Raw genomic sequence first — 56,438 nt, 5'->3', positions numbered from 1 at the left:
TCTCCGCGTCGCGGTAGGCGAAGAGTTGCTCGGTCGTGATCGTCGAGAAGTCCGGCTCCGGCGGCCGCGTGGCAGTAGTGGTCTCGCTCATGTGTCCTTCTCCTCTCCCGGCCGGATGCCGGGTGTGTCGTTGCGGTCGGACAGTGGATTGCCCTCATTATGCACGCACCGCGTGCATCAGCAAGTGCATAGGTTAGGCTGAGACTTGACGAAAGGGGCGAGATGACTGGCCGAAGGCGATGGTCGACCGAAGAGATCCTGGATACGGCGGCAAAGCTGCTGCGCACGAGCGACGCCGAGTCATTCAGCGTGCGCAAACTCGCCACAGCGCTCGGGACCGACTCCTCCAGCCTCTACCGGCACTTCCGCAACAAGACCGAACTGCTGCGCGCGGTCGCCGACCGAATCCTGCTGGCCGCCATGGACGGCTACCGCTCCCAGGGCGACTGGAAGCAGCGCGTCACCGCCCTCGGCCTGTGCCTGCGCGAGGCCTTCGGCGAGCAACCCCAACTCGCCGCGGTCTGGGGACGCTACGGGTCCGGCGGCACCGGATCCCGGTTGGTCATGGAGGAGCTGCTGCAGGCCTTGCGCACGTCCGGCCTGCCCGACCAGGAGATCCCGGCGCGCTACCACCGCATCGTGATCCTCCTCGCCGCGCTGATCTCCTCCGAGGCCGGCATCAGCACCGTCGCCCCCAAGGAGTTCGAACAGGGCATGGAGCAGTTCCGCGTCGCGGTGCTCGGCGCCGACCCCGAACGCTTCCCCGCCCTGGCCCATTTCGCCCGCGACATTCGCCCCCTCGGCGTAGACCGCCGCGCCGCATTCGAGGAGATCCTCGCCGCCCAACTCGCCCACATCGAGGCACAAATCCCCTGACCTGACATGACATGACCTCCCGGCCGGCTGGTGACGATGCGGGCCAGGCGCTTGCCGGTACGGGCCGCCCGGATCGTCAGGCTTTCGCTCACGCAGGGGGATCACCACCGCCGACGCCGACGACCCAACTCACCTTCGGGGCCGGGCCGGGCCCGGGGTGCTGTGATCGGCCGTGGACCCGGCCGTAATTCGATTGACCTGGCCAGCGGGGCAACGCTGCACTGTGGCGGGACACCACGAGGCGTGGTGCCGGTACCCGGGGAGGCAGCGGCAACAATGGAGATCCGTCCTACGACCGACCAGGACCTCGTCGTCTTCGTCGACACACTCCATGCCGCGTTCGGGAGCTTCCCGGAGACCCCGACCGAGGGCGGCGGCGGACCCTGGTGGTCGGCGCTCGAAATGGACCGCAACCTGCTCGCCATGACGGCGGACGGGTGGCCCGTGGGCACCGCCGGTGCGTACTCCTTCGAGCTCACCCTGCCCGGTGAGATCCTCGCTCCGGCGTCCGGGGTGACCGCCGTCGGCGTCCTGCCCTCGCACCGACGCCAGGGCGTGCTCAGCGCGATGATGCGGCATCAACTCACCGAGCTCCGAGCCCGAGGGGAGTTCCTCTCCGTACTGCTGGCATCCGAGGCCTTGATCTACCGCAGGTTCGGGTACGGACCGGCGACCTACACGCAGCAGCTGACCCTGCCGCGCCACCGGGCCGCTTTCGCCCCGCCCCGGGCGCGCGGAACGGCCGGCGCCCCAGCGGTCGGATCGGACACCGGCTCCAACACCAGCTCGGACAAGGGCTCGGACACCGGCGCGGTCGAGCTGCTGCGGCGTGCCGAGTGCGGCGAGATCCTGGAAGAGGTCTACGACCGGTACCGGCGCGCCCAGCCCGGCGCGCTGTCCAGGCCGCACCGCTGGTGGTCCTTGGGCGCCGGGCGGCCCCCGGTTTCTTCGGCGCCGCGCTACGTCGCCGTCCACCGGGACGCCGACGGTGTCCCGGACGGGTACGCCAGTTACTTGGTCGAGTCCGGCACCCTGACGGTCGACGAGACCATCGCCATCGACGACACCGTCTTCACGGCCCTGGCCCGGTTCGTGCTCGGACACGACCTGGTCACTCAGGTCGTGTTCAAGCACGTCCCGCCCGAGCACCCGCTGCGCTGGCAGTTCGCGGACTTCCGCGCCGGCCAGGTGAGCGATGACACCGACTGGCTCTGGGTGCGGCTGCTGGACGTCCCGCGTGCGCTGACCGCGCGCGGCTGGTTCACCGACGGCGAGCTCGTCCTCGACGTCGACGACCCGTTCCTCGGAGAGCACGGCCGCTACTTGCTGACCGTCCGGGACGGCAAGGCCGACTGCGTCCCGACGGACCGGGAGCTCGACCTGTCCCTGGACATCAGCGACCTGGGCTCGGTCTACCTCGGCGGCACCGCCCCCAGCACCCTCGTGCGTGCCGGACACATCCGGGCCCACCGCCCCGGCGCGGCCACCCTCGCCGACGCTCTCTTCCGCGCCGAGCGCCCCCCGCACTGCCTGCACTGGTTCTGACCACGCGCTCGCCGACCTTGCACAAGTCTTGTGAGTAGGGCTGCGAGAGGGCTGTAGCGGTGCTTGCTTCCTGCGCGGTGGGAAATCGGCCATTGTCACCCGTCGGGGCGGAGGCTCCCGCCGTGCGGTGGGGGAGTGGGGTGGCCAGGAGAGAGAAGAACAGCACCGGGGCCGAGCATGGGTGCCGCGGGACCTGGCGAGGTCCCGCGGCGTAGATGCAATGGTTACTGGTCGCTGCCTTCGGCGAGGGTGTGGGCGACGAGTGCGTTGGCGTGGCCGTGGCCGAGTCCATGCTCGGTCTTGAGCCAGGCAACGAGTTCCATGTGCTTGGCCAGGGGCGAGGTGCGGATGAGTTCCTTCCACTCCGCGATCGGCCGGCCGTACTTCTTCTCGATCGAGGGGAAGTAGCTGGCGGGGCCCTTCACCGGTGCCGTCATGGGCGTTGTCCTACCTCTTCGCTTCGGAGAGTTCATGCCTGTTGTCTTTGCGTTCAACGGCCCTGCGGATAAGGCTAGTTCTGCGCGACCGGGGCCGCGGTGGCCAGTCGGGCGGTGATCGCGGTCAGCCACAGCAGGCCGAGGGCAGCTGCGGCAGTGAAGGCCAGCACGGTGGCGGAGGACGCGGCGAACCCCGCGAGGACGCCGAGCGGCACCAGACGGGAACCCAGGGCCCAGCCGCGCTGTCGCCGGGCGGCGAAGTGGCGGGCCAGCATCAGAAAGGATGCGCACAGGGCGAGGAAGCCCACCATGGCACTGAGCATGTGGAGCCCGCCGTGCCCACTGAGGGAGGCGGCCGGGGCATCGGGAATGCCGGCGGGGAATCCCGCGCCCGGGTCGGCGGTGAATACCGCGGCGAGCAGGAACGAGGCACCGAACACGCGGATCAGCCGCGGCGCCCAGCGTCCTCCGGCCGCGCCGGCCAGCGCGCGGCGGATTCCGGCGGCACCGGCGATGGCCAACGCGCCCGTCAGCAGGAAGCTCGTGACCTGGATCCATCCCAGGTCGCCCAGGCTGAGCTGACTGATCGCGTTACGGGTGAAGTCGAAGCCGTCGCGGGTCAGTCCCTGGACTGCGCCGGCGCCCAGGAACAGCGGACCGGCCGCGATGCCACCCGCAAGCAGGGCCCGCGTCGTCGGCCGTCTCGCCGATACGAAGGCGGCAGCGGCCGGAGCGTCGATGGCCTGAGTCATGGATTTCCCCCTGAACGGAACTAGACGGTGTGGTACTCACTCGGAGCCGGGCGCTAGAGTAGCCGCGAAGAAACTAGACTGTCCAGTACTGACGAGAGGATGGGGCATGGCTGCGAGCGAAGAAGGCCGGTCGGCCCGCAAGCACACGGCGATCATGAACGCGGCGACCAAGGCGTTCATGGCCAACGGCTACGCCGGCACCAGCATGGACGACATCGCCAAGCTCGCCGCGGTCTCCAAGCAGACCGTCTACAAGCACTTCACCGACAAGGAGAAGTTGTTTACCGAGATCGTCCTTGCCACCACCGACCGCGTCGACGCCATGGTCGACCTGGTGGCCGACATCCCGGCCGACGCCCAGGCCCTCGAGGACAACCTCACCCGCCTGGCCCACCAGTTCCTGACCGCTCTCACCCAGCCCGAAGTACTCCAACTCCGGCGCCTGATCATCGCCAACGCCGATACGTTCCCCCAACTCGGCGCCGCCTGGTACGAGCAGGGCTTCGAACGCATCCTGGCCACCCTCGCAACCACCTTCCAACGGCTCGACGACCACGGCCTCCTCCGCATCGCCGACCCCCACCTGGCCGCCAACCACTTCTCCGGCCTGCTGCTCTGGATCCCCGTGAACAAGGCCATGTTCCACGGAAGTCCGCAGCACACGCAGGACGAACTCGACCGCTACGCGGCCGCCGGCGTCCAGGCCTTCCTCGCCGCCTACCGCTGACCTCAACGACACCCGACCGGGCTGTACCTCGCGTGGCTTTGGACATGACCTGAGGCTGGTTCGCCGTGGGCACCTCACCAGTGAGGTGGAGAGCCAGCAGCGGGTCGACGGGTTGACGGACGCCATGGCGGGGCTGCCGTGGCGGCAACGGACGGAGCCGCTGTGTCGTGCGATGCCAAGTTCGGTTCTCGCAGCGTTTTGGCTACGGGCCGGGCGGTACTCGGCGAGGCCACGGCGGCCGGTGCGTTGATGGTGGGGGATCGACGGCAGGGGGGCGTCGGGCAAGTCCTAGGTATGACGGCCGGGCTGCCTCGTTCATTGGGCAGCTTCCTCTGGTCTGCCCGGTGGTCCAAACGAAACGGCCTGGTTCCGCACCAGACAACGTTCGCCCTGTTACCAGCTGGCGATGCCGGCCCGTGCTGAGTGACGCGGCCTACTCGGCCTTGAGCTGGTGGTCGGCCCAGACGTAGCTCTCGGGCAGCAAGTCGGTGATGAGGACGGTCCGGATGCGGTCGTCTTCGCTGACGATGACCTTGAGGGCGGGGAAGTAGTCGAGCAGGACCTGGCGGCACCGACCGCAAGGGGAAACAACCCCGCGGTCGCGGTCGCCCACGGCGACGATGGTGTCCAGCTCGTAGGCTCCCTGGGCGGCTGCCGCGCCGATGAGGACCAGCTCGGCGCAGGGGCCTCCGGTGAAGTGGTAGGCGTTCACCGCGGTGACGATCCGGCCGTCCTGGGCACGGGCTGCGGCTGCCATGGTGTGGTTGTCGCCCCGGCAGCGCGTGCGTGCGACTTCAGCTGCGGCCTGGATGAGTTCGTGGTCGACGTGCTGGGTCTGAGTGGTCATCTTCTCTGCTTCTCTGCCATCGTCGGGTGTCAGGCGACGTTGGCCCGCGGGACGAGGATGCGCAACCGAATATCTACGGGGTGCTTGTTCCAGCAGGTGGTGTGGCGGCGGACCTTGCTGCCTTGCTGCTTGTGGCTTGCATGGTCGGTGCCGTCCAGCGCGACGTACCGCAGGGCGGTTTGGGCTCCGGCGGCGCTCCGGCGCCGTGGGGAGAAACCGGCCGAGCCAGGCCGGCTCACTCCTGCCCGGGGTCAGCCGCGGGTTCCCGAACCTCCGCTCGTACTTAGCCTGTCCCGCTCGTGGACACAAACCCTCTACAGCCCGGCTCCGGATGGCTGCCAGGTCGGGACATCTGTCCCGGCCGGTTCGGGACGGGTCGCTCTGTTGCCCGGCCGTCTCTTCGATGAGGGTGTCAAGGGTGATGACAACCGTGGATGGAACGGACGCCGCAGGCTGGCCTGCGGTGCGCCTGAGGGCGCCCAACGGCACGGTCAGCCGACGCGCTCCGCGCTTTTGGGCGCTGCGGGCGGGGCTCGGCTGGCTTGTGCTGCTGCTGGTTGAGACCGGCTGGCTGCTCAGTTCCCCCATCGGCCCGGCGCAGCACGTGCTGATCGTGGTGACGATACTGCTGGCGGCAACGCACCTGTCGGTCATGCCGCGCTGGCGCTTCAAGGTGCACCGCTGGGAGGTCGCGCCAGTGGCCGTATATACGCAGACAGGCTGGTTCAACCAGGAGAGGCGTATCGCACCGGTGGCGCGGATCCAGACAGTGGACACTCAGCGCGGACCCTTCGAACGGCTCTTCGGCATCACCAACGTTACGGTGACGACTGCCTCTGCCCGCGGTCCGGTCCGGATCCATGCGCTGGACCACGACGTGGCGGAACGATTGGTCGAGCAGCTGACCCGTGAGGGCCGTGCAACGGCAGGAGATGCCTCATGACGGGCCCAGACACCTCCCCTGCCGGGGAGATACCTCCCTCTGACCCCCAACAGGCCGATCCGTGGCAGCGGCTGAGTCCGCGCATGCTGGCAGTGCATCCGCTGCACGAAGCGCTCCGCTTCCTCCCTGTGGTGCTGAGCATGCTCTTCCTCGGCCGCCGCGGTGAGCAGCTCTGGGGGCTGCTGGGCCTCGCATTCGCGCTGGTCATCGGTCTCGCCCGGTGGTTCACCACGACGTACAGGGTGACGGCCCACCAAGTGCAGCTGCGGCGGGGCCTGGTGCGCCGCGAGGTGCTTTCCGTTCCCAGGGACCGCATCCGGTCTGTCGATGTCAGCTCACGCGTACTTCAGCGCATGCTCAGGCTGCAGCGCCTGGTCATCGGCACCGGCAGGTCGGACCGTCGCCATGACGGAATGGTGTTGGACGCTCTGGACGTTGAGGCGGCCGAGCGGCTGAGGGATGAACTGCTGACCGGGCCCGGGCAGACGGACTCGCTCCAACCGGCTGCTGCCGCCATCGTGACTGCGGACAAGTCTGAGAAAGCTGAGATGCGTCCCGTTCGGCGCGTGACGCCGCCGCGCCTCCACCGTCCCGATGAGCTGGACACCTCCGTCACGCATCTGGACGCCCTTGGGGAGCAGCTGATTTCCGAACTCCGTCCGAGCTGGATACGGTTCGGTGCCTTTACTCTCACTGGTACAGCAGGCGCGGGGGTGCTGATCACCTCGCTCATCACCTTCCTCAACGATGCGCAGCTGGGCCCGGGAAGATTTCCGCCGTTGCGCCTTGTGTACCGGCAGGTGACTGCGCTGCCCATGCCGCTGGCGGTTTTGGCAAGCGCCGCGCTGGCAGTACTGGTCGTATCACTGCTGTCCGCCGTCGGCTATGCCCTCGCCTTCTGGCACTTCCGGCTCACCCGGCTGGCCAACGGCACCTTGCGGCTCACCCGTGGTCTTGTCACCAAACGCTCGGTCACCATCGAGGGCCGTCGCCTCCGCGGCATCGAGATCAGCGAGACGCTGCCGCTGCGACTCGTCCGTGGGGCCCGCTGTACTGCCATCACCACCGGTCTGCGAACCGGCCGGGGCGCGGAGCACGGCAGTTCGCTACTGCTGCCCGCAGCGCCGCTCGCTGAGGCGCACCGGGTGGGCGCGGTGGTGTTCGGCGACGCGGCACCGATGGACTGTCCGCTCGTCCAACACGGCGAAGGGGCCAGGAACCGCCGGTGTACCCGAGCCCGCATCACGGCGGTCGGGGTGAGCGCGGCCGTTGGGGGAGCCGCGCTGTGGGCCGGCTGGCCTGCCTGGATCTGGTTCGTCTCGCTCGCGGTACTGCTGCCGTTCGCCGAGCTGATCGCCCGGGACCGCTACCGCAGTCTCGGTCACGCATGGGTCGACGGCCAACTTGTGGGGCAGCAGGGCGGGTTCGTACGACGTCGATTTGTGCTGTCCGAGGAGGCGGCGGTCGGCTGGATCTTCCATCGGTCCATGTTCCAGCGGAGGGCGGGACTTGCGTCACTCACCGTGGCCACGGCGGCCGGCCGACAGTTCTACAGCTTCATAGATCTGCCGGGGGACAGCGCTGCGGCGCTTGCGTCGGATGCCACTCCCGGATGGCTGGAGCCGTTCCTGGCCCCGGCATCAGAACAACCGGTGATCGACTGCTCGGCCTGAAACGTCACGGTGCCTGGGGCCACAAACGGGAGGTGTCCCCCCGTCTTCGTCGGCCTGTGACGCTCCCACAGCTACCTCAGGAGCGAATGCGGGGCCCCAGGGGTGGCTACCGCATCGCGCGGCGTAGTCGAATGTCCCACAGGCACTTCCTCCGCGGGAGATGCTCCGCCGTGCGCTCTCTCCCGGCTCCTCAGACGTCTTGCGCAAGCCGGGCTGCACGGCTCCTGACGCTCCAGGCTGAGGGCTCACGGCGATCGAGGAGGCATCCTTGGTGCCTGGCCCTACAACCAGCCGCTCTCCTGCGCCACATGCGCCGCTTCGAAGCGGTTGGCGCAGTCTGTCTTCCGGATCGCCGACGAGAGGTAGTTGCGTACCGTCTTCTCGGAAAGGCACACACGCGCTGCGATGGCAGGAATCGGCGAACCATCGATGGCCACCGCCAGCACCTCCTGCTCCCGGCGGGTAAGCGGATTGGGCTTGGCTCGTAGTGCGGAGGCCGCGAGCACGGGGTCCATCACCGTCTCGCCGGCCATCACCCGGCGGATCGCGGTCGCGAGTTCGTCCACCGGCCGGTTCTTGCCGATGAAGCCGCTGGCCCCGGCCGCCATCGCACGCTGGAGGTGGCCCGGCCGGTCGAAGACCGTGAAGACCAGAATCTTGGTCTCCGGCAGCTCCGCATGCAGGGCCGCCGCGGCAGCCAGCCCATTGCCTCCGGGCATCGCGATGTCGAGAAGACAGAGGTCGGGCCGCAGTTGGAGCGCGGCGGACACCGCCCCCGGGCCGTCGGCGACCTGACCGACCACCTCGATGTCCGGTTCCAGACCGAGCAAGGTGGCGATGGCGGTGCGAACCATGCCCTGATCTTCGGCGAGGAGTACCCGGATCACCCGACGTCCTCCGTGAGGGGAAGGACGGCCTGGAGCCGGAAGCCTCCGCCCGGTGCGGGCCCGGTGTCCAGGCGGCCGGCGAGGGCTGTGACCCGCTCGGCCAGGCCGGCGAGACCGTTCCCGCCCGGACCGGGTTCGTGGTGTTCGGGGCCGGTTCCGTCATCGGTCACCTCAAGGACGGCCCGGCCCGACTCGGTACGGATCTCCACTCGGCAACTGGTCGCCTTGGCGTGGCGGACCACGTTGGTCAGCGCCTCGCGGGCGATCCAGCTCAGGGTGGTCTCGATGTCCTCGGGCAGCGCATCAGCGACATTCCGGACCGTGACCGAGACTCCGGCATCGGCCAGCGTGAGCCGGGACTCGTCGATGACTGTCGTGAGGCTGAGCTTGCGGTAACCAGTGACGGCGGTACGGACCCGCTCCAGCGCTTCGCGCCCCATGTTCTCGATCCGCAGGAGCTCCGCCTCCACATCCGTTTCCCCGGCCCGATACAGCCGGCGAGTGACCTCCGTGTGCAGGGTGAGCTGGAGCAGGCTGTGGCCAAGCATGTCGTGCATGTCCCGGGAAAAGCGCAGCCTTTCCTCCGTTACCGCTGCCCGTGCCAACTCTCGCCGAGTACGGCGGAGTTCAGTGTTGAGATCAAGGATGCGCCGGTACGTCGTCATGGCCAGGCCGACCGCGGCGGTCATCACCACCAGCGAGACGGACCGGGCGGCGTCCACCCGGCCCCCCACGAAGATGGCGAGCGAGATCATGATCGCGAGCGCGGGCAGGGTCATGCGGGCCGGCACGGCCAACGCACTGGTTGCCGCCAGATACGGCATCAGGAGAGTCCACTCCTTGCCGAGCCATAGCGGAAGGACCACGGACATCACCACGAGCGGTATCAGCAACGCCAGCCGGAAACGCTGGTCGAGCCTGGCGGAGTGGTAGGACCAGGCCAGGGTCACCTGGGAGCCTGCGAAAAGCAGCAGGGCGCAGACGGCCGCCAGGACGGTGGGAAGCGGGTTCCCCGTCGTAGAGAGCGAGGGGATCACAGACAACAGCGGGATGAGTCCGATGGTGGTGCCGACCACGGATCCGAGCGTGGAGGCACCTTCGGGCACCCTGGCCGCAGTCGTCGGCTTCAGGCGGAATGTCTGTCCCATACCGCCCCCTTCCGCAGGCTCCACCCTTACTGCGCCCCCGATGCCCACTCTAACCTTGAGACGCTGTCGAGTTGCCGTAGACACCGCGCGCAGCCCCCGCCCCAGGACGCGAGATAGCAACCAGAGGCGACGGGGCCTCTGGTTCCGGAAGGGGCCCACCCTTCACCGTGCAGCAACACAACTGACCTGGCCTTTGCGCCCGCACCATCTGGCCAGCAGGACAAGTCAGAGCAACAGGATGAAGCGGCGGCAGACGTGGATGCGGCTGAACTGTCCTTGTAGCGCTTCCTTGTCGCCAGGTTCGGCGTGCGCGAACACCATGAAAGGGCAGGCCGGGGCGGGGGGCAAACTGATCCCGACCGACGCCGCATCCTCCGCCTCGCTGTTGCCCAAGCAGCTCCGTCGCCCAGGATTGGGCCGGGGACTGATGTGCCTGCCATTGCCCGCGGCCGCTCAGCCTTGTCCGGCACCGATCCCCGGTGACCAGGTTGATGGCGTTGCCTGGTCGGACATGCGGTGGCGAGCCGTTCGAGGCGATGGTGCCTCAGGTGTGCCGAGACAAGAGGGCGACGAAGGTGATGTAGGCGATGGCGGCGGTGGCCACGAACCAGAAGTACGGATCGCCGCTTCTTCCGGAGGCCAGTTCACCGATGAAGGCGCTGAGATTCCCCACGGTGAGCACGATGCCCGTGCCGGCCCAGGCCAGCCCTCCGATCCGGGCGAAGCGCTCGTCGGGAGCCTTCTGGGTGAGGCCCTGATAGGTCTCGCTCCGGCGTCCCAGGAGCACTAAGGCAAGACTGCAGACCGCCAGGATCCCGAACGTCACCAGGCCGAGAGCGAGATGGCCGCCGACAGTCGCGGCCACGAGGCAGGCGGCTCCGACGGCGAGGAAGAAGCCGGGCACGGCCCGCCTGGCTGTGTTACTGGTCAACTGCTGGGCTCTCATCGGCATGAAACATCTCCTCAACGCTGACCTCGAAGAATTTGGCCATGGACAAGGCGAGCGGCAGGGAAGGTGTGTACCGCTCGGTCTCGATGGCGTTGATCGTTTGCCGTGAGACCCCGAGGGCTGTGCCCAGCTGGCCCTGGGAGAGCCCTCGTGACGACCGCAGCTCCCTGACGCTGTTGCGCATGTGTAAAGCCTACTTGTCACTTCTCGAACCTGTCAAGCTTGCTTTACAGGGGATAGGGCTCCCACGTCGCCTCGTTCACCGTGTGCGTTGTGCTGGTCTCAGCTACATTTCGCGGCGCCGTGATCGACAAGTGCTGTCTGAACTCCAGCCGCTCTCCGCAAGGTCAGGCACTCACTCAGCAGTCGTTGCCCGGTGGCGGGGGGAGCGGTGGCGGCGGTAGTAGGAGACGGTGACGGCAGCAAGGAGCGGGCCCCAGAGGACCAACGGTTGGTAGAGGATGCCGACGACGAGGTTGCCGGCAGGCGTCATGGCAGTGTGCGGGTATGTCCACCACCACGGGACAGTGGCCCAGAGCAGGGTCAGCGCGACCGCGCCGAATGCGGCAGGGACGACGGTGGCCATGGGACGGACTCTTCGCCCTCCGATCAACGGTACCCAGCGGGGCACGACCTCGCCCCAGGGCCGTACCAGACCGATCGTCAGGAAGGCGCCCAGCTCGCAGAGCACGCTGAGGGTCAGCATCCACACCTTTGCCCCCGTCGTCTCGAAGCCGGCGAAGCCTGCATCGCTGTATCCAGCCGGATATCCGAGCACCAAGAGGATGCGCCAGAGGCTGCTCGGCAGGACCACCAACGTCGTCGAATGTGCGGCCCATACCGCCCAACGAGGAGCTGGTGCCGTGGGGGTGACATGGGTGGACGGGTTCGACTGAATGCTCATGAGAGCCATCTTCACGCGCTCCGCGGAGCGTTCCATCGTCCTGCGTGGCTGTCTCAGGTAGCCAGCTGGCGCGAGGCCTGGACGATGTGATCAACCGCGTGGGGGAACCACCGTCATACTCCGAGAGGATGGACTCAGTGACTACGTAGGCGCTTTCCCAACGCTCGGCGCCGCGGGGTGAGTTCACGGGCGAGCAGGTTGGCCACCCATGCCCTCCTGTAGGTGGAGCTGCCGGATGCGCCGGGCAGTCACATCTGTGCGACATCGGCTTCGGGACATGGGCCGGCTGGGGCCGATCGAGATCACGCACGGCGATGAAGTGGTCGAGAGTCGTTGCCGTGCCCGCGTGGGCAGGGCCGGCGTCGGGTATCTACTCGCCGAGGTCCGCTGTGAGCGTGGTGCGGGGCACGCTGACCACCGCGTCGTAGGCATCCAGGGCGGCGACGGGAAGGAAGCCGTCGTCCATGCGGATGCAGGTGGGCTCCGGCAGGTCGTGGTGCCGGGAGTGCGCGCGCAGTGCGCCGATGTCCACCAGTGCTGGTGCCTCCGGTACCCCCGAGAACAGGGCCTCCAGGCTGTCGGGGGTCGCCGCCGGGGCGTCGGCTGCGGACTGGCGCATCCCGGCGGGATGTGCCGGATCGGGCACGTTGCGCACGGTCCGGCCGCCGCCGCTTGTCAGTGCCACGGACACGTAATCCGTTCCGAGTGCCTGGGCGAGGGCGTGCCCCATGGGGATACGGGGAAGCGGACTGCCTTCGGGGCTTGTGGTGCGCTGGATGTGGGCGTTGTGCGCGGCGACCACGATGCGGGTGCCGGGTGCGGACTGGTCGAGCAGCTCCAGCAGGCTGTCGGCCAGGTAGCGGTCGCGGGCGGCGAGATCGGCGGCGTCCGGTGCGCCGCCGAGCAGTTCGGACATCGCGCGCTGCATCTGGTCGGTGCGCCAGGCTGCCCAGACGTCCGAGAGAGCACGTTCGTAGGCGTCGTGTCCGCTGCACTGGACGTAGATCTCGCGCATGGCCGTGACGCGGTTGAGTAGCCGGCCGAGCGTCGCCGAGAGCCGGTCCTGCGGCTCGGGGCCGAGGCCGAGGCGGGCGTGGGCGGAGACGAGGCCCGAGCCGCCCGTGAGCGGCTCTGCCAGTTCCAGGGCGGTACGGGCGTAGCGTGCCGCGTCGGGATCGACTTCGGCCAGATACCTGGCTACCGGCTCCAGTGCGGGCGCCAGCGAGCCGCCGGCTGCCGGGATGTCGAGTCCGGCGAAACGGACCGGATACGGTGCCGTGACATTGTGGGAGCGCAGCCACCGTATGGCGTCGCGGCCTTCGGCGGACTGGTCCGGGTAGCCGTCCCGATGAGGCGTGAGCAACGTGTCGAGGTCGCCGTGACCACCCTGCACCCAGGCATCGACGGCTCGCCCGGAGGCAGCCCCGAACTCCACTGCGTAGACGGTGAATCCGCATTCCCGAACCAGGAAGCGCAGTATGCGTGCGCGCAGCAGCCCGAACTCGCGTATCTGGTGGGAGGTTTCGCCGAGAGCGACCACTCGCGCATCGCCGACGAGTCGGTGCAGCACCACCAGGTCGTCGAACGGGGCATGGGGATCGTCGGCGGTGAGACGGATCGCGTTGCGGGTTGTCCATTCAGCGAGGCTGAGTGGATGACTGGTGCCCATGATCGCGACCCTAGCAGTCGGCGCTCAGGGGGGCTCGTCGGTGAAGCGGCAGCCAGAACAGCGGCACAAGGTCAGCAACTGGTGGGCCAGTGGCGGAGTTTGTGCCGCAGCCGGCTCCTCATCTGGGGCTGTCCCAGTGAAGGTCCTCACAGACGCTTCAACCATGGAGCGCGAACGACGCCCGGTCCTGCCACTTCGCACCGTCATGCACCACAAGGTCAACTGACGAGACCCGGGACGTGAAGGGCGGTTTGCTGAGGAGGTCGGCCTCGATCTCCTCCAGGACAGCATCATTCTGGCCGTCGGCGATGGTCAGGTGGGGCACGACCTCGGTGAACTTGCCGCCGTAGGGAGGAGCCTCGGGCCACCGGTCAGTGAGCACCTCGGTGAGCCGCCGCAACTGCGTGTCCGGCTCAGGACGGAGAAACAGCACACCCGGAAACCGCCCACAGTCCTTAAAGCGCAGGTCAAAGGCATGATGCCTGCCGAGCACGTCAGCGAGAGCCGAGCAGACACCCTGATCTATTCGGCTCTCGTCCAGGAACGGGAAAAGCACCGTGATATGTGCGGGAACCCCGGCCCGGGCTGACGGATCGAACCGTTCACGCCATGCGCGGACGGCCGGCTCTGCTTCCGGGATCCTGACGATGAGTCCCGTCTGCCCCGCCTGAAACCTACTCGTGTTGTTGTCTGCCATGCCACGGCATGCTGCCATCTCCCAGGCTGACGACGGCACTCACGAGGCATCCGTGGTGAGGAATGATCCGCGGCGTGAAGCCTCCCACCGGCTGATCGGCGCTTTGGTGAGAAGGAACGAGCGGCGGAGCCGAGGTCTCCGCGGCTTGTCGGGGGCTGTCGCTGCGGTGTTGGTGGCATATCGGGGGCTGTCGGTCCGGTGTCGGCGGGGACTGGCACCTTTCGAGAGGTCCTGCCGGGTGCCCGTCCGGCCGGGGGTTGGAGAAGGGATCTGTCGTGCATGATGTAGTGATTGTTGGAGCTGGCCCGGTTGGTTTGTTCCTTGCCTGCGAGCTCGGCCTCGCGGGTTGCTCTGTCCTGGTGCTTGAGCGGGAGCCGGAGTCCCGCTCTCCGTTCAAGGCGAAGCCGCTCGGGATGCGGGGCCTGTCCGCCGCGTCGGTCGAGGCGTTCTACCGCCGCGGGATGCTGCACCAGCTGCGGACGGCATCGGGCGTCCCCGACGACTCCGACGCGGATCCCGATGCGCACGAGCCGTTCGCCCCTCGTGGCGTGGGTCATTTCGCCGGCATGGTGCTCGATCCGGCCCAGGTCGACGTCGCCGCCCTGCCGTACCGGCTTCCCGGCCCGGCGATGGAGGGCATGCTGACCCACCTCGAAGCGGTCGAGACGCTGCTGTCCGAGCAGGCCTACCAGCTCGGCGTGGACATCAGGCACGGCGTCACGGTCTCCGCCATCGCCCAGAACGATGAGGTCGCGGTCGCGCGAGCCGGCGGGCACGAGTACGCGGCGCGCTGGGTGGTCGGCTGTGATGGCGGACGCAGTGCGGTGCGTGGGCTCGCGGGATTCGAATTCGTCGGCACCAAGCCGCAGTTCACCGGTTACACCATGCACGCCACCGTCGCCGATTCCGAGAAGCTGCGCTCCGGCTTCCACCTGACGCCGACGGGCATGTACCTCCGGCCCTCGGAAGGGCACATCGCGATGATGGACTTCGACGGCGGCGCGTTCGACCGCTCGCAGCAGCCGACTCGTGACCATCTCCAGGCGGTTCTGCGCCGGGTATCCGGCACTGAGGTGACGCTGAGCGAGGTGCATCTCGCCTCAAGCTTCACCGATCGGGCGATGCAGACGACGACCTACCGGCGGGGACGCGTCCTGCTCGCGGGCGACGCCGCTCATATCCACTCGCCCCTTGGCGGGCAGGGACTCAACACCGGTATCGGCGATGCCATGAACCTGGGGTGGAAGCTCGCGGCGACCGTGCACGGATACGCGCCGGACGGGCTGCTCGACACCTACACCCGCGAACGCCATCCGATCGGCGCAGGAGTGCTCGACTGGTCGCGCGCCCAGGTGGCGGCCATGCGGCCGGACCCGCATGGACGGGCGGTGCAAGGGGTGGTGCGCGACCTGATCGGGACCCGTGACGGAACGACCTACATGTTCGAGAGGATCTCGGGAGCCTGGATTCGGTACGACCTCGGCAGCGAGCATCCCCTGGTCGGCCGCAGCGCCCCGGACCTTCGCCTCGAAGACGGCACTCGGCTCGGCGATCTGATGCGGGACGGACGGGGCGTCGCGCTCGATTTCAGCACCGACCGGTGCCTGCACGGTTCAGTGAGGGGCTGGGGGAGTCGGCTGCGGTATGTAGCCGGTCAGGCGAGAAACGACCTCCAACTGGGGGCCGTGCTCGTCCGGCCCGACGGCGTGGTTGCCTGGGCCGGTGAGCGGACTCCTGATCGAGAAGCGTTTGAGCGGGCTGCCAGTCAGTGGCTCGGGAGTCCGGAAATCTGAAGCAGCTGTCCCGTTCTCGCCCGCGTTCCTCTCCTCACCCGAGGTTCCTCACCCGCGTTTCCTCTCCTCACCCGAGTTCAAGGAGCGCACATGACGATCACCGTCCGGCCGGGAAGCACGTGATGCTCACCGGCGATTCGATCACCGACTGCCAACGGCTGGAGAGCGAAGCCGGCCTCGCGACCGGCCGCAACACCGGCGATCGCGAGGAGCTCGGCCGGCCAGGCCACCCCGGGCGGGCCGCAGTCGCAAGTCCCGAAAACCCTCCGTCAGTTGAAGGATGTATCGCCGCGTGGGCCCTCGTACGTTGGCACCGCCGCAGCGAGGCTCAGCCGCGGGCGGGGGGGGGTTCCTCTCCTGCCGGGAAGGCATTGCTGTGGTGAAAAGGCTGGTCATCGAACCCGCCTCACAGGCAAGAACTGCCGAAGGAGAACAGACCAACCATGATCACCGAGTCGACCCCCCACGGGTCGGTGCGGCGGACGATGGCCGCATTCGCCGCGGTCGCCCTCGCCACGCTCGCCACCTCAGTGTCGCCGCTCACCACCGGAACGGCCCACGCGGACACCCCCACCCTCGCGGGCCTGTCCCTGTCACCTCGACTGCCCCAGGCGGACGGCCTTGCGGCGTCCTTGGACCTGGCAAAGGACTCTCCGGACTACCGAACCGAAATCGTCATCAACAAGTCGCCGATCGCGACCTGGAGCATCGTGCCCAACGGTGACGGTAGCTTCCTGATCCGCAACGACAAGACACAGAAGTGCCTCGACTTCAACACCGACAACAACCATCTCGTGGAGCCGGTGTACTGCGACCGGACCAATACCAAGCAGAACTGGTACCTACAGCCCTCGCCCGGTGGTGGCGGTTACTACCTGATCCGGAACGTCAACACCGACAAGTGCATGGATGTGTTCGGTGGAAGCAGCAACGACGGCACGACAGTCGGCATCTCCGGCTGCAACCGTGGCAGCAATCAGGAATGGACCATCGGCCCGACGCCCAGCCCGGGGCACACGGGTCCCACCCTCTCGGATCTGGCCACCGCGTACGCGTTGAAGCAGTGCAGCAACGGTTCCAGCATCATCAAGTCGTGTGATTACGACATCACCGGCGACAGCGTGGCGTCCGTGGGGAACCTGCATCGGGTCAGCTCCAACGTGTGGAACAACAGCACCGATCCCGCGGACCGGACCATCACCTGGACGCAGACCTCGTCCCAGACCAACACGGTGGGCACCTCCCTCACCGTCACCAGCGAGGTCGGGATCAACGTCGAAATCGTCACGGCCAAGGTCAGCACCGCGATCAGCGCACGCTACGAGCATTCCTGGACGCAGACCGACACCGTGAGCGACGCCAACAAGATATCCGTGAAGCCGAACAACTACAGCTGGGCGATGCGAGGCCAGCTGATGAAGACGGTGACGGGTAAGTGGACGTTCACCAATGACCTCGGTGACACCTGGTCCGGCGAGGGCACCGCCACCGTCCCCGCCGTCGACGGCACCGACGGTCTCAGCAGCAACCTGGTGCTGTGCACCAGCGACAGCCTCGCCAAGGAGTGCGTCGACAACCGGTAACCAGCGCAGAGCTGCACAGCACTGCACAGCACTGCACCGCGAGGTCTGACGGCACGCCGTCGGACGGTTCCCCGGCCTCCGTCAACGGAGCCGGGGAACAACGCGTCGGCACGCGGCACCCGGCACTGGTACGGCACCAGGCGTCTACGTGGGTGACTGGCCGGAATTCTGCCGGCGGGTCACCTCCGCGGCGATCTCGACCCGTGAGGTCATCCCCAGCTTTCTGAGGATGCTCGATACATGGGTGCTGACGGTGCTTCGGGCAATGGACAGCCGAGCCGCGATCTCGGGATTGGAACACCCTTCGGCCACATGCTCCGCCACCAGCCGCTCCGTATGGGTGAGTGCTTGCCAGCCGTCGCGAACGCCGGTCCGGGCCCGGTGGGAGCCTCGGCGGACGGCGACCGCTCGCAGCCGGGACGTCGCCTGTGTCACGTCCCAGACCGCGCCCAGCTGTGTGTAGGTGTCCAGCGCCTGATCGAGCAGGAGACGGGCCTCGTCCGGTCGCCCTCGGCGGGCCAGTATTTCCGCCGCATCGGTACAGGTGTGTGCCGCATTGAGAGGCCGCGGAGCGGTGCGGTAGCAGCGGACCGCTTCCATGAGCAGGTCGGGGTCTTCGTTCAGCAGACCTTGGCAACGGTAGGCGTCACCGAGGTGGTAGAGGCCGCCGCTGTGCTCGGCCCGCTGCTGCGCGGCGGCGGCGTACCGTCGTGCGTTCTCGTGATGCTCCCGGGCCAGGGCCAGTCGGACCAGATCAGGTGTCAGGAACCCCAGGATCAGCCGGCCCGGCAGGTGGCCGACGCCCTTGTCGAATGCCTCGGCAAGCCGGAAGTAGGCGCGCTCGGCATCGCCCTGCGCCTCGTCCAGAAGCGCGCCCGCGCACAGCGGCAGATACTCATAGAAAGCGGCGACCGTGACGTTGTCGATCTCGGGCAGTGCGGCCTTGAGTTGTGCTTCGGCATCGGGGCGCCGGCCTCTGTGCACGGCGATCACTGCTGACACCGCCCGCAGTGCCCGGCTCATCGAGGCGGCCTGGCCTCCGTAATCGAGACCTGCTGCCACCTCCGCCAGCGCATCGTCCCAGCGCCCCGAGTGGAACGCGAGCAGCGCGCAGGAGAGGTGGTACCAGGGCAGGAAAACCCCTCCGGTGCGCTCCGCCGGTCTTCGTACGGCGGCGAGGGTCTGCCGGGCGTCGTGTTCGAGGTCGAGGTCGATGTAGCAGTTGCCCAGGGAGAGTTGCAGTCCCAGCCACTGGGCCGGGTGCATCGTGTCGGGTGTGAGGCGGGAGGCCTGCCGTGCCAGTTCGACCGCTTCTGCGTCCGGTGTTTCGAGGAAACGCTTGGCTGCCAGTACGTGCAGGACGCTGGCCAGGGCGGAGCCGTCACCGGCCTCGTCGGCACGGCACCGGGCACGTGAGGCGATCGCCCCGGCTTCGGTGAGGTCGCCCAGCGCGAAGAGACATACCGCGCTGAATGCCTGGAGCCGGACCCTCTCGATCGCCGGTAGGTCCGGGCTCCGGCATCCGGCCCGTGCCTCTGCCAGTGCCAGGTCGGGTCGGCCGCGGGCGAACGCTGCCTGGATGACGATCCAGCGCAGCAAGCATTCCAGACCGGGTTCCGGTGCCTTGGCCAGGGCGGAGCGAGCACTTTCCTCCGCTTCGGCGAGGTGACCGGCGGACAGCTGTGCCACGGCGTGGTGCAGCTGGAGGGTGCCGTACCCGGCATCCGTGGGGTCACCGAGTTCCAGCGCCGTGGTGATCAGCCGCAGCGCCATGGCCGGTGCCCGGGTGGTGAGCCGTGCCGCGGCCCCCTCCAGCCACGTGATCAGGAAATCCGGGCTTGGCGCCCCGTTGAGCAGGTGCTCGGCAACGCGTTCGGGCGCCGCCCCGGACTCGGCAAGACACTGTGCCGCTCGCGTGTGCAGCATGGCCCGCAGCGGTCCCGGCACGGCGTCGTGCAGCGCGTGCCGGACCAGTTCATGGCGGAAACCCAGGAATGGGCCGGAGTCCGTGAGTACTCCGGATGCCTGGGCCTCCGCCATGATGGTCAGCAGGTCACGTATCGGGATGTCCGCGACCGCCGCGAGTTCGGCCGTGGTGCAACTGGCGCCCAGTACGGAGATGATGCGCAGCATCTGCAGCACGTCATCACGCAGGTACCGAAGCCGGTGTGTCACCAGAGCGGTCAGCGGCGGCAGCGAAGAGCCGGCCGCGATGTCCGCCATGGAGTCTCCGGTCTCAATGGCGTGCTCGCGCCGCAACGCGGCGATCAACTCCGTGATGTACAGCGGGTTTCCGGCAGCTCCCTCGGCCATGCGCCGCAGTCGTGGGCCGGCCTCCCGGCCGCACAGCTCCGTCAGCAGGGCCGCCACGGTTTGTGCATCCAGGGGTGCCAGTTCCAGCAGCGTGTGGTTGCCGCTGATCCGCTTTCGTGACAGGCGGTCGACGTCCCCCGCTCCGGGCACGGGCCGGTGGGCGCCCACCACCAGCAGCGGCAGTTGGTGCACCGACCGCACCAGCTTGTGCAGCACTGCCACACTCGCCGAATCGGCCCACTGGAGGTCGTCGAGGAAGAGTGCCAGAGGGCCCTGCGCGCACAAGTCCTCGACCAGCCCGACCATCGCCTCGATCGTCGCGGCATACGCCCCCGTCGCCTCGCTCCTGGCGCCCGGCAGACCGTAGCGGGCATCGCCCCGCAGGACCTCGGCGGCCTGCGCCCGCCGGTCGTCCGAGGGGGACTCCTCGATCCCCAAGCAGCTCGAGATGAAGGCGAACGGGCATGGCTGGGCCAGGCTCTGGGCACGGCCGTACAGCACCCGTATGCCCATACGCCGTGCGTCCGCCGCGGCCTGCTCAAGCACCGCGGTCTTCCCGAGACCGACCTCACCCACGACGAATCCGGCCTGCCCTTCCCCGGCGAGCGTGGACTCCGCCAACCTGGACAGCTGCGCCAACTCAGCCGCACGACCCAGAAGACGACCTTCGAAAGATGTCATGCAACCCCCACACGCCATGCAATGTCAGGGATTTCATAGCACACGTCTTGGATATACCTAGTAAAGGACCACTCTCCGGACGGATCGTCCGTACGTCCACGGCACGCTCACCCCCACGCGAACGCCGGTCCTCAGGTAGCGGGCCGGGCGCCGCCGGCCATACCGAGAACCGCGACCACCACCGCGCCGGCGGGCCGTTCGCCGGCGGGCCGTTCGGATGACCAAGGACGGCCCTTCAGGTGATCCTTCGGACTCCTTACGAGGAGCCGGCCACCGCGAGGGGTACGGCGTTGCAGCAAATACGCCCCTGGAACCCCACGAGGAGATCGGCCATGTACGCAGCAGTCCGACGGTACGAAGGGGTGACCGATCCAGGCGAGGCAGCACGCCTTGTCAATGAAGGGTTCGTGCCGCTCATGCGGCAGATCCCCAGCTTCGTGGCCTACTACTGGATCGATGCCGGGAACGGAGTGATGGTCTCGACCAGCATCTTCCGCGACCAGGCCGGCGCCGAACAATCGGTCTCCAAGGCAGCGGATTTCGTGCGTGACAACCTCGCGACACTGCTTCCCAACCCACCCCAGATCACGAGCGGAGAGGTCGTGGCCTCCGCCTACTAGCCGACGGCTGGCACCACGAGCCTGGCGAAGGCCACTCAACGAAGTAGCCGACGCGAGCCCGCCCCGGCCGGGCCGTGGGGATCAGGTGCTGACCGCGCAGCCAGTCCAGCAGCCTGGCCACCGCCATGTATGACAGGGATCTGCGCAGAACCTTCTGGTACAGCCGGCCCCAGCCCGCCCGTACAGGACCAGATCACGAACCGGCGATGCACCGTCGAATTCGACGCCTCGAAGCAGGGTGGCAATGCCCCCGCTGACCAGGCAGGACAGCGGCCAGGCTGTCCGGGACATGCCTCGGACAGGTAAACCGTCCCCTCGTCTTGCCTGTCCTGACGAGGATGACGACTGCACACAACACTCCGATCGTGAGGGGACATCATGCGTACCCGGATATGGATCACCAGTGCCGCGACGGGAGCCACCCTGCTGATCGGCGGAGCTGCTGCCACAGCGCACGCAGCACCCTCGCCCTCGTCGAACGCACGAAAGCGAGCACGTCAGCCGCGGGCGGCATCTACGTCGGGACCTACCGCACCCTGTCGGCCTGCAAGGCGGACGGTCGAAACTCGGCCCAGCAGTGGACCTGCGTGCCCCGACCGGACGGCAAGTTCGACCTCTATGTCTACAACTGAGCAACTGATGTGACCCCCATGGTGCGTCGACCGGGCCGGTGGTGACGGTGCAACCGGTCATGCGGCAGTAGACCGCGGTGGCGTTGACGTCGTCCACCTCGACGCCGATGACCACGCCGAGGCCACGTGGCCCGGTCTTCGTCATGCGTTCCCTGGTCGCTGTCGGGAAACGGCAGGCCGACCAGGGCATCGACGAGTAACTGGAGCTCACCGCGACGCAGGATGGCCATGACCGTCGAGCCATCCGGTCCCGGTATCGCTCCGATCGGCTCGAACCCGAGCCCCTGGTAGAACCTGGCCGCCTCGGTCACGTCTGGGACACGAAGCCCAACACGGAAGCAAGCCTCATCGGACATTTCACTCTCCGTTCAGCATGCTGTTCACCACCGGCACGAGCACCAACACAGGGACCGAGGCCAGTAGGTGGGGACTGCTCGCGTCCGGGGTCGGCCCCAGTGGTGCCGGTGTTCGCTGCGGACCCCGAAGCGTTCGCGGCGCTGGTCGGCAAGGACTCGAAATGGCTCGACGCCGGGGCTGGCACCGGGGGCGGAAGAACGTCCTGGATGTCCCTTGTTTCCCCTGTCCGGTCCTCGAACACTGACCCGTAGGGGGAAGGGGGCTCCACACGATCAGTGCGCGGGTGGACGGCCGGGAGGTGGATCTGGGGCATCTGCGCCAGCGCCAGGTGCTCGCGGCTCTCCTCGTCGAGGCCAATCTCCCCGTCTCCGTGGAGCGGTTGATCGACCGACTGTGGGGCGAACGCCCGCCGCAGCGCGCCGCGACGACGCTCTACAGCTATGTGTCGCGGCTGCGTCGCGTCATCGAGCCGCTCGGCGCGTCGATCAGCCGCCATCCGCACGGCTATGTGTGCGAGGTGGACCCGCAAGCGGTGGACCTGCACCGTTTCCGCGACCTGGTCGCCCGTGCCCATTCCGCCGGGGACGATACCCACGCCGCACGGCTGCTCACCGAGGCGCTGCGGCTGTGGCCTGGCGAGGCGCCGGCCGAGCCGGACACCCCGTGGTTCAACGCGCTGCGCGGCACCCTCGAAGGCGAGCGCTTGGCCGCCGAGTTGGACCTCAATGACCTGCTGCTGTGCGAACGCCTGGCCGTAGGTATCCATCGCGTAGTGGTCCATGGTTCCCCTTCTGGGCGCGTTCAGGACAGCGGAACGAGCGGCCGGTCCTCCGCACACCGCACGGCCCGCCGGCCGGACACCGACCTGGTGTCGGCTCCGTCCGGCGGCGCACGGCCTCGTGGACGCATGGCGCCGTTGGCAGGGTGGGGCGGTAGGGCGTGGTACTGCCGGACTTCGGAATTCCAGGCGCCATGGGCCCCTTGTCGGCCAGTCATGTCGGAAACGGGCTTGAGTAACCGTAGAGCGGCCCTCTCTCGCGCCGCTCTTACAGGGCGCGAGAGTCTCCCGGACGCTATCCCAGGCAAGCCGTGGAACGACGTGCGGTACGTCACGTCCGTTTCGCTGGAGGGAAGTTAAGGCAGAATCTCGACGTACCCACCTGTTCCGTGCACGCGGATCCGTTGACCGTCCCGGATCAGCCGGGTGGCCTGCTCCACGCCCACGACGGCCGGCAAGCCGTACTCCCGGGCGATCACTGCGCCATGGGTCATCAGGCCGCCCACCTCCGTCACCAGGCCCGTGATTCCGACGAACAGCGGCGACCAGCTGGGATCCGTGAAGGCCGTGACCAGGATGTCGCCCGCCTCGAGATCGGCCTCCGCCATGTCGAGGATGACGCGGGCCCTTCCCTCGACGGTCCCGGCGGAAACCGGTAGGCCGATCAGGGCGCCGGCCGGCACGTCGTCGCGCCGGTACGCCCCGGTGAGCGCCTCACCCTCCGATGTGAGCACCCGGGGCGGGGTGAGCGCGTGGTACGACCGGAACGCGTCCTTGCGCTGCTGGATGAGCTGGTTCTCCACCTGGTGCGAGCGCACGACGTCGTGGAACTCCTGGAACGTGAGGTAGAAGACGTCCTCCTTCTCAGGGAGCAGGTTGGCCCGCACGAGGCGTTCGGCCTCCGCCATCAACGCCTGCTTGTAGACGAAGTAGCGGCTGACGATGCCGTACTTGGGGTACTCCCGGTACCCGATGAAGGTGCGGACCCGGTCGATCATCCGCTTGGTCTCGTCGGCCTTCCGGTCGCCGTCCGGCAGGGCCCGCAAGCGTGACAGCACGTCCTGTTCCTTCCGCTGAGCCTTCTGCCGTCCTTCCTCGAACCGCCGCTCGGCGGCGCCCGGTTCGAAGTTCCTGACGTTGTCGAGGATCACGGGAACGAGCGTGGTGGGGCACTCGCGCCAACGCGGCCTCGTGATGTCGATCTCGCCGACACAGCGCATGCCGTACCGGTCGAGGTAGGCCTCGATGGCGTCGCGCGCTTCGGCCCCGCCCGTGAGCTTCGCCAGCTCGTCCAGGAAGACTGCATCTTCGGCGTACTCGGCGTCCCCGACGCCCCGCAGGAACGCCACCACCTCCGGCCGCGGGCGGATCACGTCCGCGACGTCGAGCAGCGCCAGTCCCATCTCGGAGGTGACGTTGTCGGGGGCGGACAGCGTGAGCGTGTCAGCCGCGTTCTTCTCGCCCAGCCACTCATGCAGCTTGTCGTTGAGCCACCACGTGGCCTCCATGCCCGCCATGATCGCCTGAATGCTCAGCGGATCACTGAGGACCCGCTTGTGCTCCTCGAAGGCCTCCAGCAGGAAGTCGAACAGCGCCGGTCCGGTCTTCGTCCGGATGTCACGCTCCAGGGCGGCGATGGACGCCTGGCTGCGCTCGATCAGCTCGGTGACGAGGGCCGGATCGGTCTCGATCGGCGCGGACGCACCGCCGGCCGGCCGCCCGCCGGGACCCGCGTCCGGGAGCGACGGGACGAAATCGTCGCGGTCGAGGACGGTCTCCAGCGCGTCCCTGGTCAGCGGATCGCCCTTCCCCAGGACGCCCAGGAGGCCGGCACGACTCGCGGGCGAGGCCAGGCGCCGGGTGACGTCGACGAACAGCCTCCCGCCGGCCTCGTGCATCGGCACCATGGCCGTCAGCTGCCACATGGAAAGCCCCAAGGGCTTCATGGGGTCGGTCATCATCTGCCCATGACCGACGGAGACGTAGACGTGATTCTCCTGGTCACCGGCCTCGGGGATGGGGAACAGCGTCGTGATCGGCCGGCTTTGCACGATCTGGAAGCCCTCGTCGACCAGGCACCATTCGATGTCCTGCGGGCGGCCGAAGTGCGCTTCGATCCGACGCCCGAGCTGTACGAGCCGCACGACCTGCGCATCCGTCAGCGCCGGCTGCTCCTGCCGCTGCGCGTCGATCGCCACTTCCTGCGTACCGCCGGCCGGCAGGGCGTGAACGACACGCTGTTTGGCGGCGATCGTCCTGTCGACGACTTCGCTGTCCCGCACCTTGAAGACGTCCGGGTTCACCAGCCCGGAGACCAGGGCCTCGCCGAGGCCGAAGCCGGCGTCCACGGTGGCGACCTTCCGGTTGCCCGTGACGGGGTCGGCCGTGAACAGGATGCCGGCCGCCTGCGGGAAGACCATCTGCTGCACGACCACGGCCATGTGGACCGTACGGTGGTCGATGCCGTTCTGCTGGCGGTAGGTCACGGCCCGCTCGGTGAACAGCGAGGCCCAGCACCGGCTGACGTGCTGGAGAATCGCCGTCGGGCCCACGACGTTCAGATACGTGTCCTGCTGGCCGGCGAAGGAGGCCGTCGGCAGGTCCTCTGCCGTCGCGCTGGACCGGACGGCGTAGGCGACTTGCTCGCCGAACCGGGCGAGCGCGCTGGTGATCGCCGCCGCGAGATCGCCCGGAATGGCAACCCCTTCGATGGTCCGGCGAATCTGCGCACTGAGCGTGCGGATCGCCTCCCGGTCGTGCGGGTCCGTACGCGACAACTGGTCGAGCAGGTCGTCGATCGACGGCGCCTCCGCCATGATCCGCCGGAAGGCGTTCGTCGTCACGCAGAACCCACCCGGCACGCGGACGCCTTCGATCCCCGACAGCCCGCCCAGATGCGCGCCCTTGCCGCCAACGACCGCGACCTGCGTCGCGTCAATCTCTTGAAGATCCCACACGTACCGCTCAGTCATTTCGCCACCCCCGAGACAGCCGTGCTCCCGTGCGCTGCACCGACCGATCGAACCACCGGCCCCGCCAGCTCTGTTGAACCCTTTGCCGAGCACGTTCTCATCCCTGTTTGCCTTCCCTCTGACCCATCGGCCGGCAGCTCCGCCCAGTCGGGCGGCACGCACCACCGCACTTTCGCGCCGTGTACCCGCAACCGCACTGCCGGTCCCGCCACTGGTTCGACGTCACCGCGTCCCCCGTACGTCGACTACAACACCCGCACGTCGTGCCCCCCATTTCCGCAGGTTGTGTGGCCTCGGCCGACGATTCTGCGCTGCGCCTGGGGTCTTGCCGCAAGCCCCCCTGTGCGCTATACGTTGAGAGTGGCAAGGAGAGAGCTCTCCTTGCCTTTGCCATTGCCTTTGTCTTTGCCTTTGGTCGTCCGCTGGAACGGACACGTTCCTCGAAGCAATGCGCTCACCCCGGAGCGGGCAGGCAGCGGGCCCGTGACGGGCTTTGTCGTTCCGCCGGCTCGTGCACGCTCGCGCCGTCCACCACGCACCGTCGCTGCCGACACCCCGGCACTCCGACAGCGCTCTCCGGCGTCCGCCCGGGCATCGTCGTGGTGCATCCCGGTCGTCAACCGTTCCATGAGCATTCAACTGACTGCTCCTGGCCATCGTTGGGCCCTGCATCTACGGTCCTTGAGGCTCTCGAAGGAAGGGACTCATGGACACACTCCTCGCAGTCCGGGCTCGCGGGATCACCAAGTCGTTCGGGGATGTCGTCGCGCTCGACGGCGTCGACCTGGATGTGACGCCGGGTCAGATTCACGGCCTCGTCGGACCGAACGGCGCCGGCAAGACGACCTTGCTCGGCCTCCTGCTGGGCCTGGCCGTCGCCGACAGCGGCAGCCTCGACATTCTGGGGACACCGGTCGGGCGGACGCTCGACGCTCCCGACGGTGTCGCGGGCTTCGTGGACGGACCCGGTCTCTACCCCTCGCTCACCGCTCGGCAGAACCTCGCCGCGCTGGCCGCTCTCCGCGGTGACGACGCGCGGACGACGGCGATCGACGACGCGCTCGCGCAGGTCGGGCTCACCGATGTCGCCGACGAGCGGGCCCGCGGCTTCTCCCTCGGCATGCGACAACGGCTGGGGCTGGCCGCGGCGCTGCTCACCAAGCCCCGGCTGCTGGTGCTCGACGAGCCGTCCAACGGTCTGGACCCGGCCGGCAAGAAGCACGTACACGGTGTCCTGACCCGGCTCGCGACGGACGGCACCGGCGTCGTGCTCTCCAGCCACCGGATGGACGACGTCGAGGCCCTGTGCTCCGACGTCACCCTCCTCGCCACCGGGCGGGTCGTCTTCTCCGGGCCGCTGAGCAAGCTGGCCGACGAGGAGCAGGAACTCGACTACCGGATACGCACCTCCGATGCGCCCGCCGCCCGCCAACTGGCCGCCGAAACGCCGGGGATCCGCCTCGTGGACGACGCCGGGGTACGGCACGACGCGCAGGTGCTCCTCGTGCGCGCGCTGGTGCCTGCCCTCGACGAACTGATGGTGCGGCTGGTGCAGGCGGGCGTCGCGGTACGCGAGCTCTCCCCCCTGGTATCGCCCCTTGAGGCAGCGTTCCTCGCCCTCACCGAACCTGAGGAGGCCGGACGATGACCGCGGCCCTCACCCACGCCCAGGCCCGCGGTGCCGGCGCCCGCCGCGCCTCGGTGGCGCGTTGCTATCGCTTCGAGCTGGTCAAGCTGGTCTCGCAGTGGCGGATCCGCCTGCTGGTTCTTGCCTGCTGGATCGTGCCGGCGCTCTTCGTCGCCGGGGTGAGCCAACAGAGCACGCTCCCCGTCGACACCCTTTTCGGCCGCTGGATGCACGCCACGGGATGGGCCGGACCGCTGGTGGTGCTCGGTTTCGCGGGCACCTGGGCGCTGCCGCTGCTGACCTCGGTGGTCGCCGGCGACGTGTTCGCCGCCGAGGACCGGCTCGGCACCTGGCGCCACCTGCTCGTGGCGGTCCGGTCGCCCCGGCGGATCTTCGCCGGGAAGGCGTTCGCCAGCCTCACCGTCCTCCTGCTGCTCGTGGCCGGGCTGGCCTGTTCCAGCGCGGCCGGTGGGGTGGTGGCGGTCGGCAACCAGCCGCTGGTCGGCCTCGACGGCCACCTGCTGACGCCGGCGGACGCCGCCGTCAAGGTCCTGCTCGCCTGGGTCTGCGTCCTCGCTCCGACCCTCGCCCTGGCCGGGATCGGACTGCTCGGGTCCGTCGCGCTGGGGCGCTCCCCGATGGGGCTGCTGCTGCCCGTGCTCGTCGCCCTCGCGATGCAGCTCGCCCAGATGATGCCGCTGCCCGTCGCCGTGCGCCTCGCGCTGCCCAGCTACGCCTTCATCGCTTGGAACGGCCTGTTCACCGGCCCGGCCCAGCTCGCGCCGCTCCTGATCGGCACCGGTGTCAGCCTGGCGTGGGCCGTGCTGGCGACAGCGCTGGCCTACCTGCTGTTCCTGCGGCGCGACTTCACCAACCTGAGCGATGACGGTTCGGGGCGCCGCGCGGTCACGGCCGGAGTGCTGCCGCTGATCGGGCTGGTCGCCGTGACGGTGGCGGTCCTCACCACGTCGATCACGGCCACGGCCACGGCGACCGGCTCCGGGATCGGGCAGGAGAAGGTGCAAAGCTCGGTCGCCACGGCATTCGCCCACCTGTACCGCATGCAGACCGAGCAGCTCCACCGGCCCGCCGTCACCGAGGACCGGCTGAGAGCCACGGCGACGTGCAACAAGGGCGGTCTCCAGGTCGCCGCGCAGGGGCCGGGCAACGACTGGCGCTGTGTCGTCTCCTGGCACCTCCCCGGCGTCCAGGCCGCGGGGCAGGCCATCTATCAGCTCGATGTGACCCCGGACGGACGGTTCATGGCCGATGGCGATGGGCCGAAGGAAGTCAACGGCTACTTCCTGGTGCGGACCCCGGAGGGGGACACACCGAACCCGCTGTGGCAGTTCGACGGCAATGTCGAACTTCTCTCCACCCCGAAGGGATGACTCCATGCAGGTCATACGCCGTCGTCGGCATGACGAGAAGGACCGTTCCGGCTTTTTCGACAGACGCTTCAGCCGCCGCAGCGCCCTGGCAACGGCCACCGCGGTCGTCCTCGCCGCCACGGCCGGCATCGGTTACGCCCAGACGCACCAGTTCGGCACCGACCAGGTCGGCCAGCAGACCGCTGACGGCCAGGTCGTCTCCAGCGACCAGTACATCGCCCCGTACGGCGACCGCCTCGTCATCGACAACGGCAAGATCATGTCGTCCTCGGTCAGCCCGGACGGCACGCACGTCGCGGCCTCGCTGACCGACGGCGGAGCGGCGCTGGCCATCGTCGACCGCAAGAACTGGAAGGTGCAGCAGCTCGTCAGCGCCTCCGCAACGTCGAACCCGCGCATCAGCAGCAACTCCGTGGGCCAGGAAGGCCCCACGTACTCGCCCGACGGCAAGCAGCTGTGGCTGGGCCAGACCGACGGCTACACCAGGTTCACCGTGAACCCGGACGGCAGCGTCAGCAACCCGGCGTTCCTCAAGATCCCGGCGGACGGCGCCAAGCACGCGCTGGTGGGGGAGCCGGTGTTCTCGTCCGACGGCTCCACCGTGTACGCCGCGGTCAACGGCCAGAACAAGGTGGTCGCCCTCGACGCGGCGACCGGGGCCGTCAAGCACAGCTGGGACGTGGGGAACGCCCCGCGCGACATGGTCAAGGTCGGCGACAAGCTCTACGTCAGCAACGAGGGCGGCCGTGCGGCCAAGCCCGGCGACACCACGATCAACTCCTACAACACCCAGGTGCCTGCCAACCCGAAGACCGGTGCCACCACCACCGGCACGGTCAGCGTCATCGACCTGGCGAATCCGGATGCCACCGTCAAGAGCATCGACGTCGGTCTGCACCCGACCGCCCTGTACGCCAAGGGCGGGGCACTGTTCGTCACCAACACCGCCACCAACGACGTGTCGGTCATCAGCACCGCCCGTGACAAGGTCGTGCAGACCATCGCCACCCGCCCGTGGCCGGAGGCGTCGGTGGGTTACGAGCCCAACGCGGTGACGCTCACCGACGACGGTCATCTGCTGGTGACGCTCGGCCGCGCCAACGCGGTCGCCGTGTACCGGTACAAGAGCCCGCAGGAGCCGGTCAGCTACGTCGGCCTGCTCCCCACGGACTACTTCCCCTCGGAGATCGCCACCGTCGGCAACCAGGTGCTGGTCTCCAACACCCGCGGTGTCGACGCCCGCCGCTCCAATCCCAGCGGCGCGCACGGCACCCATGACACCACCTCCAGCCTGCAGCGCTTCACGCTGCCCGACGACAGCGTCATCAGGTCCCAGACGACCAAGGTCTTCAAGCAGAACGGCTGGCTGGGCCACTCCGTCACGAAGGGCGACGGCAACAGCAACACGAAGCCGACAGCGGTCCCGCAGCGGCTCGGTGACCGCTCGACGATCAAGCACGTCTTCCTGATCGTCAAGGAGAACCGGACCTACGACCAGGTCTTCGGCGACCTCCCGCAGGGCAACGGCGACGCGAAGCTTGCGCAGTTCGGCGAGAACGTGACACCGAACCAGCATGCGATGGCCAGGCAGTTCGGGCTGTACGACAACACCTACGACATCGGCACGAACTCCGCCGAGGGCCACAACTGGCTGATGCAGAGCGACAATCCGGAGTACACCGAGTCCTCGGCCGGTGAGTACCAGCGCAGCTACGACACCGAGAACGACGCCCTCGGCCACCAGAGGTCCGGTTTTCTGTGGAGCGGTGCGCAGGCGGCGGGCAAGTCCGTCAAGGACTTCGGTGAGTTCCAGTCGGTGGAGAGCAAGCCGTCCGGTGCGTCCTGGCAGAACCTGTACTGCGACGCCAAGACCATGGACGCGACCGGGCAGCCCACGGCCTACCCCATCAATGTCGGGTCGGCGATCCCCTCGCTCAACGACGTGTCGGTGCCCGGCTTCCCGATGTTCGACCTCGACGTCCCGGACGTCTACAAGTACCAGATCTGGAAGCAGGACTTCGAGAAGAACGGGCCGGCGAACCTGAACATGTTCTGGTTCTCCAACGACCACACCGGTGGGCCCGCCAGCCCGTCCGCCCAGGTCGCGGACAACGACCTCGCGGTCGGCAAGATGGTCGACAAGATCTCGCACAGCAAGTACTGGAAAAGCTCGGCCATCTTCGTCGTCGAGGACGACTCCCAGGCCGGCCTCGACCACGTCGACGGGCACCGGGCCCCGATCCAGATCATCAGCCCCTGGGCACAGCACGGCAAGACCGACAGCCACTACTACACCCAAATCACGGTGATCCGGACCATCGAGCAGATCCTCGGGATCCACCCGATGAACCAGAAGGACAGCGCGGCCAGTCCCATGAGCCGCGCCTTCACCCGCCTCCCGGACACCACCCCGTTCAAGGCGCTGCCCAACCGCGTCGCACTCACCGATGGCCTGAAGACCCAGCCGCCCTGCGGCCCGGACACCCCGGCACCGCAGAGCCCCGACGCAGCGGCCGTCGCGCCCGCGAAGGTACCCGCGGACAAGCAGGACCTGGCGGCGACCTGGGACAAGTGGAAGTCCAAGCAGCGGCTGACCGGCCCGCACGCCGTCCCCGACTACGCCAACCCCGCCCAGATGAACCACCTCACCTGGTACGAGACGCACAACTGGAACAAGCCGTACCCGGGCGAGAAGAAGATCTTCGCGCCGCAGGACGTGCCGGGCGCGTACCTTCCCTCCTCGGAGAACGACGGCTGATGTCTGCTGGAGGCTGAGGGGCGACTGGCTTTGAGCGCGGCCCGGACCTTGGCGGTCCGGGCCGCAATCAGTGCGGGGAACCGGCCCCGCCGGCCCCGTCCGTGGCCTTGACGAGGCTCTTCGGGCCTGCCGGTGCCTCGACCGCGGAGGGTGTCTTGGCAGCGCCTGGGATCCCGTACCAGGAGAGGACGTCTCGCTGTCAGTGCCGTCGAGTAGCTTCTGTCCGTTCGGCCCGACAGGCGGGCCGCCGAACTGGAGGACTCGTCGCCGTGAGCATCCACCTGCACCTGCGCGCCGTCGCGGAAGCCGAGATCCGGGACGACCACACCTGGCTTGCGGCGTTCATGTGGAAGGCATGGGAGAACCACCCCGACGAGTACGCAGCGGGCATCGCCGACTCGATCGACAAGGTCTGGAGCTCAGTAAATGACCTCTACGCCGCAGCCGAAGTCCTCGATGCAGATGCCGACGAGCCCTGGACGCTGCCGATCTACGGCGGCCGCCCCGTGGCACACAGCATGGACGCCGACCTCTCCAACCCACCCCTGATGATTCTGGAGCCGCCTGGGGTGTCACAGGCCGCAGACTTCCTCGCGAGGGTCTCTTTCGACGAGCTGTGGAACATCGCCAGGGCCAAGCTCGCCGGCTGGGGCCGGGACGAGGCAGAGGCCAGGCAGGAGTTCCTCGACCATCACAGGGACCTCCAAGGGTTCTACGCGCGGGCGGCTGCAGCAGACCATGGCGTGGTCAAAGCGGTGTGGGCCTGAGACATCGTCAGGTGCCGGCCACAGCCATTCGTTGAGGGGCCTGACAGGCCTCTTTCGGCTATTCGCAGAGCAGCCCCTTCACGAGCGCCGTCGAGCGGCTGGCCTCATCGGGGCCTGTCTCTCTTCGGGCCCCCGCGCCCGACCCCGTGTACCCATGCGGAGGGGAGGGGAGAGGAGAGGAGGGACCAGCGCAGGTGGGCGGTGCAGCACGGTCATTGGGGAGAGGGGACCCGATGCGGTTGAGGCTTTCTACAGACGCAGTTGCGATGTGGCATGTCAGCGGATGAGGCCGAGCGACTGCTGCGCACCGCCCTCGGCGACCGGCCGGAGGAGCAAGGCGGGTGGTGACAGGGCTTCCGGATCCTGACCGCTCCCGAGTGGTGCTGGTGGGTGCGAGCAGCTACGCGCATCTGGCTGCACTGCCGGCCGTCACCGCCAACGTGGCCGCGATGCAGGAGGTGTTCGCTTCTGAGGCCGTATGGGGTCTCCCCGCCGCCCACTGCACCGTTCTGCATGACCCGCACGGGCCCCGTGAGGTATCTCAGGCGATCAAGGACGCTGCCCGCGAGGCGACCGACGCGCTGATCTTCTACTACGCCGGTCATGGGCTGATCGACCCCGCAACCGGTGAGCTGTATCTGGCCCTGCACGACAGCCATGCGCAGGAGGTCTACGACTCGGCCGTGCCCTACCAATGGATCAGACGCCCCTTCGAGGCGAGCCGGGCAGCGCGACGTGTCGTGGTTCTGGACTGCTGCTACAGCGGGCGCATGCTCGGCGCCATGTCGGAAGGGCTTGGCCTCGCCGAGATCGACGGGACGTATCTGCTGGCCGCGGCAGCGGAGAACGCGCTCGCCTTGGCACCACCAGGCGAGTTCTACACGGCTTTTACCGGCGAGCTCGTGACTTTGCTGCACCACGGTGTGCCAGGAGCCGGTGAGTCGCTGACCCTCAACGAGATCTACGAGAAGGTGCGCTCGTCACTGTGCGCGGCCGAACGACCGGAGCCGCAGTGCCGGGACCGCAATGCCCTGGGCACCGTGCCTTTCGTACTGAATTCCGCCTACCAGCCGCGAACAACTGCTGCCACGGAGCCCCCCGAAGCGACCATGCGACGGTTCGTGGCCGATATGGCTCATGAGCTGCGCACACCGCTGACCGCCCTCTCGGCCGTGTCCGAGGTGCTGGAGGAAAAAGCCGGCCGGCTCGATCCCACGCTCCAGCCAGCGGTACAACTGGTTGTCGGTGAGACCCGGCGGTTGAACGACTTGGTTGACAAGATGATGGACCTGGCGAGACTCGACTCCGGCACCGTGCGGCTGGCCACCAGGGAAGTGGACGTCGCCCAGGAGGTGGAGGCCTGCCTGGAAGCCCGCAACTGGACTGGCTTGGTCACGCTGGACATGCCGCGCCCCATGCCTGCCGAGCTCGACCCATGGCGTCTGGGCATCATCCTCGCCAGCGTGATCGACAACGCGTTACGGCACGGCGGCGCACCCGTGGTGGTGACTGGCACACCAAGGCCCCGAGAGCTCTTCATCGAAGTGGCGGACAGTGGCGGTGGCATCCCGGAGGAGGCACTTCCCTATGTCTTCGACCGCTTCTTCAAGGCGGGGAGTCGCCGCCCACGGTCCGAGGGAAGCGGACTGGGGCTGTCCATCGCCCAAGCCACCGCACGTTTGATGGGCGGCGATATCCGGGCCGCCAACCGCGCCGAGGGGGGAGCTGAGTTCACCGTGCGCCTGCCGCGCCGCGCCAAGGGAAACAACTCTTGTCCGTGACCTCCGGGCGCTCGATGTTTCCTGAGACATCTGGAACGCGGAGAAGAGTGAGAAGGCTTCCATCCCTGTCATCTCGGACATCAGCAAAGTGTGGCGGCGCCACTACTGACCGGGGTGGCTGCCGTCGTCGCCATGCCGCCGCGCCCGGGTCCTCGCCCACGCCGACGCCTGGGGCGAACGTCATTGCCTCTGGTCCACCGCTGTTCTTGCCGCGGCCACGAATGCGGCTTTCGCCGGATGTGTACCGCCGCCCGCGCGAAAGGCGACCCTCGACCGACGGAACAACGGCAACTTGGTCAACACCACGCCCGCGGGGGGATGTGCAGTGGCCATTTCCGGGACAAGTCCGGCACCTTGCCCGATTGCGGCCAAGGACAGTGCTGTGCGGAAATCGTTGACCTGGTGGTGGATTCTCGGCTGGAATCCGGCCGCCTGGCAGGCGCGTACCGCCATGGCGTGACCGGTGGTGCCGTCTCGTGCCGTGATCCATGGGGCCTCGGCGCAGGGGCCGAGCAGCTCTGCCAGCGTATTGCCGCGGCCGGCGCTCTGGATTGCGGTGTTGGTGGCGAGGTACATGGGTTCCTCCAGCAGGGGCACCTCGTCCACGGTGGTGTCTGGTGACGCGGGTACGAAGTCGTAGTCGTGGACCAGGGCCACGTCGAGTTCGCCGGCTCGCAAGCCGTCGGAGACACGCGCCGAGTCGATCTCTTGCACCATCGGTTCCAGCGCGGGATGCCGTCGGGCCAGCTCGGCCAGCGCGGCGGGAACGATGGTGTGGCCACCGGAGGGGAAGGTCCCGATGCGCAGCGACCCGCCGATGCCCTCCCGCGCGTTGGCGAGTTCGGCGACCGCCAGTTCCAGGCGTTCCAGCACGGCATCGGCGTGTGCGACGAGGGAGCGGCCGGCGGGCGTGAGGACCACACGCCTGCCGCTGCGTTCCAGCAAGGCCACGCCTGCCTCGCGTTCCAACACGCTCAGCTGCTGGGAGACGGCCGATGCGGTGAAGGTCAGCGCCTCGGCCACGGCGGCGATCGTGCCCCGCCGGTCCAACTCGCGAAGCAGGTAGAGACGACGAACATCGAGCATAAGTTCAGCTTAGGTATTACGGCAGAAATCGGCAATGGACCTACAGGATCGGCATGAGCAAGGGTGGGACCATGAAGACCGACCCGAAATTCACCGGCCTGTACGTCCCCCTGGTGACTCCGTTCACCGACGATCTGCGCTTGGCGCCCGACGCGCTGGCCCGACTCGCCGACGAGGCGCTGTCCGCGGGTGCCTCCGGGCTCGTCGCCCTCGGCACCACCGCGGAAGCAGCCACATTGACCGCGGAGGAGAAGCAGACCGTGGTGCAAGTCTGCTCAGCCGCCTGCCGGGAACACGGCGCCCCGCTGATCGTCGGGGTCGGCACCAATGACACCGCCACCGCCATCGAGTCGCTGCGCGCGCTGGCGACCAGAGGCGATGTAGCCGCGGCACTGGTTCCCACGCCGCCCTACATCCGCCCCGGTGAAGCGGGGACACGGGCGCATTTCACCGCGTTGGCCGAACACGGCGGCATACCGCTGATCGTGTACGACATCCCCTACCGCACCGGGCAGACTCTCAGCGCCGACACGCTTGCGGCACTTGGCCGCCTACCAGAGGTCGCCGGGGTCAAGCACGCGACCGGCGCGATCGATGCGACCACGGTCGAGTTGCTCGGTTGCGCGCCGCAAGGCTTCGCCGTGCTCGGCGGCGACGACGTCGTCATATCACCCCTCGTCGCGGCGGGCGCGCACGGTGGAATTCTCGCCTCGGCCAATCTCCGTACTGCCGACTACGCCGAACTGATCTCGTTGTGGCGCCGCGGCTCCGGCGCACCCGCCCGCAGGCTGGGCGCCGAGTTGGCCCGGTTGTCCGCTGCGCTCTTCGCCGAGCCGAACCCGACAGTCATCAAGGGAGTGCTGCACGCCCAGGGACGCATTCCCAGCCCGGCCGTCCGGATGCCCCTGCTGGCCGCCTCCACCAGCTCGGTCCGCCGAGCGGCCCTCCTGGCCGGCAGCCGCACTCCCGCAGGGGCAGCTCACTGAACAAGATTTTCGCGGACGTCCTGGCTGTTTGCACTACGGGAAGCGATGACCTGCCGGACGACGTCCTGCGGTCTTCCCATGCCTTCGAAGTACGTTCGACATCGGGCGATCGCGACCGCTACTCAGGAATCCCGTCAACAAGAAGGAGCCGCCGTTCCAGGGCTGTCTTCCGGACCTCAAGCGCGTCCGCATACTCAGACGACGCGTACCACTCCTTGGCCCGATCCGCATCCGGGAACTCGACGACGACCACCCGCTGAGACGAGGACCAGGTACCCTCCAGGGCTTCGGGTACAGCACCACGGACGATATAGCGACCGCCGTAGCGTCGGATGGAAGCCTCCGCCAACTCCCGGTAGACGTCGGCCAGTTCCTCGTCCAGCACGTCAACCTCAGAAATCACGTAAGCAGCCATGCCAGCCATGCTGCCAGGCACGTCAAGAGGGTCGGGGAGGCGGCAGAGGGGCGGCCGACAGTGTGGGCGGCCCTGGCTCGCAGTCGTCACTGTCCGACGGGTTCGAGCGTCTCAGCTCGGTGCCGGGCGGCGGCCAGCAGGGGATAGTCGGTGTATCCGGTCTCACCGCCCGTGTACATCAGGCCCTGGTCTTGCACCTGATTGATCGGCGCTCCGATGCGCAGTCGTTCCACGAGGTCGGGGTTGGCGAGGAACGGACGGCCGAGTGAGATCAGGTCGGCTCCGGCGCCAAGAAGCCGCTCGCTCTCGTTCTTTCCTCCGTCGACCGGCAACGGCTTCCCCGACCCGAGGACCGGGTTGGCGATCAGCGTGCCTGGCCAGGTCTTACGGATCTCCTGGAAGAGCGGCTGCTCCGGATCCGCGAAGACCACGTGCAGATAGGCAAGACCGGTATCGGCCAGGGCGGCGATGAGCGCCGGGTAAATCTCATTGGTATCGCCCTCGTTTATGCCGTTGACGGTGAGTCCGGGTGCGAACCGCACGCCTACCCGCTCGGGGCCGATCGCGTCGGCGACGGCCTGGACCACCTCGACGGTGAACCGAATGCGGTGAGCCACCGATCCACCGTAGGCGTCGGTGCGGTGGTTGGTTCCCTGCGCCAGGAACTGATGCAGGAGATAGCCGTTGGCGGCATGCACCTCCACTCCGGCGAAGCCGGCGTCGATGGCGTTGCGTGCGGCAGCAGCGAAGTCGGCCACGGTGGTGTGGATCTCGTCGATCGTCATCTGACGGGGCACGACGGCGTTCTGGTGCCCGCTGGGGGTGTAGATCGTCTCCGGGAGCGGAATGGGCGAGGGCGCAACCGGCGTCAGCCCGCTGGTGTCGGGGTGACCGATCCGGCCGCCGTGCTGCAGCTGCAGGAACATCCGGCCGCCCGCGGCGCGCACGGCGTCGGTGACGTGTCGCCATCCGGCCACATGTTCATCGTTGTAGATCGCGGTGATGTTGGGGTAGGTCTGTCCGACGGCGTTCGGTGTGGATGCCTCGGCGATGATCAGCCCCGCTGAGGCACGCTGGGCGTAGTAGTCGGCCATGATCGGTCGCGGGATGCCCGCGGCTGTCGCGCGGTTGCGGGTCATGGGCGCCATCACCAAACGGTTCGGCAGAGGCAGGGCGCCGAGGACGGCGGGCTCAAAGAGGCCGGAGTCGGCCGGTGTGTTCGTCATGCCGGTACGGTAGAACCTGACACTGGTGTCAGGTTCAAGTCCCGGGTTGGCATGCGAGGTGGGGAATGCGGATCGGTGAACTGGCTCGGCGCAGTGGCGTGAGCGAGCGTTCGCTGCGTTATTACGAGGCGCAGGGGCTGCTGAGAGCCGAGCGTACCCCGGGTGGCCAACGGCATTACGGTGAGTGGGCGGTCGACCGGGTCATCCGCATCCAAGCCCTCTACGCCGCCGGGCTGAACAGCAAGAAGATCGCGCGGCTGCTCCCCTGCATGCGGGACACGGACGGGGCCCCGAACGAGATTGCCACGCCACGGCTGGTCAACGAACTCACTGCAGAACGGGGTCGCATCGATCGACTGATTACGGACCTGCTCCGCTCCCGCGACGTCCTGGACGAAGTCATCGCCACAGCCTCGGCCGGAGTACACGCCTCCGTCATCTCTCGCGCCGACACGGTCGGGGCCAACGACGGATAGAGCAATCGAAAGAGGCCACGCGGCGCCGCCGAGGCCACGACCCATACGACAGTCAACCTCAACCCCGGTAGATGCCCGGCAGGTGGGGGATGAAGGTGAGCACGTCCGGGGAGCCTCTGAGCAAGGGGTGGGGATTTCAACGAGCCCCAACACCAGGACCAGGCATTGCTGCCCGTCACGGCACGGTCCCGTCCCGTTCCCGAGCTGGTACGCGGCCGCCGGTCGACGGCCGTGTTGCGCCTCCTCCGACGACCGCTCGCCCTGGAGCGGGGGTTCCCCCGCGACGGAAACTCGGATGCGGGTGCTGCACTGCCACCCTAGGCTGCGCTCGCGGCAAGGGCGAGGAGCCGTATCGGCCGTCAGTGGATCGGAGATGCACGGGGTATGACCAGTCAACTGTTCGCGATCTGCTTCAATGCGACCCGGCCGTCGAGCCTGGCGCGGTTCTGGTCCGGGGTCCTGGGTTGGGAGTTGGCCGATGGTCCGGACGACAACGTCGCGATCCTGCCCCCTGATGCCGCCGGGTTCCGCATTCGTTTCCTGCCGAGCCAGGAGCCGAAGATCGGTCAGAACCGCGCGCACTTCGACTTGACGAGCACCTCTCCGGAGGACCAGCAGCAGACGGTGGCCAGGGCCCTGGAGCTCGGCGGGAAACACATCGACGTGGGCCAACTACCGGAACAGGGACATGTGGTGCTCGCCGATCCAGACGGCAACGAGTTCTGCGTCATCGAGGCCGGCAACAAGTTCCTCGCCGACACCGGCTTCATCGGAGCGCTGGCCTGCGACGGTACGCAGGAGGTCGGTTATTTCTGGAGCGAGGCCCTGCGGTGGCCGCTGGTCTGGGACCAGGACCAGGAGACGGCGATCCAATCGCCGAACGGCGGTACGAAGATCACGTGGGGTGGTCCTCCGGTGGCACCGAAGACGGGTACGAACAGGCTATACCTGGAGCTGGCGGTCCCCGCCGACGCCGACTGGGAGGCGGAGATCGACCGCCTGATCTCGCTGGGCGCGACGCGCACCGACACCGGTGAGGGCGACGGCAGCCGGGCGCTGATGCTCGACCCCGACGGCAACGAGTTCTCCGTACAGAGGCCCCGGTAGCTGGCTGTTGTCGGGTGGACTGTGCTTCATGGGCGGGCGTGGGGCCGGCGACGTGCAGGCGTGAGCCCGCGTGGGCCGGCCCGTCCCACCCACCGGACCGACCGCGGGCCTGGTCGCCTCACAAAGGTCTCTTCCCCTCACCGGGCAAGAGACCTTTTCCGCATCAGCCCTGCACGGCGTCCTGCGCCTGCGCCCGCGGGGTCTCCTTCTGGCACCGGATCGAGGCGGCGGCCAGCGGTAAGGGCTCTGAGGTGCTAGTGAGCGTTGCGCTCTGCTGCGGCATGCCACCATCCGGGCGGAGATGAGCCAGTGACGTTGGCGGTGGGCTGGTCGGGGTGGAGTCCGAGCCGCCGGAGCGCGTTGGCGCGGACGCGGACATCGAACCAGCCGTGCCAGTGGCCGTCAGGGCCGATGCCGCAGGCCAAGCCCCACCGGATTTCATGAGGGTCGAAGGGCATCCAGTCGATGCCGCGGTCGCGCAGTCAAGCGCGTGCCGCTGCCATCGGCGGGAGACGCCCTGGGAGGTTTTCGTACGCGACGATGGTGATCCAGTCCGTGCTCGGTGTGTCCATGGCATCCATGATGCCGGACGGCTGCCCACACCCCATAGTCATTCGTTGAGGACCGCGATGGGGGCGGTGGCCTGGCCTTGGCACTGCTGGTGAGTCGCGCCACTGGCTGAGCGTGAGGGGAGCGAGAGCAGAGGTGACGCTGTTCGCGCGGGCACATCGCCATCTCCCCTGCCGACTACCGCCGCGCCTTCCCTCGGCAGTCGCCCGAAGGGAAGGTCACCAACCCGTCGGGGTAGATACACAGCCGAGTTCCCAGCCGGCGCGGCGACTTCCCGCCCGGCGTGCAGATGTCTGAGACGGAGCCGAAGAGTAGCCGCCGCGGCTGTAGGGTCCGCGATCCGATGCGCATGCCGACTGAGGTTGCGCCGTGAATGCGCACATCCGGGTTTTGCTGCGCAGGGGCCCCGGACCCTGATTGCCAGCTGTCGATCTTCGTCAGCTGTCTACTGGGGCTTGAAGGAACGGATCTGGTAGTTGCCCTGCAGGTTGCCGCCCGCTCCGGCGTGGGTGGACCCGACGCGGCCGTGGTAGTTGGTTTGCGTGTAGTACTGCACCCGGTGTCCGGTTCCGTTCCAAAGGGAGCGCACGTTCTGTCCCCTGCGGATGAAGGAACAGTCGTCGGCGGTGTTGGCCTTCGACCTCTGCGACCACTGGCAACGGGTGCCGCCACCGTTCCAGTTGCTGTAGATGCAGAAGTATCCGGGGGTACAGCGGTAGGACGCCGCATGGGCAGGGGCCGAGGAGACGGCCGTCGCGGTGGGCACTAAGCCGAATACGGCGGCCAAAGCGGCAGCGGTGACGGTGAACGAGCGAATGCGGCGCATGATGAGACCTCCACTACGAGTTGGCGATGCCACGCGGCAGGACAGCCGGGTCGGTATGCCCGGCCCTGCAGCGCGCCACCGGTCTACCCAAAGAGGAAGGTACGCACGCGAACAGAAATGGAGAACCACCTGTGTGGGTGAACTGCCCGTGTAGGCCGGGGCATTCTGTGCCGCTGCGATAACCACCGCATGTCTTTGGTTTGGTCACCCTTTCCGCCGGCTGGGAGAAAGAGGCCAGTGCCCTGGCTGGTATTCCTGCCTCTCAGCAGTGTTGTTGTTAGTTGGCTGACTGGTGGGGTTGGTGGGCTGCCATGAGCGAGGTCGGGCTGAAAGACGCTTGGCCAGGCGATGGCGTTCCAGGGCAATCCCCGGCACACGCATAAGGACCTCCAGCACCACACCACTACTGGCGTTGCCGCCTTTCTCGCTGCCTACCGCTGAACCCAGAGTCCGGCCCGAACTCCCCGAGCATGCTGTAGTCGCGCACACAGGCCTGCGCTGTCGTAAGCCGTGAACATTTCGGCCGCGAGTGCGCGGCGAGCACATTTGCGTGACCGTTCGAGGGGACACCACATGAGGCAGCAAGGGACCATCGCGATAAAGCGCATGGATGGATCAGCCGCTGTGCGGGCCGAGAATGTGTTCAAGATGATCTACGCCGAAGCGTTCGCCGAGCCTCCTTACACGAGACGGAGGACGATGTCGCCGCCGCCTTCCGCCGCTTCCCCGTACAGGCTCGCAACCGGACCTTTCCCGCTGCTTTGGCCCGCACCGAGGACGGCGAGGCGATCGGCATGGCGTACGGCTACTCGCTCGGGCCCGACACGGTGTGGTGGGACGAACTGACCGAGCCGGTGCCCGACGACATGCGGCGCGAGGACGGGCACCGCACCTTCGGGCTCATGGAACTCGCCGTGCGCGGACCGTGGCGCGGACAGGGTGTTGCGCAGCGTCTGCACAAGACGCTGCGCAACGCCATCGGGGCCGAGCGGGTGCTACTGAACGTCCACCCGGCGAGCAAGGCGGCGTCGGCCGCATACCGGGCGTGGGGATACCGCAAGATCGGCGAGGCGCGGCCGTGGGGCGGGGACACGGACCTCCATTTTGCGGCGCGAGGGCGCAGATCCCCTCCGGAGGGGCCTGGCCATGGAGCCGGCAGGCGGAGGACCGAGCTCTGCTGGTCGCCGCGTGCTGGCGGACGAACCTGACACACTGACACTCCGGCAGCCGAGGCCCAGCTCATCGGTATCTCGCATGCGGCAGCGGACCGCATCATTGACACCGCATCATTGACCACCTCGGGCCCGTCTACAACAGGGCAAGCGGTTCCGCAACGCTCCCGTGAACGTCAGGTCAGAATGTCCAGGTGGTGTACCACGTGGCCTGACTGGTGGGATGGGCCAGGTCGGTGGTGACTCCGCTGAGGCGGCCGTCGGAGCCGCGGGAGCCGATGTAGCGGCCCCTTGCGCCGTCGCTCCAGGCGATGACGAAGTAGATGGAGGTGCCGTCCACAAACCCTTGCTCAATGGTGCCCGTCGTCGAACTTCCCGTCCTGGCTGTGCCGGTGAGGTTGCCTTGGGCGTCCTGAGCCACGGAGAGCGTCGCGTTGGCCGAGTTGCTCTGGTAGATGGTCCAGAAACCCCCCACGTTGAAGTCGGCGGCCGCCGCCCGGACAAGCGGTGCCACGGAAGGCCGGTGCGCCGTCGCTGCCTGGGCGGCAGGGGCGAGGGTGATGCCACCCAGGGCGACGGCGAGCGACACGGCAGCCGTGGTGAGTCTGGCACGCATGAGGGTTCCTTCCCATAAAGGGTCATTTATGCGGCATGGGTGCTACTGCGAGCCATGAGCCTCGCAGTAGCAGCTGATCCCGGACAGGCGAGAACCGGTCATTGCCGCGCGGGCGACCTCGTCGTCCCACCGCACGCCCACAGGCCCCGTTCGGTATCAGCTCGATGCCCGACGCGAGGAACTGCGCACCGCGTTTCCCATCCGACGGCTTCGTCGGCCCGGCGGACGTCGCCGCGCTCGCCGTCCACCTCATGGTCAACAACGCGCTCACCGGTGGCACATACGACATCGATGGCAGCCAGCAGCCCCTTCAGCCACAAGAGTCCTACGGTCATTGCCGGAGTTCCGACTGGCCCTCCGGGCCGTGATCTGGTTCTGTGCCCGCTCCACCCCTCAATGTTCCGCCAACTGCCTCCATACTGAGGGCATTTGGTCGCCACGCAGGGATGAACGGTGAGGGGGCAACGTGGTGCCACAGCACTCCGAGCACAGACCGGACGTACGGACCGACGCCGAGACCAGGACCGCGGCCGACATCGAAACCACGACCAACATCGACGCCGACACCCACCTCGTCCGTGTCTCGCGCGATGAGTTCGCCCGGCGGGTGGTGGCCCGGGTCGCGCCCGAGGAGTTGCCGGCCTTCGCGCTGCTCTCCCGGCCGCGCGCCCGTACGTCGAGGCTGCGGGACACGCCGTTGGGCAGTGGCCTGGACGAGATGGTGGGGGCAGTCACCCCGGTGGGGGTGCTGGTCAGCGGTTGGGCGCTGACCGCGGTGGCGGGAGGCGCCGCCGACGAGATCAAGAACCGCAGTATGCGCCTGACCCGGGCCCTGCTCGACCGGCTGCCCCAGCGGGTGCGGCGCCGGGCGGAGACCGAGGAGGTGGCGGTGGCCGTCGCGGCGCTGAGCACGGAGCAACTGACCAGCGTACGGGCGTCGGTGCAGGCAAAGGCGGTGGCGCTCGGGATGCCGGCGGACCAGGCCGGAGTGCTCGCCGATGCCGTGGTCGGCGAACTGGCGCTGTTGAGACCCGACGGGGATGAGGAGCCGACGCGATGAAGCCCTCTGCCCCGCGCCCTTCGTACCCGCCGGGCCCGTCGGGCCCTTCCGGTTCCCTCGACATCGGAGCGTTCCCCTCCGATCTGTCGCTGATGCTGCTCCTGCTGGTCGTCACGGTCCTGGCCCAGGACCTGTTCTTCGCCCTGTGGATGGCCACGTTGCAGGCACCCGTGACGGAGCTGTGCACGGGCTCGCCCCTGGACTGTCCCAGGGATGCCGGCGCGATGGTCAGCGGCTCGGTGAACTACCTTCTGATGCTGCTCACGCCCGGGCTCGTGATCGGGGCGAGCACCAACTGGCTCCGGCAACGGCGTTCCACGCCGCTGGCCGAGACCCCGTTCCACGGTGCCGCAGAGGCGGTGGGGAGCCTCATCCGGGAGGCCCGACTGAGTGGAAAGCCGGTGGTGATGGTGGACCGGCGGCTGGCGTCGGGTGCATACGTCACCGGTCAGCAACGTCGGCCCTTGCTGATGCTCGGCCCGGAACTGCTGGTGCTGCGCGAGAAGGGCGACCACGGCCGGCGGATCTTCGAGACGGTGGTCCGGCACGAGCTGGCGCATCTGCGCGGCAGGGACCTGCAGACATACCAGGTGCTGACGGTGTTCCGCCCCTCCAACCTCTTAGCCGGGGCCTTCATCGCCTTCGCCATGACCCTGGACGTGCTCAACCGCAACGCCACGCCGGGCGCGCTGGCGGTCACCCTGCTCCGGGCCCTCCTGCTCACTCTGCTCGGCGAGCTGATCGCCCGCGCCTACCTGCGGGTCCGCGAACACCATGCCGACCTGCACGCCGGACTGTCCGACCGCGACGGACTGCTCGCCGCCCTCGGCGCGGACAGCGGCCGGGCGGACGGAACGGGCGCGGCCCGGTTGCGGTCCTGGCTGCGCCACCACCCACTGGGCCACGAACGGCTGGGCGTGGCCAGGACACCGGGCCGGGTGCTGGCCTCCTCGCCGGGGCGGGTGTTCCTCGGTGCGACCGTCGCCGGTGTGCTGCTGCCGACGCTCCAGGACATGCTGCTGCGGTTCTACGGACCCGAGAGCGGGGTCTTCACGATGATTCTGTGCGGGGTGCTCGTCGGGTTGGGTTTGACGCTGTTCGTGGGGTTCACGCTGTGGCGTCACCAGTGGTACGGGGCAGGTCCGGCCCGGCTCGGCCGGTCGGCGCTCACCGGCCTGATCGTGGCCGTGGGCGTGGTGGCGGGCGGTTGGCTCGCCCTCTACACGCGGGTGGCCGGCTTCGGTCTCTCCGGCATGCCGCTGTCGCCGTCGTTCCTCGCCGTGCTGGTCGTCGCGGCCGTGCTGCTGTGCGGCTGGCTCACGGTCGTCGGGGCGCAGTGGTACCGGGGCGATCCCGAGGCGCAACGCATGCCCCGGTTCCTGAAGTTGGCCGTCGTGCCGGCGTGCCTGCTTGGCGGGTGGCTGATGGCCGGTGTCTGGGTGTGGGGAGTGGCCCTTCAGAGCGTCCTGACCGCTTGCTCGACCAAGGTCTATCGGTGTGTGACGATCGTGCCGGAGCGGGACGTCGCCAAGGCGGTGACCGGGCTCATCGGACCTGGACCGGTGCTGGTGGCGGCAATTCTCATCGCCCTGGGCGTCCCGCTGGCCGCCCGTTTCGCCGCACCGGTCACCGACAGGATCCCGCGGGGCGGCCGGCCGCCGGGGCGCACTCCGTGATCGGCGGGGGAGTGCATGCTTGGCGCACGGCCCCACCCGCCGAGCCGAAGGGATGCCCGTCGGCCCAGGGGCTGTCAGCCCTGCCGAACGGCGACCAGGTCCAGTTCCCATTAACCTTCGGCCTGATCAGTAGCCTGGTTGCGGTATTCCTGCGCTGGGCATGGCGTTCCAGTTCGCCCCCAGTCGTTCCGGTTGATCGTGAGGCGGCAGAAGGCCCCGTGGTGGTGGCCCCGGCCCGCACATGGCGCGAGGGGCCTGGGTACGGGGCGTAGCGCGGCATCGGACCGATCTGTGCGCGGCATCTCGCCAGGCACCGGGGCCGCGGCCGGGCTGGCCGGGCCCGGTGCACGGTGAGGGTGCGCGAGCACAGCGCGGCGACGGGCGCCGTGACGGGCCACATCATCGCAGCCGTCGCCCGTCGCCCGTCGCCCGCGGGCCGCCCAGCGAGCCCGTGCGGGCAACCCGGACTCGTCCCATGCTGGAGAAGAGGGGGTTCAGGCGACGGAAGAAGTGGTGAGCATGCAGACCGTTGTGGACCTCACGCGCTGCCAGGGCTATGCGCAGTGCGTGTTCCTCGCGCCGGACGTGTTCCAGCTGCACGGGGAAGAGGGGTTGCTGTACGCCACGGCCGTCCCCGACGACCAGGTCGAACGGGTGCGCCAGGCCGCGGCGGCCTGCCCGGTACAGGCGATCCTCCTGGGCGAGGAGGTGAGCGCCGGTGTCCGGTGACCTCAAGGACGGCCGCATCGTCATCGTCGGCGCGTCGCTGGCCGGACTGCGGGCCGCGGAGGCGCTGCGTACGGAGGGCTTCACCGGCTCACTGACCGTGGTCGGGGACGAGCCCCATCCGCCCTACGACCGGCCGCCACTGTCGAAACAGGTACTCCTGGGCCAGGCAGCGGCGGACACCACCGGACTGCCGATGCGGTGCGACCCGGACGCCGACTGGCGGCTGGGAGTGCGGGCCACCGGGCTGGACCCCCTCGCGAAGCGGGTGCAGCTGGAGAACGGCGAGGCACTGCCGTACGACCGGGTGCTGATCGCCACCGGAACCCGTGCGCGGCCCTGGCCGAAGCCGGAGGAGGCCGCCCTGGACGGGGTGTTCACGCTGCGTACCAGGGACGAAGCCGGGAGCTTGGCCGAGCGACTGGCCGCCGGGCCGCAGCGGGTGCTGGTGATCGGTGGCGGCTTCACCGGCTCGGAGATCGCCTCGGCCTGCCGCGAGCGCGGGCTGGAGGTCACGGTCGCCGAACGCGGGCCCGCGCCCCTGGTGGGCGCGCTCGGCGGCACCCTGTCGAAGCTCGCCGCCGTCATGCAGCGCAATCACGGCGTGGACCTGCGGTGCGGGGTCACGGTGACCACCCTGCGCGGGGACGGGAATGGCCAGTTCACCGGTGCGGACCTGTCCGACGGCAGTCGCGTCGAGGCGGACGTGTGCGTCGTGGCGCTGGGCGCCGTGCGGAACGTGGAGTGGCTCGCGGAGTGCGGGCTGGCCGCAGGCCCGCGCGGGATCGCCTGCGACGCCGGCTGCCGGGCCTTCACCATGTACGGGATCGTCACCGACGACGTCTTCGTGGCCGGCGATGTGTCCCGCTTCCCCCACCCGCTGTTCGGCTACCAGATGCTCTCCCTGGAGCACTGGGGCAACGCGGTCGCCCAGGCCGATGTGGCGGCCCACAACATGGTCAACCCGGGTCCACTGCAGCGCCCGCACCTCGCCATCCCGACGTTCTGGTCGACCCAGTTCGGATTCAACATCAAGTCGGTGGGCGTGCCCACCTTCTCCGACCACGTAGTCATCGCCCAGGGCTCCCTGGAGGCGCGCCGGCTGGTGATGGCCTACGGCTACCAGGGGCGGACCACCGCCGCGGTCACCGTCGACATGGCCAAGTCGCTCGACTACTACCGGCACCTGATCGAGACGGCCGCTCCGTTCCCGCCCCCGTCCGGTGCGGCGGACCGTGCGCTCGCGGCCGACATCCCGATCCCTTCCGACGTGCCGGACCCGAAGCTGCTCTCCCACGGGCCCACCGTGGCACTCACCGGATACCTGCCCGATCGCCGACTGACCGTGGTGCAGCCCGCGCGCTGAGCTACGCCCCGCCCCACCCCGAGGAGCGCCCCCATGGACTCCGGCACCCTGGACTCCCAGACCCTGCTGGCACGGATCACCGACTACGCCAGTCGTCCCAATCCCTACCCGCTGTACGCGGAACTCCGCAGCGCCGGTCCTGCGGTGCGGCAGAGCGACGGCAGCTATCTGATCGGCACGTATCACGAGATCGCCACCCTGCTCCACGACCCGCGCATGAGCGCCGATCCCCGCTCCCGCGGCGAGAGCGAGATGACCCACAAGCCGCCCTTCCTACGGCTCGACGATCCCGAGCACCACCGGCTGCGCACCCTGGCCATGCGACCGTTCGGCCCGCCGCACAGTCCGGGCCGGGTCGATGCCATGCGCGGCGAGATCGACGAGATCACCAAAGAGTTGATGGGGTCCTTCCAGGCGGGGCGCCAGGTCGACATCGTCGATGATTTCGCCTACCCGCTGCCCGTCACCGTCATCTGCCGGCTGCTCGGCGTGCCGCGCGAGGACGAGCCGCGGTTCCGGGAATGGTCCGACGCCCTGGTCGCATCCGCCGACATGCGGCCGGAAGACGACTCCACCGAGCTGGCCCGGGTGGGCGATCAGGCGCGGATGGAGATGGGCGGGTACCTGGTCGACCTCGCCGAACAGCGCCGTGGCCATCCGACCGGCGACATGCTGTCCGACTTCGTCAACGAGCCGGACCCCGACCTGCGGCTCACCCAGGAGGAACTCGCGTCAACCGCCGTGCTGTTGCTCATCGCGGGACACGAGACCACGGTCAACCTCATCGCCAACGGGGTGCTCACCCTGCTGCGCCATCCCGAGCACCTGGACCAGCTGCGGCGCGAGCCCGGCCTGATGCCGCGGGTGGTGGAGGAACTGCTGCGCTACGAACCGCCGGTCCACATGCGGCAGCGCATTCCGCTCGACGACATCGAGGTCACCGGCACCACGATCGCCCGGGGCACGCCCGTGGTACTGGTGTTGGCTTCAGGCAACCGTGACCCGATGCGGTTCCACGAGCCCGACCGGTTCGATCCCACCCGCCCGGACAACGAGCACTTCGGCTTCGGCAGCGGCATCCATCTCTGCTACGGCGGCCCCCTGGCCCGCATCGAGGCCGAGTCCGCACTGCGCGCGCTGGTCCCGTACCTCGGCACCGCCCGCCTGGGCCAGGACCCGCCCCCGTACCGGCAGAACGCCATGCTCCGCGGTCCCCGCCACCTGCCGGTCGACCTGAAGGTACCCGTCCCGCACTGAGCAAGCCGTCGGTCTGTGAACCTGCCTGTCCGCGCCGGCAGGTGGGTGGCCGACGACGCGGCAGGGTGGCCGACGACGCGGCACGGTCGATAACAGTTCGGCCGGGGACGAACGGTTCGCTCACGAGCTTCGTTTCCCCCGCACGGGCCGGGCATCCGACCCCACCCCACTGGTCGGAAACCAGGCATGCCCAGTGACCGTCAGGAACACCCGGCCGCCGCGGGGCGAGACCATCGTGCGGCATGTGCAGGTGCCCGGGGCCGACGATCCCCGCAGGTCCGGGTACGCACAGGCGGTGAACACCGGCGAACTGCTCTTCAACGCAGGTGCGGCCGATCGGCGGTGAGGGGCAGCAAGTCGCGGATGGCTCTTAGTGGTGCCGTTGGGGTGCACCCAACGCGACAGATGTTTCGCAGGAGTGAGGCCCGCTTGGATGTACCCGATCACTCCGCTGATCTAGGGTTTTTGCGGTGGTTGGCATTGAAACGCGCTTTCTTCTGACGGTTGCCGCACGTGTTCATGTCGCACCATTTGCGGGTGCGGCTTTGGCTGGTGTCGAAGAAGGCGGCTCGGCAGGTTGGTGAGGCACACAAGGCCAATTTTCCGTCTCGTTCGCCCGCGATGATGCTGATCGCGTCGGCGGCGATCACGCTGAGGGCATCTTCCACGCAGGAAGCCGAGCTGAGCCGCCATCGCCGCTTACCCTCGGGCGTCAGGATGGCCGCGGCCCGACCCTGAGTGCTGCAGTCATTGATGACTTGGACAGCAGATGCGGGGAGAGCGTCCTGGATCGCGGCCGCTGTCGCGGCGGCGTGAATCGACTCCCTCAGTTCCCGGGCGAGGTCGAGCTGGGCAGGGGTGCAGGACTCCACGGCGAGACCGCTCACTGTCAGCCAGTCGACGAGTCGGTGCGGCACGGGAATGCGCTCCACAGCGTCGCCGTGACGCTCCGACAGAGTCCCCGTGAAGCTGGTCGCCAGCACGTTGCCGAGGCGGAAGTCAGGGAAGACAGCACGCATGGAACCACCTTAGCTGGTTGCAGCGCGGCCTGGAGGCTGCTAGAACCGTCTTAGCCGGTTCGCGGCAGGTCGTAGCCGGCTCCACGATGGCCAGGAGGTCTCATGCCCCGACCGACCAGCGACGTGCAAGCATTTGAAGCCCACGCAACTGACGCCGACCTCGACGATCTGCGCGCGCGACTGGCCGCGGCGCGACTGCCCGAGGCCGAGACCGTTCATCGCGCCGCGCCCGGCCCTCTCCGTTGGGAGCAGGGCGTTCCGCTCGCCGACCTCGTCGATGTCGTGAACTACTGGCGCACCGGGTACAACTGGCGGTCGTTCGAAGCGCGGCTCAACCAGATCGGCCAGTTCCGCATGACCATTGACGATCTGGGAATCCACTTCCTGCACCGCCGATCCGCGCGCGCGGACGCCACTCCTCTGATCTTGACGCACGGCTGGCCGGGCAGCATTGCTGAATTCATCGATGTAGTGGACGAGCTGGCAGATCCGAAAGATGCTGACGCGCCGGCGTTCCACGTCGTGGTCCCGTCGCTACCAGGCTTTGGTTACAGCGACAAGCCGGCCACCACCGGGTGGGGAACCGAAAAGATCGCGGCCGCATGGGTGGAACTCATGGGACGGCTCGGATACAGCAAGTTCGCAGCCCACGGCGGCGACTGGGGAGGCAATATCACCACGGTCATCGGCGGCAGGTTCCCGGCGCACGTTCTCGGCATCCACACAACGTTCGCGGAGGCACCGCCCGGGTTGACAACGGACGGGCTGACGGCGGTCGAGCGCAAGTGGGCCGAGGAAACCCGCCATTTCTGGCGCCACCGCGCGGCGTACGCGAAACAGCAGGCAACCCGACCGCAGACCATCGGCTACTCGCTCGTCGACTCCCCGATCGGGCTTCTCGCCTGGATCTTCGACAAGTTCGCCGAGTGGTCGGACACCGAGGACAGCCCGTTCGAGAGGATTTCCAGAGACCGCATTCTCGACGACGTCACCCTGTATTGGCTGACCCGGACCGGCGCATCGGCGGCCCGCATTTACTACGAAAGCCACAACTCGCTCGACCCCGAACTTCGGGTCGACGTCCCGTCAGCAGTCACCATGTATCCCCGCGACATCGAGAAGTGTCCGCGCCCCTGGGCGCAGGAGCGGTACCGACAGATCGTCCGATGGCGGTCGCCCGAAATCGGGGGACATTTTCCGTCGCTGGAGGTTCCCGAGTATTTCGTCAAAGACCTACAAGAGGGCCTCGCGGCAGTGCTGGCCGCCAATCGGTGAACGCGGCTTGGTGCCGGCGCTCGATCATCGCCTGGTCCGGCTCAAGGCGTTGCCCGACGGCTTCCAGGCCGAGTTGTCGAGGTCTTTCGGATGGTAGACCTCGACGCCTACCCGCCAGCACCCCCGACTGCACTCTCAACTGCGAAGGCCGGATGGGAACGCGTCGCTGGAAGCGAACAACGGCGCCTTCCCGCCGTCCGCAGGATTCACCGAAGACAGCGAGTGGCAGCGGAAGTCATCTTGATTGATCATGCACAGGCGTGCGCAGTGACTCTCCAACACACCGCGACACGAAGATCGGCATCCACTCAACGCAAGCGACCACAAGAAGTGGACCAGAACCCGTTGAGAGCTACGCAGCCACCTGCAGTTGCTGCAGTTGCTGCAAGACCTGCCGATCTGCTCGACGGCGGCGGAATGAGAAGACCACCGAAGATCTCCGCGCTCACCCGGGATGGCGATCTTGGGTGAGGAGGGGCGCTGGATCACAGCCGGGCGATGATCAGTGCGATGTCGTCGCGGCCGCCGCCGGCCAGGCCGAGGCGGGCCAGGACGGTGTCGGCCATGTGCTCCGGGGTGAGCTGGCTGGACTGGCTGAGGGTATTTACCAGCCGGGCCAGGCCGGTGTCGATGTCTTCGTCGCGGCGTTCGATCAGGCCGTCGGTGTAGAGCACGAGGGTGTCGCCGGTGCTGTAGGTGGCCGTGGCCTGGGGACGGGGGACGTGTAGGGGGCGAACGCCCAGGGGCGGGTCGGTGGCCTGGTCCAGCAGCTCGCAGGCGCCGTCGGCGCGTAGCAGGATCGGGGGCGGGTGGCCGGCGTTGCTGTAGATGATCAGGCAGCTTGTGGGGTCGACCAGTGCTTTGACGGCGGTGGTGTTCAGCGCGCCGTCGACCGAGCGGGCGTACAGCCCCAGTACCTCCAGCGCCTGGGCCGGCCGCTCCAGGGCGCGGATGGCCGCGCTCAGTGCGCTGCGGAGCATTCCCATGACGGCGGCGGCCTCCAGGCCGTGACCGACGACGTCGCCCACCGCCAACGAGAAGCGGCCGTCGGTCAGGTCTGCCACGTCATACCAGTCGCCGCACACGTTCAGCGATCCGGCTGCGGGCAGATAGCGCACGGCGACGTTTGGGTGCCGGGCCAGGTCGGGTACCTGGAGCATGCCCTCCTGCAAGGTGACGGCCACCTGGCGCTCGCGGGCGTGGGCCCGCCGGAGCTCCTCGTTCAGCCGCTGCAGCTCCCGGGCCCGCGCGTACAGCTCGGCCTCCAACGCTTCGCGTTCGGTCAGCTGCTCGGTCGGCGGCCGGGCACCGGTGCGAGCTTGGACGAACGCCGTCACGTCCTCCACCCGGTGGATGATCCACTCCACCGAGCCGTCCGTGGCAAGGATCGGCGTGTTGACCGGGGACCACCACCGCTCCTCAAACACCCCCGGCCGGCCCATGATGGGGATGTCGTACTTCTGCAGTGCCATCGGGTCGGGCTCGCCCGTGGTCAGGACGCGGTGCAGCGAGGCACTCAGGTTCCGTACCCCGTCGGCTTCGGGGTCGTCCGGGTTGTCCGGGAAGGCATCGAAGACGTATCTCCCGATCAGGTCTTCCCGCGTCCGGCCGGTCGCGTCGAGGTAGGCCTGGTTGACCTCCACGATCACCAGATCCGTTCCCAGCACCAGATACGGGCTCGGGGTGGCGGCGAACAGCGCTGCGTAATCCATGCCCGCCATGGCCACCGTCCCTTCTGCGCCCCCGGCCCCGGCCCGCCCAGCCCGGCCCTTTCACGCTACGGTCCGTCCCGCTCACCCGCCTGCTAGGACGACGTGGGCCGTAATCTTGCGCCCCAACGGCTTGCGAGGCAGCCCAGCCGGCCCAAGCTCGGCGGCCTGTGGCTCAGCCCTGCGGCGGGGCGCACTGGGCGATGTGGGCAGCCTGTCCTTGATCCTCCGGGGTGCTGTCATGGCTCGCGCAGGAATCGGCCACGAGCTGTGCCGGCAATCTGTCCTGGGGTGAGCGAGCAGGGGCGGGCTGAATGCCGGTGGGGAGGATGGCGATGGCCCGTCGTGATGACTGCTCCACGAGGCCACCCGGCGTCGGGCGGTCGGGCCCGCCTCCTGGTGACCGGCTGCGGCCTCCACGTCGCGTCGTTGACGCGCCTGGTCACGGCGGCCGGCCGCGCACGGCGTACGACGAGGCAAAAACGGCGTACGACTAGGCGTAAATCGCCGAACCCTCCGGGCGAGGGCGGCAGGTGAGCCGGAAGGCCCGATCGTCGTCCGCTACAACGCCCACCTGGCGGAGCTCACCGTGCCCGAGTACCTGGCGACCCTGCATGCCCTCCAGGAGCTTCCGGAGCTCGGCACCGACGGGCCGGTCGGCTACTGAGGCGCCGACGTGGGCACCGCGCTCGACACCGCGCAGCCCGCGGGGGAGTTCTTTCCCAGCACCTGATGTGCTTGGCCACGCCTGCCGGTTCGTCGGTGCGGCGGACGGGCAGGCGATGGTGGTCACCTCGCGGGCCCGGGCGCCAGGCGCCGTGGGCACCCCGCGGGCCCCGGGCGCGCCCGGCAAGGGCAGCGGCGGGGCGGTCGCGCCCGCCCTGAGCGCGCACGTCGCCGTCTACGCCGCGGAGGTGAGTTCGGCGCGGCCGAACAGCAGCGCGTAGCCGGAGGGGAGCTGTTGAAGGATGCGGGTGAGGAGGGCGGCGGGGCCGGCGCAGGCCGCAACGGCCGAGAAGACGGAGCCGGTGTCGGAGCCGGTGCCCCAGCGGTTGGTGGCCAGTGAGGCGCCGGTGCGGGCGGTCAGTTCGACGCGTTCGTCGCCGGTCAGTCGGCGTCCCAGTCCCGCGTGGACGAGGCGGACGGCTTCCTCGGCCTTCTCGAGGGTTGGGTAGGCGCCGTGGTAACGGATCGGCCCTGCTCCAGCATCTGCTCGTACGCCCTGTCGCAGGGCTGGAGTGAGCGGTGCGCTCTGGTCAGACATCACCGCGGTGATTGCCTGGCTGGCACCGCTGGCACCGCTGTCACCGAGTCGTGGTGGTCGGTGTACGGTCACCGGGCGGACGAGTGGGCGGTCAGATGGGCTGGGGGTGGCCGAAGAGCAGGTCGTAGCCCGCGGGAAGCTGGAGCAGGATCTCCTTCAGGAGGTCGTCGCCGGCGGCGTCGGCGACGGTACTGAGGACGGCGCTGACGTCCCAAGCCGCGGTCTGTTCAGTCGCGCCCTCGATCCAGGCCGCCGTCGCCCGCACGAACCGCTCAGGTGGCAGCGGCTCGGCGCTCTGCAGCGGGTTGAGGAGGATCAGGGCGAAGCCTTCCGGCAGACGCGCCGCCAGCTGGGCGCGTACCTCGCCCACCAGGTGTGCGCCCAGCAGGGCGAGCACCACGCGGGCCGCGCGTTCGGCCTCCTGCAAGGTCTCGTACTCGCCGCGTTCCTTCACATGGTCGAGAAACGCTTCACGTAGCACAGTCACGGCGGCCGCCACCCCTTCCTCGGTTCACGGGCGCGGAGGACGGGCGAGGGGGAGATCAGACACCCGTCCTCCGCCGCTGTTCAGCCCTCGTCTGTCCTGGTCAGCCGGAGATCTCCGTGCGGCCGGATCCGACGCCGATGCCGATCTTGCGGGGCTTGGCGCGCTCGGTGATCGGGATACGCAGGGTGAGCACGCCTGCGTCGTAGTCGGCCTGGATGCGCTCGGTGTCCAGCGTGTCGGCCAGCACGATCTGGCGGGAGAAGACGCCCTGCGGCCGTTCCGACAGCTCTATCTGCGCGTCGTCGGACTTCGCCACGGGCCGGCGCTCGGCCTTGACGGTCAGCATGTTCCGTTCGACATCAATGTCGATCGCGTCCGCGCTGACGCCGGGGAGGTCGAAGGCCACCACGTACTGGTCACCCTCGCGGTAGGCGTCCATCGGCATCGGGGACGGCCGTGACCAGGTACCCGGGCCCACCAGCTGCTGCGCCAGCCGGTCGAGCTCACGGAAGGGGTCAGTGCGCATCAACATCGGAAAACACCTCCAGGAGGTCCGGGGCAGTTGCTGCCAATGCGCCTCACTGAAACCGTTGTATCATGTCGTCCAGTGGATGACAAATATTACGTCATCTAAAGGATGACCCTGAGGGAGGTGCCCATGACCCCAGCCGACCAGCCGGCATCGTCCAGCGCCGACGCGCAGAGTCCCGCGTCGTTCCTCGCCGCCGCGGCAGCCCTTCAAGCCATAGACGACGCCCTGCATGCCGCTCGGCACAACGCGCCCGGCACTGCCGAGGCTCAAGACGTCGGCCCGGAGCAGGCCCTGGCCTCGCTTCTGCTGCTGCGGCAGGTACGTGAGCAACTCGCCGGATGGGAAACCGGCCTGATCGAAACCGCCCGCCACGCGGGTGCCAGCTGGGCCGACCTCGCTCACCCCCTCGGCGTCGCCAGCCGCCAAGCCGCCGAACGCCGCTACCTGCGCAACCGGCCCGGCCCCGCCGGAACCACCGGCGAACAACGCGTCCAGGCCATCCGCGAACGCCGCGCTGCCGAACGCACCACCGCCACCTGGGCCCGCCGCAATGCAGCCGTTCTGCGCAGCATCGCCGGTCAGATCACCGCCCTCACCGACCTGCCCACTGCGGCCAGCTTCCCGCTCAGCCAGCTCCACGCGGCCCTTGCCCACGACGACCCCGCCGAGCTCGTCCGCCCCCTCAACGCCACCCGCCCCCACCTGACCACCACCCACCCCGACCTCGCAGCACGACTTGACAGCCTCACACCCCCTGAACCGAGGAGGTAGTGGCCGCCGCCGTGGCACAGGGCGGTGGCAGCGAGTTCGGAGACCGTCAGGGCCAGCGTTTCCGCGGTTGGGAGGGCAGGGCCGAGTCGGGGGGAGGGCCGAGTCGAGGCTGTCAGCGAGAGCGCGGGCGACGTTGCGGGTGCGAGGGATGCCGGTGGGTCTGTCGCCGCCTTCAAGGGCGCCAGGGCTCCGGAGCCTGCCGTGCTGGGGATCGCCTGCTGTTCATGCGTTGTGCGCTCAAACCCGCTCCGGGGCCGTTGTGGTGGCGGGCTCAGCGTGTGACCGCCGGGCTGGCCCTCAGCAACTGCCGTGCAAGCAGGTCAAGCAGGATGCGGAACGGCAGTGGAGTGGCGGGGCCGGAATTGGTGGGTTCCTTCACTGGCTGCCGGGCCGAGCGGCCCCAGGGGCCGCATGCAGTACCCGCGGTATCCAGTAGTACAACCGAGTAACGAGTAACCAAATGAGGTAAGGAGCAGACGCCATCAGGATCGCCCGGGCGAAGCAGGACACCGCCCGGGTACCGCAGGCCCCGGATTGGAAGGTGGTCCCCGGTCACGCAACCGCGATCCCCGCACCTCCGCCCTCCCAGGCGGACCAGCGGAACAAGAAGGCCGGCGCAGTCAGCCGGTAGATGGTGTTGAAAGCTCGGGGCCCGGGTGCCAATACGGCACTCGGGCCCCTCGACGCGTCCCCGAAAGAAGAGGTCTAT

52 protein-coding genes and 2 pseudogenes (1 of these 54 running past the window's edge) are annotated in these 56,438 nt (G+C 68.4%); 28 read left to right on the top strand and 26 right to left on the bottom strand.

Features of this window, described 5'->3' with window-relative positions; all coding sequences use genetic code 11:
• On the bottom strand, positions 1 to 91 hold the 5' end (the start) of the coding sequence (locus tag IG62_RS0102465) for an alpha/beta hydrolase fold domain-containing protein (RefSeq protein WP_030796973.1). It extends 872 nt beyond the left edge of the window; only the first 91 of its 963 coding nucleotides appear in the window; it begins with the start codon at positions 89 to 91; its stop codon lies beyond the left edge, outside the window.
• 131 nt (positions 92 to 222) lie between these two features.
• Here IG62_RS0102465 and IG62_RS0102460 point away from each other — a divergent pair, with 131 nt between their 5' ends.
• Together IG62_RS0102460 and IG62_RS0102455 are read left to right on the top strand one after the other, a co-directional pair.
• Positions 223 to 876 (top strand): TetR/AcrR family transcriptional regulator, encoded by a 654-nt coding sequence (locus IG62_RS0102460; RefSeq protein ID WP_030796970.1) that lies wholly within the window; start codon positions 223 to 225, stop codon positions 874 to 876.
• Between the two features lie 276 nt (positions 877 to 1,152).
• Positions 1,153 to 2,421, top strand: a complete 1,269-nt coding sequence (locus IG62_RS0102455; RefSeq protein ID WP_030796967.1) for a GNAT family N-acetyltransferase — start codon at positions 1,153 to 1,155, stop codon at positions 2,419 to 2,421.
• Positions 2,422 to 2,645: 224 nt separating this feature from the next.
• On the opposite strand, the gene IG62_RS0102450 is transcribed toward IG62_RS0102455, so the two are convergent.
• Positions 2,646 to 2,858 (bottom strand): DUF4287 domain-containing protein, encoded by a 213-nt coding sequence (locus tag IG62_RS0102450; RefSeq protein ID WP_030796965.1) that lies wholly within the window; start codon positions 2,856 to 2,858, stop codon positions 2,646 to 2,648.
• Between the two features lie 74 nt (positions 2,859 to 2,932).
• The gene (locus IG62_RS0102445) at positions 2,933 to 3,610 is read right to left on the bottom strand and encodes a DUF998 domain-containing protein (protein ID WP_030796953.1); all 678 of its coding nucleotides are present in this window, start codon (positions 3,608 to 3,610) and stop codon (positions 2,933 to 2,935) included.
• A 106-nt stretch (positions 3,611 to 3,716) separates the two neighbouring features.
• Between IG62_RS0102445 and IG62_RS0102440 the strand changes: the two genes are divergently transcribed.
• Complete coding sequence (locus IG62_RS0102440) at positions 3,717 to 4,337, top strand: TetR/AcrR family transcriptional regulator (protein ID WP_030796951.1); 621 nt, start codon at positions 3,717 to 3,719, stop codon at positions 4,335 to 4,337.
• 433 nt (positions 4,338 to 4,770) lie between these two features.
• Here IG62_RS0102440 and IG62_RS0102435 read toward each other — a convergent pair whose 3' ends face one another.
• Together IG62_RS0102435 and IG62_RS44110 are read right to left on the bottom strand one after the other, a co-directional pair.
• Positions 4,771 to 5,184, bottom strand: a complete 414-nt coding sequence (locus IG62_RS0102435; protein ID WP_030796950.1) for a cytidine deaminase family protein — start codon at positions 5,182 to 5,184, stop codon at positions 4,771 to 4,773.
• 29 nt (positions 5,185 to 5,213) lie between these two features.
• Positions 5,214 to 5,423: a hypothetical protein gene (locus IG62_RS44110; RefSeq protein WP_107052892.1), complete on the bottom strand. Its 210-nt coding sequence runs from the start codon at positions 5,421 to 5,423 to the stop codon at positions 5,214 to 5,216.
• Between the two features lie 182 nt (positions 5,424 to 5,605).
• Between IG62_RS44110 and IG62_RS0102430 the strand changes: the two genes are divergently transcribed.
• Complete coding sequence (locus tag IG62_RS0102430) at positions 5,606 to 6,127, top strand: PH domain-containing protein (protein ID WP_051797535.1); 522 nt, start codon at positions 5,606 to 5,608, stop codon at positions 6,125 to 6,127.
• Between the two features lie 83 nt (positions 6,128 to 6,210).
• Positions 6,211 to 7,800: a PH domain-containing protein gene (locus IG62_RS0102425; RefSeq protein WP_158794949.1), complete on the top strand. Its 1,590-nt coding sequence runs from the start codon at positions 6,211 to 6,213 to the stop codon at positions 7,798 to 7,800.
• 281 nt (positions 7,801 to 8,081) lie between these two features.
• On the opposite strand, the gene IG62_RS0102420 is transcribed toward IG62_RS0102425, so the two are convergent.
• The 8 genes from IG62_RS0102420 to IG62_RS0102385 form a co-directional block, all read right to left on the bottom strand.
• Entirely contained in the window at positions 8,082 to 8,687 is a 606-nt protein-coding gene (locus IG62_RS0102420) for a response regulator (RefSeq protein WP_030796947.1), read from the bottom strand.
• Positions 8,684 to 9,835 (bottom strand): sensor histidine kinase, encoded by a 1,152-nt coding sequence (locus IG62_RS43010; protein WP_051797478.1) that lies wholly within the window; start codon positions 9,833 to 9,835, stop codon positions 8,684 to 8,686. Before IG62_RS43010 ends, IG62_RS0102420 begins: the two co-directional genes overlap by 4 nt.
• A gap of 225 nt (positions 9,836 to 10,060) precedes the next feature.
• Entirely contained in the window at positions 10,061 to 10,228 is a 168-nt protein-coding gene (locus IG62_RS46975) for a hypothetical protein (RefSeq protein WP_158794948.1), read from the bottom strand.
• A 151-nt stretch (positions 10,229 to 10,379) separates the two neighbouring features.
• Complete coding sequence (locus tag IG62_RS0102405; RefSeq protein WP_030796943.1) at positions 10,380 to 10,787, bottom strand: hypothetical protein; 408 nt, start codon at positions 10,785 to 10,787, stop codon at positions 10,380 to 10,382.
• Positions 10,756 to 10,968, bottom strand: a complete 213-nt coding sequence (locus IG62_RS0102400) for a helix-turn-helix transcriptional regulator (RefSeq protein ID WP_030796940.1) — start codon at positions 10,966 to 10,968, stop codon at positions 10,756 to 10,758. Before IG62_RS0102400 ends, IG62_RS0102405 begins: the two co-directional genes overlap by 32 nt.
• Before the next feature lie 171 nt (positions 10,969 to 11,139).
• Positions 11,140 to 11,688 (bottom strand): hypothetical protein, encoded by a 549-nt coding sequence (locus IG62_RS0102395; RefSeq protein ID WP_030796939.1) that lies wholly within the window; start codon positions 11,686 to 11,688, stop codon positions 11,140 to 11,142.
• Positions 11,689 to 12,058: 370 nt separating this feature from the next.
• Complete coding sequence (locus tag IG62_RS0102390) at positions 12,059 to 13,357, bottom strand: erythromycin esterase family protein (RefSeq protein WP_037837694.1); 1,299 nt, start codon at positions 13,355 to 13,357, stop codon at positions 12,059 to 12,061.
• A 157-nt stretch (positions 13,358 to 13,514) separates the two neighbouring features.
• A complete protein-coding gene (locus IG62_RS0102385; protein WP_030796928.1) occupies positions 13,515 to 14,054 on the bottom strand; it encodes a 2'-5' RNA ligase family protein in 540 nt (179 codons plus the stop codon).
• A 275-nt stretch (positions 14,055 to 14,329) separates the two neighbouring features.
• Between IG62_RS0102385 and IG62_RS0102380 the strand changes: the two genes are divergently transcribed.
• Both IG62_RS0102380 and IG62_RS0102370 read left to right on the top strand, forming a co-directional pair.
• Positions 14,330 to 15,847 (top strand): FAD-dependent monooxygenase, encoded by a 1,518-nt coding sequence (locus IG62_RS0102380; RefSeq protein WP_030796925.1) that lies wholly within the window; start codon positions 14,330 to 14,332, stop codon positions 15,845 to 15,847.
• 443 nt (positions 15,848 to 16,290) lie between these two features.
• Entirely contained in the window at positions 16,291 to 17,430 is a 1,140-nt protein-coding gene (locus IG62_RS0102370; RefSeq protein ID WP_030796922.1) for an RICIN domain-containing protein, read from the top strand.
• A gap of 144 nt (positions 17,431 to 17,574) precedes the next feature.
• On the opposite strand, the gene IG62_RS0102365 is transcribed toward IG62_RS0102370, so the two are convergent.
• A complete protein-coding gene (locus IG62_RS0102365) occupies positions 17,575 to 20,424 on the bottom strand; it encodes a helix-turn-helix transcriptional regulator (protein WP_267887848.1) in 2,850 nt (949 codons plus the stop codon).
• A gap of 332 nt (positions 20,425 to 20,756) precedes the next feature.
• Here IG62_RS0102365 and IG62_RS0102360 point away from each other — a divergent pair, with 332 nt between their 5' ends.
• From IG62_RS0102360 to IG62_RS44105, 3 genes are all read left to right on the top strand, one after another.
• Entirely contained in the window at positions 20,757 to 21,044 is a 288-nt protein-coding gene (locus IG62_RS0102360) for a hypothetical protein (protein ID WP_030796918.1), read from the top strand.
• 365 nt (positions 21,045 to 21,409) lie between these two features.
• Complete coding sequence (locus IG62_RS46970) at positions 21,410 to 21,676, top strand: hypothetical protein (protein ID WP_158794946.1); 267 nt, start codon at positions 21,410 to 21,412, stop codon at positions 21,674 to 21,676.
• Between the two features lie 640 nt (positions 21,677 to 22,316).
• On the top strand, positions 22,317 to 23,171 hold the full coding sequence (locus tag IG62_RS44105; RefSeq protein WP_234326202.1) for an AfsR/SARP family transcriptional regulator: 855 nt from the start codon (positions 22,317 to 22,319) through the stop codon (positions 23,169 to 23,171).
• On the opposite strand, the gene rph is transcribed toward IG62_RS44105, so the two are convergent.
• Complete coding sequence (rph, locus tag IG62_RS0102345) at positions 23,168 to 25,783, bottom strand: rifamycin-inactivating phosphotransferase (RefSeq protein WP_030796904.1); 2,616 nt, start codon at positions 25,781 to 25,783, stop codon at positions 23,168 to 23,170. The two genes, IG62_RS44105 and rph, sit on opposite strands and share 4 nt — an antisense overlap.
• A 706-nt stretch (positions 25,784 to 26,489) precedes the next feature.
• On the opposite strand from rph, the gene IG62_RS0102340 reads away from it, so the two are divergent.
• From IG62_RS0102340 to IG62_RS43005, 5 genes are all read left to right on the top strand, one after another.
• Positions 26,490 to 27,431: an ABC transporter ATP-binding protein gene (locus tag IG62_RS0102340; RefSeq protein ID WP_030796903.1), complete on the top strand. Its 942-nt coding sequence runs from the start codon at positions 26,490 to 26,492 to the stop codon at positions 27,429 to 27,431.
• Positions 27,428 to 28,801: an ABC transporter permease gene (locus IG62_RS0102335; protein WP_030796902.1), complete on the top strand. Its 1,374-nt coding sequence runs from the start codon at positions 27,428 to 27,430 to the stop codon at positions 28,799 to 28,801. Before IG62_RS0102340 ends, IG62_RS0102335 begins: the two co-directional genes overlap by 4 nt.
• A 4-nt stretch (positions 28,802 to 28,805) precedes the next feature.
• Entirely contained in the window at positions 28,806 to 31,559 is a 2,754-nt protein-coding gene (locus tag IG62_RS0102330; RefSeq protein ID WP_030796898.1) for a bifunctional YncE family protein/alkaline phosphatase family protein, read from the top strand.
• 269 nt (positions 31,560 to 31,828) lie between these two features.
• A complete protein-coding gene (locus IG62_RS0102325) occupies positions 31,829 to 32,326 on the top strand; it encodes a DUF1877 family protein (protein WP_030796893.1) in 498 nt (165 codons plus the stop codon).
• Between the two features lie 341 nt (positions 32,327 to 32,667).
• Positions 32,668 to 34,107, top strand: coding sequence for a caspase, EACC1-associated type (locus tag IG62_RS43005; RefSeq protein ID WP_078871763.1), 1,440 nt, complete (start codon positions 32,668 to 32,670; stop codon positions 34,105 to 34,107).
• Between the two features lie 180 nt (positions 34,108 to 34,287).
• Here IG62_RS43005 and IG62_RS0102315 read toward each other — a convergent pair whose 3' ends face one another.
• A complete protein-coding gene (locus IG62_RS0102315; RefSeq protein ID WP_030796890.1) occupies positions 34,288 to 35,193 on the bottom strand; it encodes a LysR family transcriptional regulator in 906 nt (301 codons plus the stop codon).
• 53 nt (positions 35,194 to 35,246) lie between these two features.
• Between IG62_RS0102315 and dapA the strand changes: the two genes are divergently transcribed.
• Positions 35,247 to 36,179, top strand: a complete 933-nt coding sequence (gene dapA, locus IG62_RS0102310) for a 4-hydroxy-tetrahydrodipicolinate synthase (protein WP_234326200.1) — start codon at positions 35,247 to 35,249, stop codon at positions 36,177 to 36,179.
• A 118-nt stretch (positions 36,180 to 36,297) separates the two neighbouring features.
• Here the strand turns inward: dapA and IG62_RS0102305 are convergent, their stop codons facing one another.
• A complete protein-coding gene (locus IG62_RS0102305) occupies positions 36,298 to 36,594 on the bottom strand; it encodes a DUF1330 domain-containing protein (RefSeq protein WP_030796888.1) in 297 nt (98 codons plus the stop codon).
• A gap of 86 nt (positions 36,595 to 36,680) precedes the next feature.
• Complete coding sequence (locus IG62_RS0102300) at positions 36,681 to 37,820, bottom strand: alkene reductase (protein WP_051797475.1); 1,140 nt, start codon at positions 37,818 to 37,820, stop codon at positions 36,681 to 36,683.
• A gap of 65 nt (positions 37,821 to 37,885) precedes the next feature.
• Here IG62_RS0102300 and IG62_RS0102295 point away from each other — a divergent pair, with 65 nt between their 5' ends.
• Both IG62_RS0102295 and IG62_RS0102290 read left to right on the top strand, forming a co-directional pair.
• On the top strand, positions 37,886 to 38,296 hold the full coding sequence (locus IG62_RS0102295) for a MerR family transcriptional regulator (RefSeq protein ID WP_030796885.1): 411 nt from the start codon (positions 37,886 to 37,888) through the stop codon (positions 38,294 to 38,296).
• Between the two features lie 384 nt (positions 38,297 to 38,680).
• Positions 38,681 to 39,403: a VOC family protein gene (locus IG62_RS0102290; RefSeq protein WP_030796884.1), complete on the top strand. Its 723-nt coding sequence runs from the start codon at positions 38,681 to 38,683 to the stop codon at positions 39,401 to 39,403.
• 254 nt (positions 39,404 to 39,657) lie between these two features.
• On the opposite strand, the gene IG62_RS48250 is transcribed toward IG62_RS0102290, so the two are convergent.
• Complete coding sequence (locus IG62_RS48250) at positions 39,658 to 39,861, bottom strand: hypothetical protein (RefSeq protein ID WP_078871761.1); 204 nt, start codon at positions 39,859 to 39,861, stop codon at positions 39,658 to 39,660.
• A 557-nt stretch (positions 39,862 to 40,418) separates the two neighbouring features.
• Positions 40,419 to 40,799, bottom strand: a complete 381-nt coding sequence (locus IG62_RS0102280; protein WP_030796883.1) for a peptidase inhibitor family I36 protein — start codon at positions 40,797 to 40,799, stop codon at positions 40,419 to 40,421.
• Between the two features lie 573 nt (positions 40,800 to 41,372).
• Between IG62_RS0102280 and IG62_RS41250 the strand changes: the two are divergent.
• Positions 41,373 to 42,007 (top strand): annotated as a pseudogene (locus IG62_RS41250) (GNAT family N-acetyltransferase).
• 145 nt (positions 42,008 to 42,152) lie between these two features.
• Here the strand turns inward: IG62_RS41250 and IG62_RS0102270 are convergent.
• On the bottom strand, positions 42,153 to 42,587 hold the full coding sequence (locus IG62_RS0102270) for a hypothetical protein (RefSeq protein WP_030796881.1): 435 nt from the start codon (positions 42,585 to 42,587) through the stop codon (positions 42,153 to 42,155).
• Positions 42,588 to 42,751: 164 nt separating this feature from the next.
• Between IG62_RS0102270 and IG62_RS44090 the strand changes: the two genes are divergently transcribed.
• From IG62_RS44090 to IG62_RS46965, 7 genes are all read left to right on the top strand, one after another.
• Entirely contained in the window at positions 42,752 to 42,955 is a 204-nt protein-coding gene (locus IG62_RS44090; protein WP_324604603.1) for a hypothetical protein, read from the top strand.
• Between the two features lie 101 nt (positions 42,956 to 43,056).
• Positions 43,057 to 43,647, top strand: coding sequence for a hypothetical protein (locus IG62_RS43000; protein ID WP_158794945.1), 591 nt, complete (start codon positions 43,057 to 43,059; stop codon positions 43,645 to 43,647).
• A complete protein-coding gene (locus tag IG62_RS0102260; protein WP_030796875.1) occupies positions 43,644 to 45,323 on the top strand; it encodes a M48 family metalloprotease in 1,680 nt (559 codons plus the stop codon). The genes IG62_RS43000 and IG62_RS0102260 overlap by 4 nt, the downstream gene beginning before the upstream one ends.
• Before the next feature lie 519 nt (positions 45,324 to 45,842).
• Positions 45,843 to 46,052, top strand: coding sequence for a ferredoxin (locus tag IG62_RS0102255; protein WP_030796872.1), 210 nt, complete (start codon positions 45,843 to 45,845; stop codon positions 46,050 to 46,052).
• Positions 46,042 to 47,415 (top strand): NAD(P)/FAD-dependent oxidoreductase, encoded by a 1,374-nt coding sequence (locus IG62_RS0102250; protein ID WP_030796870.1) that lies wholly within the window; start codon positions 46,042 to 46,044, stop codon positions 47,413 to 47,415. Before IG62_RS0102255 ends, IG62_RS0102250 begins: the two co-directional genes overlap by 11 nt.
• 48 nt (positions 47,416 to 47,463) lie before the next feature.
• Complete coding sequence (locus IG62_RS0102245; RefSeq protein WP_030796867.1) at positions 47,464 to 48,672, top strand: cytochrome P450; 1,209 nt, start codon at positions 47,464 to 47,466, stop codon at positions 48,670 to 48,672.
• A 193-nt stretch (positions 48,673 to 48,865) separates the two neighbouring features.
• On the top strand, positions 48,866 to 49,018 hold the full coding sequence (locus IG62_RS46965) for a hypothetical protein (RefSeq protein ID WP_158794944.1): 153 nt from the start codon (positions 48,866 to 48,868) through the stop codon (positions 49,016 to 49,018).
• 97 nt (positions 49,019 to 49,115) lie between these two features.
• Here the strand turns inward: IG62_RS46965 and IG62_RS0102235 are convergent, their stop codons facing one another.
• Positions 49,116 to 49,691 carry a CGNR zinc finger domain-containing protein gene (locus IG62_RS0102235; RefSeq protein ID WP_030796864.1) on the bottom strand — a complete coding sequence of 192 codons (576 nt, stop codon included), beginning with the start codon at positions 49,689 to 49,691 and terminating at the stop codon, positions 49,116 to 49,118.
• A gap of 102 nt (positions 49,692 to 49,793) precedes the next feature.
• Between IG62_RS0102235 and IG62_RS0102230 the strand changes: the two genes are divergently transcribed.
• Entirely contained in the window at positions 49,794 to 50,966 is a 1,173-nt protein-coding gene (locus IG62_RS0102230; RefSeq protein WP_030796863.1) for an epoxide hydrolase family protein, read from the top strand.
• Between the two features lie 485 nt (positions 50,967 to 51,451).
• Here IG62_RS0102230 and IG62_RS0102225 read toward each other — a convergent pair whose 3' ends face one another.
• The 4 genes and pseudogenes from IG62_RS0102225 to IG62_RS0102210 form a co-directional block, all read right to left on the bottom strand.
• The gene (locus IG62_RS0102225) at positions 51,452 to 52,687 is read right to left on the bottom strand and encodes a PP2C family protein-serine/threonine phosphatase (RefSeq protein WP_030796861.1); all 1,236 of its coding nucleotides are present in this window, start codon (positions 52,685 to 52,687) and stop codon (positions 51,452 to 51,454) included.
• A gap of 889 nt (positions 52,688 to 53,576) precedes the next feature.
• Positions 53,577 to 53,884 (bottom strand): annotated as a pseudogene (locus tag IG62_RS0102220) (hypothetical protein).
• 146 nt (positions 53,885 to 54,030) lie between these two features.
• Complete coding sequence (locus tag IG62_RS0102215; RefSeq protein ID WP_030796855.1) at positions 54,031 to 54,426, bottom strand: DUF2267 domain-containing protein; 396 nt, start codon at positions 54,424 to 54,426, stop codon at positions 54,031 to 54,033.
• A gap of 100 nt (positions 54,427 to 54,526) precedes the next feature.
• Positions 54,527 to 54,958 carry an Hsp20/alpha crystallin family protein gene (locus IG62_RS0102210; protein ID WP_030796850.1) on the bottom strand — a complete coding sequence of 144 codons (432 nt, stop codon included), beginning with the start codon at positions 54,956 to 54,958 and terminating at the stop codon, positions 54,527 to 54,529.
• 126 nt (positions 54,959 to 55,084) lie between these two features.
• Here IG62_RS0102210 and IG62_RS0102205 point away from each other — a divergent pair, with 126 nt between their 5' ends.
• The gene (locus IG62_RS0102205; RefSeq protein ID WP_030796848.1) at positions 55,085 to 55,729 is read left to right on the top strand and encodes a hypothetical protein; all 645 of its coding nucleotides are present in this window, start codon (positions 55,085 to 55,087) and stop codon (positions 55,727 to 55,729) included.
• The last annotated feature ends 709 nt before the right edge of the window (positions 55,730 to 56,438 follow it).

Origin of the sequence: Streptomyces sp. NRRL S-337 (assembly GCF_000720175.1) — a bacterium.
In the GTDB taxonomy this organism is placed as follows: domain Bacteria; phylum Actinomycetota; class Actinomycetes; order Streptomycetales; family Streptomycetaceae; genus Streptomyces; species Streptomyces siderophoricus.
This window is presented reverse-complemented; position numbering and strand designations above follow the sequence as displayed.

What these genes read in the sequence shown, in the direction of transcription:
- IG62_RS0102280 (WP_030796883.1), bottom strand. Translation starts at nt 40,799, where the DNA reads ATGCGCCGCATTCGCTCGTTCACCGTCACCGCTGCCGCTTTGGCCGCC.
- IG62_RS0102385 (WP_030796928.1), bottom strand. Translation starts at nt 14,054, where the DNA reads ATGGCAGACAACAACACGAGTAGGTTTCAGGCGGGGCAGACGGGACTC.
- IG62_RS44090 (WP_324604603.1), top strand. Translation starts at nt 42,752, where the DNA reads ATGCCCGACGCGAGGAACTGCGCACCGCGTTTCCCATCCGACGGCTTC.
- IG62_RS0102335 (WP_030796902.1), top strand. Translation starts at nt 27,428, where the DNA reads ATGACCGCGGCCCTCACCCACGCCCAGGCCCGCGGTGCCGGCGCCCGC.
- IG62_RS0102210 (WP_030796850.1), bottom strand. Translation starts at nt 54,958, where the DNA reads ATGTTGATGCGCACTGACCCCTTCCGTGAGCTCGACCGGCTGGCGCAG.
- IG62_RS0102305 (WP_030796888.1), bottom strand. Translation starts at nt 36,594, where the DNA reads ATGGCTGCTTACGTGATTTCTGAGGTTGACGTGCTGGACGAGGAACTG.
- IG62_RS43010 (WP_051797478.1), bottom strand. Translation starts at nt 9,835, where the DNA reads ATGGGACAGACATTCCGCCTGAAGCCGACGACTGCGGCCAGGGTGCCC.
- IG62_RS0102395 (WP_030796939.1), bottom strand. Translation starts at nt 11,688, where the DNA reads ATGAGCATTCAGTCGAACCCGTCCACCCATGTCACCCCCACGGCACCA.
- IG62_RS0102400 (WP_030796940.1), bottom strand. Translation starts at nt 10,968, where the DNA reads ATGCGCAACAGCGTCAGGGAGCTGCGGTCGTCACGAGGGCTCTCCCAG.
- IG62_RS0102205 (WP_030796848.1), top strand. Translation starts at nt 55,085, where the DNA reads ATGACCCCAGCCGACCAGCCGGCATCGTCCAGCGCCGACGCGCAGAGT.
- IG62_RS0102360 (WP_030796918.1), top strand. Translation starts at nt 20,757, where the DNA reads ATGTACGCAGCAGTCCGACGGTACGAAGGGGTGACCGATCCAGGCGAG.
- IG62_RS0102460 (WP_030796970.1), top strand. Translation starts at nt 223, where the DNA reads ATGACTGGCCGAAGGCGATGGTCGACCGAAGAGATCCTGGATACGGCG.
- IG62_RS48250 (WP_078871761.1), bottom strand. Translation starts at nt 39,861, where the DNA reads ATGCCCTTCGACCCTCATGAAATCCGGTGGGGCTTGGCCTGCGGCATC.
- IG62_RS0102295 (WP_030796885.1), top strand. Translation starts at nt 37,886, where the DNA reads ATGCGGATCGGTGAACTGGCTCGGCGCAGTGGCGTGAGCGAGCGTTCG.
- IG62_RS0102315 (WP_030796890.1), bottom strand. Translation starts at nt 35,193, where the DNA reads ATGCTCGATGTTCGTCGTCTCTACCTGCTTCGCGAGTTGGACCGGCGG.
- IG62_RS0102230 (WP_030796863.1), top strand. Translation starts at nt 49,794, where the DNA reads ATGCCCCGACCGACCAGCGACGTGCAAGCATTTGAAGCCCACGCAACT.
- IG62_RS0102235 (WP_030796864.1), bottom strand. Translation starts at nt 49,691, where the DNA reads ATGCGTGCTGTCTTCCCTGACTTCCGCCTCGGCAACGTGCTGGCGACC.
- dapA (WP_234326200.1), top strand. Translation starts at nt 35,247, where the DNA reads ATGAGCAAGGGTGGGACCATGAAGACCGACCCGAAATTCACCGGCCTG.
- IG62_RS0102430 (WP_051797535.1), top strand. Translation starts at nt 5,606, where the DNA reads ATGACAACCGTGGATGGAACGGACGCCGCAGGCTGGCCTGCGGTGCGC.
- IG62_RS0102365 (WP_267887848.1), bottom strand. Translation starts at nt 20,424, where the DNA reads ATGACATCTTTCGAAGGTCGTCTTCTGGGTCGTGCGGCTGAGTTGGCG.
- IG62_RS0102290 (WP_030796884.1), top strand. Translation starts at nt 38,681, where the DNA reads ATGACCAGTCAACTGTTCGCGATCTGCTTCAATGCGACCCGGCCGTCG.
- rph (WP_030796904.1), bottom strand. Translation starts at nt 25,783, where the DNA reads ATGACTGAGCGGTACGTGTGGGATCTTCAAGAGATTGACGCGACGCAG.
- IG62_RS0102255 (WP_030796872.1), top strand. Translation starts at nt 45,843, where the DNA reads ATGCAGACCGTTGTGGACCTCACGCGCTGCCAGGGCTATGCGCAGTGC.
- IG62_RS0102225 (WP_030796861.1), bottom strand. Translation starts at nt 52,687, where the DNA reads ATGGCGGGCATGGATTACGCAGCGCTGTTCGCCGCCACCCCGAGCCCG.
- IG62_RS0102450 (WP_030796965.1), bottom strand. Translation starts at nt 2,858, where the DNA reads ATGACGGCACCGGTGAAGGGCCCCGCCAGCTACTTCCCCTCGATCGAG.
- IG62_RS0102455 (WP_030796967.1), top strand. Translation starts at nt 1,153, where the DNA reads ATGGAGATCCGTCCTACGACCGACCAGGACCTCGTCGTCTTCGTCGAC.
- IG62_RS0102445 (WP_030796953.1), bottom strand. Translation starts at nt 3,610, where the DNA reads ATGACTCAGGCCATCGACGCTCCGGCCGCTGCCGCCTTCGTATCGGCG.
- IG62_RS0102260 (WP_030796875.1), top strand. Translation starts at nt 43,644, where the DNA reads ATGAAGCCCTCTGCCCCGCGCCCTTCGTACCCGCCGGGCCCGTCGGGC.
- IG62_RS0102300 (WP_051797475.1), bottom strand. Translation starts at nt 37,820, where the DNA reads ATGACGAACACACCGGCCGACTCCGGCCTCTTTGAGCCCGCCGTCCTC.
- IG62_RS0102425 (WP_158794949.1), top strand. Translation starts at nt 6,211, where the DNA reads ATGCTGGCAGTGCATCCGCTGCACGAAGCGCTCCGCTTCCTCCCTGTG.
- IG62_RS0102405 (WP_030796943.1), bottom strand. Translation starts at nt 10,787, where the DNA reads ATGCCGATGAGAGCCCAGCAGTTGACCAGTAACACAGCCAGGCGGGCC.
- IG62_RS0102370 (WP_030796922.1), top strand. Translation starts at nt 16,291, where the DNA reads ATGATCACCGAGTCGACCCCCCACGGGTCGGTGCGGCGGACGATGGCC.
- IG62_RS0102270 (WP_030796881.1), bottom strand. Translation starts at nt 42,587, where the DNA reads ATGCGTGCCAGACTCACCACGGCTGCCGTGTCGCTCGCCGTCGCCCTG.
- IG62_RS0102340 (WP_030796903.1), top strand. Translation starts at nt 26,490, where the DNA reads ATGGACACACTCCTCGCAGTCCGGGCTCGCGGGATCACCAAGTCGTTC.
- IG62_RS0102440 (WP_030796951.1), top strand. Translation starts at nt 3,717, where the DNA reads ATGGCTGCGAGCGAAGAAGGCCGGTCGGCCCGCAAGCACACGGCGATC.
- IG62_RS0102390 (WP_037837694.1), bottom strand. Translation starts at nt 13,357, where the DNA reads ATGGGCACCAGTCATCCACTCAGCCTCGCTGAATGGACAACCCGCAAC.
- IG62_RS0102435 (WP_030796950.1), bottom strand. Translation starts at nt 5,184, where the DNA reads ATGACCACTCAGACCCAGCACGTCGACCACGAACTCATCCAGGCCGCA.
- IG62_RS0102330 (WP_030796898.1), top strand. Translation starts at nt 28,806, where the DNA reads ATGCAGGTCATACGCCGTCGTCGGCATGACGAGAAGGACCGTTCCGGC.